The sequence below is a fragment of the Stenotrophomonas maltophilia group sp. P373 genome (assembly GCF_053295075.1).
On sequence record NZ_CM129994.1, the window covers coordinates 3,252,058 to 3,307,753 of the forward strand.

Consider the following 55,696-nt stretch of genomic DNA (forward strand, 5'->3'; position numbering starts at 1 on the left):
GCTGCGTGGCATCGACGCGCCATTGGATGAGGAGGCACTGGCGTTGCTGAGCGCGGCCGAGTGGCCGGGAAACGTGCGCGAACTGCGCAATCTGGTGGATCGACTACGCATCCACTGGCAGCCTGGGGAAGGGTTGATCGATGCAGCGCGGCTGCTGCAGCTGGCACCCGAGCTGGTGCATGAAGGTGTCGCGGCGTTGCCGGTGGAAAGCAACGGCAAGCGGCCACCGCGTGCGCAGCTGGAAGCACTGCTGCGGGAACACCGGCATGATCGTGAGGGCATGGCGCAGGCGCTGGGGGTATCCCGCACCACGCTGTGGCGCTGGTTGCGCGCTGAAGGGTTGTAGAAGTCGAGCTTGCTCGACTGCTTCATCTAAGCCGCCCGATCATCATCGTTGATGTACCAAACGATGAAATCTACGAAATTCTTCCAACGGGCAGGAGTTTCACCCGAAAGAAACTGATCATGCCGAGCCAGGCAATAGTCATGCACATCTTCCTTTCGCACATCGTACAAATACATCCCCTCACCTTCGTCAGATGACAACGGAAGAAAATCCGCTGGGAGCTCGTAACGATCCCAAACGTACTCAGCCTGGTCTGGAATCTTCGGAATTCCAGGACCAACGATACGCAACAACTCAAGCCTACCGCTCACAGCAGGCAGCGCGCCATTGACCGCCATGTAGAAAATCCACATATCGCAGTGAGGAGCAACGCCCAAGCGACGCATGACGTCGGCCGCCGAAGCGCAATCAGGATTCCGACGATCCGGGTACGCGCGAACCACGCGCCGGATCAGATCATTCATCCGCATTCAACTGCCTCCGCATCACTCAATGTTCAACGCGCCCAGCGCACTTCTATCGCGAACCGCCCACTCCCAACTGTGGCAATCCACAACAGCAACACACCCAGCGGCACTTCGCTCAGGTAGAAGAACCAGCTCAACCAATCCGGCACGCTCAGTCCCGCAGGAATGCGCGCGATGCCATCGGTAAGTGCCGCCACCGCGCAGATCCCCGCCAGCAACAGGGCCGAGGGCGGCTCAAAAGGCCCAGTGCCAGCAGTCCACCCGCAATCCATTCGATCACGCCGAGCACCGGCGCACTGAACACCGGGAACGGGATCCTCGCATCGACCAGCGTATGCACCATGCGTTCGCGGCCCGCATCGGTGAACACCTTGTTCCAGCCGGACACGCAGAACATCACCCCGGCCACGATTCGGGCGATCAACAGCAGGAACGCTTCCACGCCGTGACGCGGCGGCGGCACCGCAAACAGGCAACGCCAGGAGGGCATGGCAACTCCGGAAGTCGAGAACATCCGTCGGAGTGTGCCGGTTAAGGGCCTGCTCGCAGATGAAGCAAGCCGGTCCATTTGCGACAGCCTGCTCTTGTGGAGTCGAGCCCTGCTCGACTGCCTCATGCGTCGGAGCAGCACCCGAGCACGGCACGGCTCTACAACCGCCGCCCGTCAGCGAGCAGCAGCTCGATGTCCTCCACCTGCACCACCGGTACCTGCCACGGATGATGCGGCACGATGCCCTGCTCGAAGATGCGCTGCAGCCGCTGCGGATCGCGCGGCAGGCAGAATTCCAGGCGCACGCTGTCGACCACTTCGGTGCGACCCGCTTCACCCTGCACGGGCGACGCCCCCATGCGTGGGCGGAACTGCTCGAATCCCGGCGCCGACCACCACATGCCATGCTCGTAGTCGCCGGCCGCGAGCGCATCCACCGCGAGGATGCCCCGCTTCACTGCGTCCAGCGCGACCGATGGAACAAACACCACCACGCGATACAGCGCCACGCGATTCACGCCGATGGCTCCAGTGGCATGCGGAAATAGACCACCCGTTCGGTCTCTTCGAAGCCGCAGGCCCGATGCGCGGCGTGAGCCTGCACGTCTTCCACGCGACTGTCCGAAGCCAGTTCGCGGCAGCCCGCGTCGCGCGTCCATGCCCGCACCGCCGCCAGCAGGGCGCGGCCCACGCCGCGGCCTTGCCACTGCGGCTGCACGTACCAGCCCTCCAGGAAGCCCACCGGCGAGGAATCGGTGCCGTTCACGTAGTCATGGCGCAGGCGCACTTCGGCGAAGCCGATCGCCTGGCCACCCGCTGCACACGCCAGGAAAACCGCACCTGCGTCCTCGGCCAGCGCCGCCACCAGCGTCTCCAGCGGATCATCGGCATCGGGCCACAGGCCCAGACGCAGCTGCGCCCACGCAACCGCATCGGCCGCCGTGGCCGGGCGGGTCGTGGCCGCGCTGCCGGTCACGGGTACAGCAGGCGCTTGCTCCAGCGCCCTTCCGCACCGGCTTCATAGCACCAGCGCTCGTGCAGGCGGAACTGCGCGCCGTACCAGAACTCGATGCGGTCGGGCACCACACGCAGGCCACTCCAGCCCTCCGGGCGCGGCACGTCCTTGCCTTCGAAGCGCGCTTCGACCTCGGCCACGCGCGCGTCGAATTCCTCGCGCGTGGCCAGCGTCTTCGACTGCTGCGAAGCCCAGGCGCCGATCTGGCTCATCCGCGGGCGGCTGGCGAAATAGGCGTCGGCCTCGGCATCGGCCACCTGCTCGACGCGACCCTCGATGCGCACCTGGATGCCGGCCTCGCGCAGGCTGCGCCACAGGAACAGCAGTGCAGCCTGCGGATTGGCCTGCAGCTCCCGGCCCTTGTGGCTGTCCAGGTGGGTGTAGAACACGAAGCCACGCTCATCGAACGCCTTCAGCAGCACGGTGCGCGCCGACGGACGGCCGTGCGTATCGGCGGTGGCCACGGTCATGGCATTCGGCTCGACCTCGCGGCTCTGTTTGGCCTCGTCGAACAGGCCGGCAAACGTGGACAGGGCTTCGGCGTACAGGTCGCTCATGGTTGCGTTCTTCTCACACGGATTGGGCTATTGTGGCTGCATGGCCGCTGCTGCGTATATGCCCCAGGTGAAAGGATTCCCCGAAACATTGGCCGAACAGGTGCTGGACGACGCACTGGGCAGTGGCGCAGCGGTTCCAGTATTGGCGATCAGCGGCCTGCAGGGGAGCGGCAAATCGACGCTGGCCGCGCAGGTCGTGGCCCGCGCCCAGGCACGCGGCCTGAACGCCGCCACGCTGTCGATCGACGACGTCTACCTGACCCGCGTGCAGCGCCAACGGCTTGCCCGCCAGGTGCATCCACTGCTGATCACCCGGGGCCCGCCGGGCACCCATGACCTGCCGCTGGCCCACGCAGTGCTGGATGCGGTGGCCGCGCGGCAGCCCTTCGCGATGCCGCGTTTCGACAAGCTGGCCGACGAACGCCTGCCAGAAGCGCAATGGCCGCGCCTGCACCAACCGCTGGACCTGCTGGTGTTCGAAGGCTGGTTCCTGGGCACGCCCGCGCAGGATGACGACGCGCTGGACAGCCCGTTGAACGCACTGGAACGCGAGGCCGACGCCGATGGCCGCTGGCGGCGCTGGTGCAACCAGGCGCTGGCCCGCGACTACCCGGCGCTGTGGCAGCGCTACGACCGGCTATGGTTCCTGCAGCCGCCGGATTTCTCGGTGGTACCGCGCTGGCGCTGGCAGCAGGAGCAGAACCTGCAGGCCTTTCAGCCAGGCCGGCACGGCATGAGCCGGCCACAGCTGGAACGCTTCGTGCAGTACTACGAGCGGGTCAGCCGGCAGGCACTGCGGGCGCTGCCGGCGCTTGCCGATCACATGGTGGTCCTGGACGGCCAGCGACAGGTGCAGGACGTGCGCTGAGCACGCCTATTCCACCAGGAAGGTCACCCGCAGGTTGACCCGCCATTCGGTGATCTCGCCGCTGCCATTGGTGACCACCTTGGTCTCGTTCACCCAGGCGCCCTGGATGCCCTTGACCGTCTCGGAGACCTTCTTCAGCCCGCTGCGCACGGCGTCCTCCACGCTCTTCGGCGAGGAGGCGGTGATTTCGATGACCTTGGCGACCGTCATGGCCTGTACTCCGGCTGGCGCGGGAGACCCCGCTGGAACGCCTACCCTGACGTGAAGAACGTAAAGGCCAGGGCACGGAGGTGTTAGCATCAGAGGGCATGAATCCTGCTCCGAACCTGATCCTGATCGGCCCGATGGGCGCCGGCAAAACCTGCATCGGCCGCCGCTTGGCCGAGCGCTTCACGCTGGACTTCGTCGATGTCGACCAGGCCATCGTCGATGCCGCCGGTGCCAGCATCCCGACCATCTTCGAGCACGCCGGCGAAGCCGGTTTCCGCAACCATGAACGCGAGGCCCTGGCCCGTGTGCTGGAAGGCCGCGGCCAGCTGGTCTCCACCGGCGGCGGCGCGGTGCTGGACCCCGACAACCGTGCACTGATCGCCCGCCGCGGCTTCGTGGTCTACCTGCGGGTCAGCGTGACCGCGCAGCTGGAACGCCTGGCCCGCGACAAGGGCCGGCCGCTGCTGCAACGCCCGGACCGCGAGCAGGTGCTGCACGACCTGGCCGCACACCGCGACCCGCTATACCGCGAACTGGCCGACCTCACCCTCGATACCGACCCGTACACCGCTGCCGATGCGACTGCCCAGCTGGTGGTCAAGCTGGCCACGCAATGGCAGCGCCAGGACCTGACTGCATGACTTCCCCCGCCCTGCTGCAGGTCGCCGTTGGCGGCGACCGCCCCTACACCATCACCATCGGCGCCGGTGCCCAGGCCGATGGCGCTGCACTGGCCGCGCACGTTCGCGGCCGCCACGTGCTGCTGCTCAGCGACAGCGAAGTCGCCCCGCGCTATCTGGCGCCGGTGAAGCAGACCCTGCTGGCCGCGCGTCCCGACCTGATCATCGGCGAGCACGTGCTGGCCGCCGGTGAGGCCTCCAAGACGCTGGCCGAATTCGGCCGCGCGATCGAAGCGCTTGCGGCGCTCGGCGCCACGCGCGACGCCTGTGTCTTCGCCCTCGGCGGCGGCGTGGTCGGTGACCTTGCCGGATTTGCCGCGGCCTGCTGGATGCGCGGCGTGGACTGCGTGCAGCTGCCGACCACCCTGCTGGCGATGGTCGATTCGTCGGTGGGCGGCAAGACCGCCGTCGACATCCCGGCCGGCAAGAACCTGGTCGGCGCCTTCCATCCGCCGCGTGCGGTCATCGCAGATACCCGCGTGCTGGCCACCCTGCCGCCGCGCGAACTGCGTGCAGGCCTGGCCGAAGTGGTGAAGTACGGTGCGCTGGGCGACGCGGTGTTCTTCGAATGGCTGCAGCAGCATGCCGATGCGCTGGTCGCCGGTGAAGACCACGTGCTTTCCGAAGCCATCGCGCGCAGCTGCCGGCACAAGGCCGCCATCGTCGAGCGCGATCCGTTCGAGAAGGGCGAACGTGCCCTGCTCAACCTCGGGCATACCTTCGGCCATGCCATCGAAACCGAGCAGGGCTACTCGGCTCCAGGCCGCGATGCGCTGAACCATGGCGAGGCGGTGGCGGTGGGCATGGTGCTGGCGGCGAAGCTGTCCACCGACCTCGGCCTGGCCGACGATGCCGACCGCGCTCGCCTGCAGGCACTGTTGGAACGCCTCGGCCTGCCGGTGGCGATCCCGGCCGGGCTGGACCCGCAGGCCCTGCTCGGCCGCATGCGCCTGGACAAGAAGAACGTGGCCGGCCGCCTGCGCCTGGTGCTGTGGCGCGGCATGGGCCGCGCCGAAGTGGTGCCGGACGTCGATGAGGCGGCGGTACTGAAGGTGCTGTCAGCCAGGTAGAGCCGGCCGCTGGCCGGCTCCTCCATGCATGAAGTTGCCGGCCAGCGGCCGGCACTACCACGTTGCGGCAGGGGTCACCCCTGCCCCGCTACAATCGGCGCCATGCACGTCTACCTGCAACATCCCGACGCCGGTGCGCAGGCACCGCGTTTCCTGCGCCTGAGCCTGCAGCCGGACCTGTTCGGCGGCTGGGAGCTGCTGCGCGAGAGCGGCCGCGTCGGCAGCCGCTCGCAGTTGCGGCGCGAGCTGTTCCTGCAGGCCGACGACGCCCGCCACGCCTTCGAGAAGGCCCGCGATGCCGAACTGCATCGCGGCTTCCAGATCCTTTCGCACGGCGGCTGACGCCGCTGCTCCTCCCGTCCAAGGAATGCCCATCGTGACCAGCCCTCTCCGCAACGATCGCCTGCTGCGCGCCCTGCGCCGCGAACCGGTGGACTGCACCCCCGTCTGGCTGATGCGCCAGGCCGGCCGCTACCTGCCGGAATACCGCGCGACCCGGGCCAAGGCCGGTAGCTTCCTGGCCATGGCCAAGACCCCGGAGATCGCCTGCGAAGTCACCCTGCAGCCGCTGCGCCGGTTCCCCCTGGACGCAGCCATCCTGTTCTCGGACATCCTCACCATTCCCGATGCGATGGGCCTGGAGCTGTACTTCGTCGAAGGCGAAGGCCCGAAGTTCCGCCATCCGGTGCGTGATGAAGCGGCCATCGCCAAGCTGGCGGTGCCGGACATGGAGCAGGACCTGGGCTACGTGATGGATGCGGTACGCCTGATCCGCCGCGAGCTGGACGGCCAGGTGCCGCTGATCGGCTTCTCCGGCAGCCCCTGGACGCTGGCCTGCTACATGGTGGAAGGCGGCGGCAGCAAGGATTTCGCACGCATCAAGGCGATGGCGCTGAACCATCCGCAGGCGCTGCACCGCCTGCTGGAGGTCACCACCGAAGCGGTGATCGCCTACCTCGGTGCGCAACGCGCGGCCGGTGCGCAGGCGCTGCAGGTGTTCGACACCTGGGGTGGCGTGCTGTCCCCGGCGATGTACCGCGAGTTCTCGCTGCGTTACCTGCAGCGGATTGCACAGGGCCTGGATCGCGGCGAAGGCAGCGAGCGCACGCCGCTGATCCTGTTCGGCAAGGGCACCGGCCTGCACCTGGAAGCACTGTCGCAGACCGGCGCCGATGCACTTGGCCTGGACTGGACGCTGGACCTGGACGAAGCAATGCGCCGCACCGGTGGTCGCGTCGCGCTGCAGGGCAACCTCGACCCGACCACGCTGTACGCCTCGCCGGATGCGATCGCCACTGCCGCAGCGCGCGTGCTCGACACCTATGCCGCCGGCAACGGCGGCTCGCGCGAAGGCCATGTGTTCAACCTCGGCCACGGCATGTCGCCGGACATGGACCCGGCGCATGTGCAGGTCCTGGTCGACGCGGTGCACGCGCACAGCCAACGCTGAGCATTCCGCATGCCATCACGGCGCGATGTTGATCGCGCCGTGACCCGCAGTGCGCGATCATGGCGGCCCCCACGCTGCACCGGCCACACCCCATGTCCACATCGCCATCGACCTACAACCGCCAGCGTCCCCTGCTGTGGCTGGTGTCCCTGGCGATCTTCATGCAGATGCTGGACTCGACCATCGTCAACACGGCGCTGCCAGCGATGGCGGCCAGCCTGGGCGAGAGCCCGCTGCAGATGCAGTCGGTGGTGTTCAGCTATGCGCTGGCGGTCGCCACCTTCATTCCCGCCTCGGGCTGGATCGCCGACCGCTATGGCACCCGGCGCACCTTCCTGGTGGCGATCATCCTGTTCACCCTCGGCTCGCTGGCCTGCGCGTTGGCCCAGCACCTGCACCAGCTGGTCGGCGCGCGCGTGCTGCAGGGCATCGGCGGTGCGATGCTGCTGCCGGTCGGTCGGCTGGCGGTGATGCGCTCGGTGCCGCGCGAGGATTTCCTGCGCGCGATGAGCTTCATCGCCATCCCCGCGCTGGTCGGCCCGCTGATCGGCCCGACGCTGGGCGGCTGGCTGGTCGAGATCGCCTCATGGCACTGGGTGTTCCTGATCAACCTGCCGATCGGCGTGATCGGTTTCATCGCCGCGATGAAGATCATGCCCGACCATTACGCCAGCCATCGCACCCGTTTCGACCTGCGCGGCTACATCATGCTGGCCTTTGCGATGGTGGTGCTGTCGCTGGCCTTGGACGGCATCTCCGGACTCGGCACCCCACACGCGCTGGTGATGCTGATGACGGTCGCGGGCCTGGCTGCGCTGGTGGGCTACTGGCTGCATGCCGCCAATTCCACCGCACCCTTGTTCTCGCTGGCCCTGTTCCGCGTACCCAGCTACCGCATCGGCATCCTCGGCAACCTGTTCTCGCGCATCGGCAGCAGTGCCATGCCGATGCTGATCCCGCTGCTGCTGCAGGTCGGCCTCGGCCTCGGCCCGATGAACGCCGGCCTGATGATGGTGCCCGTAGCGGCGGCTGGCATGGTGTCGAAGAAACTGGCAGTGAAGCTAGTCGAACGTTACGGCTACCGCCGCGTGCTGATGACCAACACCGTGCTGGTGGGGCTGGCAATGGCCAGCTTCATCCTGATGACACCTGGCCAGCACTTGGCCTGGCGCCTGGTGCAGCTTGCGTTCTTCGGCGCGGTCAATTCACTGCAGTTCACCGTGATGAACACCGTGACGCTGCGCGACCTTGACCGCGAATTCGCCAGTTCCGGCAACAGCCTGCTGTCGATGGTGATGATGCTGGCCGCCGGTTTCGGCGCCGCGGCGGCCGGCAGCCTGCTGGCCGCGTTCGGCAATCACCTGGACAGCAACAGCGCGACCGCCGCGCTGCATGCCACATTCCTGTGCGTGGGCGCGATCACCCTGACCTCGACGATGATCTTCTGGCAGCTGCCTGACACCAAGCCCGAACCGCGGCAGGTCGAGCACGTCGCGGAGTGAGGATGGTTCGGCAGGGCCTGCGGCCCTGCCCCCGCAGAGGCCGAAGCAACAGCAACAGCGAGCATTCAGTGGGTGGTGGGCCGGTGTGGGCTTGCAGGACACGCCGTAAACCCCCAGACCGGCCCAGCCGCTGGCGGCTGTGCGTTCGGGCGCTTGCGAAGCAGTGCTTCGCAAGCAAAGCGCCCTCACCCATGGTGGGCTCGATGGCGCCATCCATGGCGCCAACGGTCCTGCAAGCCCACACCGCCCCACCTCTGACAGATTTTCGCGATTGGGTAGATCCACGCCGTGCGTGGATGAACGTCCATTGACATCGAATAGGTCGAATTGAAATCGAAATGCATCCACGCATGGCGTGGATCTACTGCAGATCGCAGAATTCTGTAGAAGGCGGGGTGGGTCCGGTTGCGGGAGTGTCCGCGGCATGGATGCCGCGGCCAAGCCCCCAGGGACGGGTTTACGGCGTCTCCCGCAACCGGACCCACCCCGCCATCCCACGGAATGCAGGCTTTTGACGTTGATCCGGCGGGTGCAGGGCTGCAGGCCCTGCAGAACCTACCTACCCATGACCCTGGCGATCGCTTCCACCAACAGCTCACCAGTCACCGGCTTGCGCAGGAAGCCGCCAATGCCGGCTGCTTCCACCTGCTGCTGCAGGTCCGGATCGGTCCGCGCGGTCACCGCCAGCAGCGGCAGCATGTAGCCCTGGTTGCGCAGGTGCTGGGCCAGCTCGAAACCGCTCAGGCCCGGCAGGTCCAGATCCAGCAGGCCGACGTCGAAATCGCCGGCACTGACCTCGCGCAGCGCCGCCAGCGCATGGCCGGCATGCACCACCTCGTGGCCGCGTGCGCTCAACAGGCCACGCACCACGTCGGCCACGGTGGCATCGTCCTCGACCAGCAGCACCCGCAGCGGCGGCATGTTCGCCGCTTCGTCGCGATGCCCCTCGGCCGATGCCTCGGCATCGCTGTTCACCACCAGCGGCAACGGCAAGGTCACGCCGAAACAGGTGCCCCGACCCAGCTGGCTCTCCACCTGGATCCGCCCCTGCATCGCATGCGCCAGCTCGCGGCAGATCGCCAGACCGAGGCCACTGCCACCGTACTGCGCGGCGGTACGTGCACCATCGGCCTGCTCGAAGCGGCGGAACAGGCGCTGCTGTTGTTCCTGGCTGATGCCCGGGCCGGTATCGCGCACCTCGAAGTGCAGCGCACGCAGCTCGCCATCGCAACGTGCATGCAGGGTGATAGTGCCGCGGCTGGTGAATTTCACTGCGTTCGACAGCAGGTTGAGCAGGATCTGCCGCACGCGCATGGCATCACCGGTCGCCTGCAGGCCCGCAGGCAGCTGGTTGTCGAGGACGAAGCGCAGGCCCTTCTGTGCAGCCAGCGGGCCCATCAGCGCCGCCAGATCCTGCAACAGGCCATTCAACGCAAACGACTGCGACTGCAGTTCCAGGCGCCCGGACTCGATCCGCGCCAGGTCCAGCGCATCGTTGACCAGGTGCAGCAGGTGCTCGCCAGCATGCCGGATCGACTGCGTGTAGCCACGCTGCTGCGGGTCCAGTGGCGAGGCAAGCAGCAGCTCGCTCATGCCCAGCACGCCGGTCATCGGCGTGCGGATCTCATGGCCAAGGTTGGCCAGGAAGCGGGTCTTGGCCGCCGACGCCTGCTCGGCCAGTTCCTGCTTGTGCAGCGCCAGCTGGTAGGCGTGCCGCCGCTGCAGGCGGCGTCGGTACAGCCAGGCAAACCAGCTGGTCAGCAGCAACCCGACCGACGCCAGCACCAGCAGGCCGGACAGGCTGCGCCACCACGGCGGCTGCACGCGGAATTCCAGGCTCTGCACCCGCGACCACACGTGGTCGGCCGACCGGGCCTGTACTTCCAGCCGGTAGCTGCCCGGCGCCAGGCGCGAGAACAGGCGCTCGCCGGCCGGGCCGACTTCGACCCAATCGGGGTCGTAGCCGGCCAGGCGGTAGCGGTACGTATTGGACGCCGAGTCGGCGAAGGACAGCAATCGCGCGACGATGCGCAGGTCGCGGTCGCCATCGGCGATCTGCAACGGCGCATCGTGGGTCATGTCCAGCACCTGCTCGTTGCGGCGCACTTCCACCCGCTCGATCACCAGCGGGGCGCGACGGACCGAAGGCCGTACCTGCTCCGGGTCGAACACCACCGCGCCCGCTGCCGTTCCGGCCACCAGGTGGCCATCGGCCGCTGCGATCAAGGTGTGCTCGCGGAATTCCTGGCTTGGCAGGCCGTCGTGCACGCCGTACAGGCGCACGCTCTGCCCATCGGCACTGACACGTACCAGGCCGCGTGCGCTGGTCGCCCAGGCCACGCCCTGCGCATCCACCACCAGGCCGGAGGCGGAGATCGCCGGATAGCCCTGTTCGGCACCGACCACCGCCTGCCGTTCCAGGCGTCCCTGGCTCCAGCGGTAACGGGACAGGCGACCATCCTCGGACAACCAGACCTGGCCGTCACGGCCCACATGCAACGCATGGATCGCCGTTGCCGGCGCACCCGGCACCGGCTGGAAGCGCTCGCTTTCCGGCAGCCACTGCAGCAGGCCACGGCTGCTGGCCAGCCAGATGTGGTCCTGCGGACCGCATTCCACATCGAGGTTGAGCTGGCCCTGCTGCAGGCCGCGCTGGCCATTGTCCAGCTGGCGCCGCACCTGGCCGTCGAGGTCGCGCTGCTGCACGCCTGCGGGCAGCATCAACCAGAGGCTGTCGCCGTCGCAGGTCATCATCGCTTCGACCACCCCTTCCATCGCCGCATCTGCACCGGCATCACGGCCCCAACGACGCAGTTCGCGCCGTTGCGGGTCGTAGCGCACCAGCGCATCGGTCGATCCAATCCAGACCTGGCCACGCCGGTCCTCACGCACCGAGGTCAACCAGTGCATGCCGTTGACCCAGGTGCGATGCTGCTCGATCCTGCCGGTCTTCGGATCGAAGCGGTCCAGCGCGCCATGGCTGCCCACCGTCCAGACGCCGCCGTTGCTGGAGGGGCTGGTACCCAGCACGAGCGCATTGCGCAGCGAGCTGGGGTCGTCCTCCAGGCGCGACAGCACCGAGAACTGCCACCAGCGTGGCAGCAGGTGCCACAGCCCAGCATTGGTGCTGGCCAACCAGATGCCACCTTCGCGGTCCTCGTAGGCACCGGTCCAGTTCGGCCGTACCGGACCGCGCGCGATCGCGCTGTACAGCGGCACGGTCTGGTACTGGCCATCGACCGCACGCCCCAGCCCGGTGCGTGTATCCAGCCAGTGCCCGCCCTGCTCATCGCGCAGCATCATGCCCAGCACCTGCTCGCCCGGCGGCAGCTTCCACGGGGGGGCTTCGAAGCGGCCATCCGGGCGGCGCACGGTGGCGCCGGCCATCGTGCTGATCCACAGGCTGCCATCCGGTTCGGCGGTCAGTCCGTTGATCAGAAGGCTGGGGATGATGTCCGTACCGACACGCTCGAAGTCGGTCCCGGTCCAGCGCGCCACGCCATGCTTGGTGCCGATCCACAGGCTGCCATCGGCCAGCGTGGCCAGGTAGGGCACCGACGACGAAGGCAGGCTGCGCGGATTGTTCGGCTCGGGCAGGAAGCGCTGCAGGCGATCCTGGCTGTCCAGGCGGTACAGGCCGCCTTCGTGGGTACCGAACCAGATCGAGCCATCAGGCGTGCTGGCCAGGCTCCAGACCGTGTTGGTACCCATCAACGGCTGGCTGCTGCGGTCGTAGAAGTGCAACTGGCGGCGGTCGGCCGACATGCGCACCAGGCCGGCGTTCTCGGTGCCTATCCACAACTGGTTGCGGGCATCGACCAGCACCGTCCAGATGCGGTTGTCACGCAGTCCATCCTCGGAACGCCACACGCGGTAGGTGCGGCCGTCATAGCGGGCCAGGCCATCGTTGGTGGCGATCCACAGGTAACCGTAGCGATCCTCGGCCATGCGGTTGACGGTATTGGACGGCAGGCCATCGAACACCGTCACCTGCCGCGGGCTCGGAGGCACCGGCTGTGCCGCAGCGGGCAACGCGCAGCACAGGAGGACCAGCAGCAGCATCGCCGCCCGCAGATACACCACCGATTGCCTCCTCACGCTGGTCCTGATGATTCCCGCGCTGCGGGCGTCGGCATGGTAAACCGAAAGTCGCGCCGTTCACGCCCGGCGTCGGCGTCGTCACGCAGTCGCCTGTCGTTTCGCACGCGCCTGGGCGATGGCCGTCACCAGCAGGTCACCGGTCACCGGCTTGCGCAGGAAGCCATCGAAGCCTGCGGCCAGCACCTGGGTTTCGGCATAGGCATCGGAACGGGCGGTCACCGCCACCAGCGGCAGTTCATAGCCCATGGTGCGCAGCTGGCGGGCGATGGCCGTACCGTCCAGCGCGGGCAGATCGAGATCGAGCAGGCCGACGTCGAAACCATCGGTGGCGATCTCCGACAGCGCGCCCAGGCCATGCAGCACGTGGACCACCTCATGCCCGCGCACGCGCAGCAGGCCGGCGATGACCTCGGCCACCGTGGCATCGTCCTCGACCAGCAGGATGCGCAGCGGCGGCAGTTCCGGCAGGGCCGCCACGTCGCCCGCTTCGCTGGCGGCCTGGCGCGTCCAGGGCAGGGGCAGGCGCACGCGGAACCGCGCGCCCTTGCCAGGCTGGCTGTCCACTTCGATGCGCCCCCCCATCGCCACCGCCAGTTCCTGGCAGATCGCCAGCCCCAGACCACTGCCGCCGTAGCGCGACGCGGTACGCGGGCCGTCGGCCTGTTCGAAACGATGGAACAGGCGCTGCTGCTGCTCGGCGTTGATGCCCGGGCCGCTGTCATGGACTTCGAAACACAGGCCGCCCTTTTCTTCCAGGCGTACGGCCAGGCCGACGTGGCCGCGCTCGGTGAATTTGATCGCGTTGCCGAGCAGATTCAGCAGGATCTGGCGCACGCGCATCTCGTCGCCACTGACACTGATCGGCCCGGGCGGGTCTTCGCCGCGCTGGAACACCAGCTGGCGTTGCTGCGCCATCGGCTGCATCAGGCCCTGCACCTGGTCCAGCAGCTCCCCCAGATCAAACGGGCGCAGGTCCAGCTCCAGCCGCCCGGCTTCGATCCGGGCCAGGTCCAGGGCATCATTGACCAGCCGCAGCAGATGGCTGCCGGCCTGCTGGATGGACCCGGCGTAGCCGCGCTGCACCGGATCCAGCGGAGTCGCCAGCAGCAGTTCGCTCATGCCCAGCACGCCGGTCATCGGCGTGCGGACTTCGTGGCCCAGCGTAGCCAGGAAACGGCTCTTGGCCTGCGAGGCCTGCTCGGCCAACTGCTGCTTGTGCACCGTCAGCTGCCATTGCTGGCGGCGGCGCAGCCGCGCGCGGATCGACCAGACCAGAACCACCAGCAGCAACGACCCCAGCAGGATGTAGCCGAATATCGCCATGCCGCTGCGCCACCACGGCGGCAGCACCTTCACCTGCAACTGCTGCGAAGGTGTCCACGCGCCCCGGGCAGTCGCGGCCTGCACCTCGATGACATAGCGGCCGGTCGGCAGCCGCGACAGGGTGCGCTGGCCATCGCCCCCCTGCTCCACCCAGTCCTGGTCGTAACCCTGCACGCGGAAGCGATACCGGTTGCCCTGCGGGCTGGCATAGGAAAGCAGCCGCGCATCGATCTGCAGATCGCGGTCGTCCGGTCCCAGCAGCAGGGTGCCGGTGAGCGGCAGCGGTTGCCAGCCGCGTGCGTCGTCGCGCCGCACCCGCACTTCGGCGATCACCAGCGATGAAGGCGGCAGCACGGTGTCGTCGGCATTCACATCAAAGGCGACCAGGCCGGTCTGGGTAACCGCCAACACGCGGCCATCGGCGTTCACCGCAGGTGGCCGACCGGTGAACTCGGCATCGGACAGGCCATCGCGTTCGTTGAACTGTTGCAGGCGCCGCGTCTTCGGGTCCCACCGCAGCAGGCCGCGCGGCGTCGTGGCCCACAGCTGGCCATTGTCGGCTAGCGCCAGCCCCCCCATGGTCACCGGCGGCACGCCCGCACTGCCGTCGATGCGCTGTATCAGGCGCAGGCTCATGCCATCCCACTGGTAGCGCTCGAAGGCGCCTTGGCGCGCCAGCCACAACTGCTGCGGATCGATCCATGCCAGATCGTAGATCGGGCCGCGCGAAACGCCGGGCACTGGCTCGAAGCGTCCGGCCTGCTCACGCCAGATGCCCATGTCGCCCATCACCCAGGGCCGGCCGTGGGCGTCGAAGCGGATCTGCTCGATCGGCGCATCGGCCGTCCCGCGGAAATGTTCCAGCGGATGACTGTGCAGCAGCCGGCCCTCTGCATCGCGCTGCTGCAGGTCCAGGCCCATCACCGACACCCACACCGTGCCATCAGGGGCCTGCCGCATCAGGTCGATGCGCTGGCGCAGGTCGGCACTGCCATCGATCCGCAGATCACGCAATGCGCCGGTGGCCGGATCGTAGACGCTGATGCGGCCGCCGCGTCCCAGCCACAGGCGACCATCCGGGCGCGGCAGCACCGACCACACCACGCCGTTGCCGAGCTGCCGGTCGCTGGCCAGCAGGCGCAGGGTGCCCTGCGCATCGAGCTGGTACACCCCTCGCGCCGAGCCGACGTAGTAGTTCTTCCCGTCGCTGGCCGCGCTCAACAGGTACTGGCTGTCCAGCGGCTTGTCGTCGAGCTGGTTCCAGATCGAGAAGCGCCGCCAGTCCGGTGGCAGATAGGCCAGGCCCTGGGTCAGCAACGCCACCCACAGTCCGCCCTCGTGGTCCTGCAGCAGGTCAAGCACGCCGCTGTGCGCGGTCAGGAAGCCGCTGCCGCGGTCCCCCTCCAGCCGGCGCAACGCCGCCGCATCCCCTCGCAACAGGCCATCGGAGGTACCCGCCCAGTAGCCCCCCTGGCGATCGGCCAGGACCAGGGCCGACCGCAGCTGGGCACTGTCGGCCCATCGCGGGCGACTGACCCGGTCCTGCCCATCGATGCGGTAGAGGCCATCGTTCTGGCTGCCTACCCAGATCGAACCGTCTGCATCACGGCTCAACCGGAGCACGCTCAGCCTCCCCAGTTCCCGCGCGGCCACCGGCTCGAAGCCGCTGCCGTTCCAACGCGCCACACCGGCTTCGGTGCCGACCCACAGGCGGCCCCGCGCGTCGACCAGGCTGGTGAAGATGCTGTTGCTGGGCAGGCCACCCGGGCGCGCGGGATCATGGGTGTAGAGGCGCACACTGCCGTCTTCGCCGAAACGGCAGACGCCATGGTTGTTGGTCCCGATCCACAAGGCGTCGTCGACATAGGCCAGTGCCCAGAACTGCCCCTGGCAGGTGGAATTGACCGTATCGAAGGTCTGGAAGCGCTCGCGGTCGGCATCCAGGCGTGCCACGCCCTTGCCATTGATGCCCACCCAGACCCGGTCCAGCGGGTCGATCAGCAGGGTCTCGATCTCGTTGCCAGGCAACGAGCCCGGCTGTTCCGGGTCGTGCTCCCAGACCCGCAGGCTGTTGCCGTCATAGCGGGCGAGTCCACCATCGGTGGCGGCCCAGACGTGGCCCTGGCGATCCTCGGCCAGCGCCACCACCATGCGAGACGGCAAGCCTTCGGCGGCACCGAAGCGGCGCAGGCGTGGTGTTTCTGCCATGTCCAGGGTCGCAGCCGCCGTGGCCATCGCCACCAGCAGCAGCAGTCCCATACCTGCGATGCCACGGCACCACAGGCGCCAACCGCTCGTCATCCTGAACCCCCTGTCCTGCGCCGATTGTCACACAGGGCCGGGGTCATGGCTGCAACAGCCTGTTTCCAGCGGCGGCACCACCACGAACTGTTGCACCCATGCACGCAACGTTGGCAGGGGGCTGTGCGTATGATCGCAGCGTCCCCTTCCGGAGCCCGCCATCGATGCGTCCCTGCCTGGCCCTGTTGCCGATGCTGCTCGCCACCGCCCCTGCCTGGGCGGCCGCTGACACCTATCGCCTCGATCCGGTGCACACGCGGGTGCTGTTCTCGATCGACCACGCAGGCTACTCGCAGGCCATGGGCACGGTATCGGGCAGCGAGGGGCGCGTGCGGTTCGATCCCGACAACTGGCGCGACGCCACCGTGGAAGTGGATATTCCGGTGTCGCGGCTGGACCTTGGTGATGCCAAGTGGAACCAGGCCACCTTGGCCCGCAGCCTGCTCGACGGCGAGCGCTTCCCGACCGCGCGGTTCGTCTCCACCAAGGTCGAACCGATCGATGCCAGGCGCGCCCACGTGATCGGCACGCTGACCCTGCGCGGGGTCAGCCAGGAAATCACGCTGGATGTGACCCTCAACGCCATCAAGCGCTATCCGCTTCCCCCGTTCCGACGCACCGCCGGTTTTTCCGGCAGCACCACGCTGAGCCGGCGCGCGTTCGGCATCACCGCCTGGCCGGGCGTCATCGGTGATGCAGTACAGCTGAGGATCGAGGCGGAAGCCACCCTCGACCGCAGCGACGCCCCGGGAACTCCCGCTCCCCTTCCACACTCCGACCCCAAGACGGCCCGCTAGAGGACCCCTCATGACCGCCAAGAACACCCCCGCCGCCTGGGGGAGTGTCAGCCAGATCCTGCACTGGTTGATCGCACTGCTGATCCTCGCCCTGGGCGTGGTCGGCCTGACCATGGGCGAACTGCCCAAGACGCCCAAGTACTTCTGGGTCTACACCGCGCACAAGTCGATCGGCATCACCGTGCTGGCGCTGGTGCTGTTCCGCCTGGGCTGGCGCCTGTACGCCGGGGCACCGAAGCCGGTGCCGGGCGTGCCAAGCTGGCAGGAACGCATCGCCAGTGCCACCCACGTACTGCTGTATGTGCTGATGTTCGCCATCCCGCTGTCGGGCTGGCTGTACGATTCGGCCAGTGGCCTGCGCCCGTTCCGTTGGTTCGGCCTGGTCGACGTGCCCAAACTGAGCGGCCCCGACCCGCAGGTCGTCGCGGTGTCCCATGCCCTCCACGAATACGGCTTCTGGCTGTTGATCGCGGTGGTGCTGGCCCATGCCGGCGCTGCCTTCTACCACCACCTGTTCCAGCGCGATGCAACGCTGTCCCGCATGTTGCCGCGTGGCTGGCTCGCCTCCCCTCAGAAGGACTGACCGATGAACCTGAAACTGACCACTCCGGCCGCCGTGGCCGCCGCCCTGGCCGGCATGCTGGCCACCGCTCCGGCACTCGCTGCCGATTACGCGCAGGCTCCCGGCGCCGGTTCGATCCTGGTGTTCGCCACCAAGTACGACGGCGAAGTGTTCACCGGCAGCTTCCCTGGCTTCGCGACCAAGCTCAGCTTCGACCCGGCCAACCCGGCTGCCGGTTCGCTGGATGTGGTGATTCCGCTGGCAGGCGCCAAGAGCGGCAACAGCGATCGTGACTCGACCCTGCTGGGCGCCGACTTCTTCAACGTCGGCAAGTTCGCCACCGCACGCTACACCGCCAAGGGCTTCCGCGCCATGGGCAATGACCAGTTCGCCGCCGATGGCACCCTGGAGCTTCGTGGTGTCAGCAAGCCGGTCACGCTGACCTTCACCTGGAAGCCGGGCACCCAGCCGGTGCTGACCGGCAAGGCCACGGTCAAGCGCCTGGACTTCGGCGTCGGCGGCGGTGACTGGGCCGACACCAAGACCATCCCGGACGAAACCGCGATCAGCACGATCGTGAAGTTCGACGCGAAATAAACCGCATCTGGTAGTGCCGGCCGCTGGCCGGCATCACCCGGAACAGAGGGGTTGCCGGCCAGCGGCCGGCACTACCGATCGACGGCCAGCCACGCCTGAACCGTGGCCGCGTCGAACGGCCAGTCCAGCTCGCGGTCGCCGCGCTCGTCACGCAGCACCGGCACCCGCGTGCCATAGCGCGCTTCCAGCGCCGGCTGGTCGTCCAGGAACACCGATTCGAACTCCGGCGCCCGTGCCCTGGCCAGCTCGGCCAGGGCCATGTCGCACAGGTGGCAATCGTCACGTTGGATAAGGGTCAACACCGGCCGGGCTCCCGTGGCGGAAATGCTGCGCCGCAGCCATGGAAGTGCGGCGTGAACCGCTAGAATAGCGATCTCTTCCGGTACCCGCAGTACGGCAACCATGGCTGTCAGCACGTTCGACGTTTTCAAGATCGGCATTGGCCCGAGTTCCTCGCACACCGTCGGGCCGATGAAGGCCGCCGAGCGATTCATCCATCGCTGGCTGCTCGACCCGGGCCGCCTGCACGAGGTCGCGCGCATCCGCGCCGATGTCTATGGCTCGCTGGCACTGACCGGCCGCGGCCACGGCACCGACAAGGCGATCCTGCTGGGCCTGGAAGGCCAGCGGCCGAACCTGATCGATCCAGACATCATTCCGGCCACGCTGGAGCGCATCCGCAGCAGCAAGCGCATCCAGCTGATGGGCCAGCACGAGATCGCCTTCGACGAGAAGCGCGACCTCGGCATGAACAAGCGCCAGAAGCTGCCCTACCACACCAACGGCATGCGCTTCACTGCCTACAACGCCGACGACGAAGTGATCGCCACCCGCGACTATTATTCGGTCGGCGGCGGCTTCGTGGTCAACCAGGACGACGCGGCCGATGATCGCATCGTGCCCGACGAGACCCCGCTGCCCTACCCGTTCAAGAGCGGCGACGAGCTGCTGGCGCAGACCGCGCGCAGCGGCCTGAGCATTGCCCAGCTGATGTTCGAGAACGAGAAGTGCTGGCGCAGCGAAGACGAGATCCGCGCGCGGCTGCGCGAGATCTGGAGTGCGATGCAGTCGTGCGTGGCGCGCGGCATCCGCGAGGAAGGCGTGCTGCCGGGTGGCCTGAAGGTGGGCCGTCGTGCGCCGGCGTTGTACCGCGAACTGTCGTCGAAGCCGGAAGCGGCGATGCGCGACCCGCTGACCACGCTGGACTGGGTCAACCTGTACGCACTGGCAGTGAACGAGGAGAACGCTGCCGGTGGCCGCGTAGTGACTGCGCCGACCAACGGTGCGGCCGGTGTGCTGCCGGCGGTGCTGCACTACTTCGATCGCTTCTGCCCGGGCGCGAACGAACAGCGCGTGTTCGACTTCCTGCTGACCTCGGCGGCGATCGGCATCCTCTACAAGGAAAACGCCTCGATTTCCGGCGCCGAAGTGGGCTGCCAGGGCGAGGTTGGCGTGGCCTGCTCGATGGCGGCCGGTGGCCTGGTCGCGGCACTGGGCGGCAACCCCAGCCAGATCGAGAACGCCGCGGAAATCGGCATGGAACACAACCTGGGCCTGACCTGCGACCCGATCGGTGGCCTGGTGCAGATTCCCTGCATCGAACGCAACGCGATGGGCGCGGTGAAGGCGATCAATGCCTCGCGCATGGCGATGCGTGGCGACGGCAAGCACAAGGTGTCGCTGGACAAGGTAATCAAGACCATGCGCGATACCGGCCGCGACATGCAGGACAAGTACAAGGAAACCAGCCGCGGTGGCCTGGCGGTGAACGTCATCGAGTGCTGATGACCCTGGGTAGAGTCGACCGCTGGTCGACTATCGCGTGCAGCGCGGGATTTTCGCGGTCTGATCGAAGAGCAGTCGACTGACAGTCGACTCTACCCCGTTGTCCCTGGCCGGTCGGACGACACCGTCACCGCGTTCCGGTTAGGCTCGGGGCTCCCCCACCCCGGATTGCCCCATGCGCGTGATCGCTGCCGCCCTGCTTGCCTGCCTTCCGCTGACCGCCCTGGCCGCCCCCACCTACGGGCCGCGGCTTGAGGGCTTCGACTACGGCTATCCGGTCAAGACCTTCGCACTGGAATCGCAGCGGCAGCCGCTGGAAATGGCCTACCTGGACATCGCGCCGAAGAAGGCGCCCATCGGTGTGGTGGTGCTGCTGCACGGCAAGAACTTCTGCGCCGCCACCTGGAAGGAATCGATCAAGCCACTGGTTGCCGCCGGCTATCGGGTGATCGCTCCGGACCAGGTCGGCTTCTGCAAATCCAGCAAGCCCGAGCGCTATCAGTACACGTTCGCACAGCTGGCAGCCAATACCCATGCCCTGCTGCAGCAGCTGCAACTGGGCGACGTGCCGGTGCACCTGGTCGGGCATTCGATGGGCGGCATGCTGGCCGTGCGCTACGCGCTGATGTACCCGCAGGACCTGCGCAGCCTGTCGCTGGTCAACCCGATCGGACTGGAAGACTGGAAAGCGCTGGGCGTGCCCTGGCGCAGCGTCGACGCGTGGTATGCCGGTGAAATGAACATCAGCTACGACAGCATCCGCCGCTACCAGCTGGATGTGTACTACGACGGCAAATGGAAGCCGGCCTACGAACCCTGGGCGCGGATGCAGTCAGGCATGTACGAAGGGCCCGGCAAGCAGGCCGTTGCATGGAGCCAGGCGCTGGCCTCGGACATGGTGTTCAACCAGCCGGTGGTCTACGAACTGAAGAACCTGCAGGTGCCGACCACGCTGTTCATCGGCCAGAAGGACCGCACCGCGATCGGCCGCGACCTGGCGCCGGCTTCGGTGAAGGCGACGCTGGGCAACTATCCAGCGCTCGGCAAGGCGGCGGCCGCAGCGATTCCCGGCGCGACGCTGGTCGAGTTCGCCGAACTGGGCCATTCGCCGCAGGTGCAGGACCCGAAGCAGTTCAACAGCGCCTTGTTGAAGGCGTTGAAGTCCCGCTGATCAGCTAGCGTGCTCGTGTAGAGCCGAGCCCATGCTCGGCTTATCCAGCAGGAGGGGATCTCGCCAGGAGCAGCCGAGCATGGTCTCGGCTCTACAAGAACTGTGCGATCAGCCGACGATCCGCAGCACGTCATCCAGCAACGCGGCGGCGGTGACTTCCGCGCCCGCACCCGGGCCCTGGATCAACAGCGGCTGGCGACGGTAGCGATCACTGTGGATGGCGACGCGATTGTCGGTCCCCGCACCCTGCGCCAACGGGTGATCGGCCGGCAGCTCGCGCAGGCCCACCTGCGCACCCCCACCGTCAACACGGCCGACGAAACGCAACACGCGGCCGTTTTCGCGTGCCCGCTGCCAACGCGCCTGCAGCGGCGCATCCAGCTGCTCCAGCGCAGCCACTGCGCCCTCCAGCGGCAACGCGGCCAGCGTTTCAGGTACCAGTGAGTCCACCTGCACCTGCGAAGCATCCAGCGCCAGCCCGCTGCTGCGGGCCAGGATCAGCAGCTTGCGGCGCACGTCCTCGCCGGACAGGTCAAGTCGCGGATCCGGCTCGGTGTAGCCGGCCGCCAGCGCCTCGCGCACCGCCGCCGAGAACGGCGACTTGCCGTCATAGCGATGCAACAGCCACGCCAGCGAACCGGACAGCACGCCCTCGATGGCATGGATGTGATCACCACCGGCCACCAGTGCGCGCAGGCTGCTCAGCAGCGGCAGCCCGGCACCGACGGTGGCGCTGTCACCATAGCGCGCACCACTGTCGGCACAGCTGTCTGCAATGGCCTGCGCGCGTGCCAGCTGCGCACCACGGCCCAGCTTGTTGGCTGTCACCACATGCACGCCGCGCGCCAGCCACTGCACGTGACGTGCGGCCACGTCTTCGCTGGCGGTGGCATCGACCACCACATCGCCACGCTCCAGCCCTTCGGTGCTGGCCCACGCCGGCGAACTCTGGCCATCGCGTGGCGCACGTCGCGCCAGTTCCAGCGGCAACGCCAGGTCACGATCGATCTCCAGCGCAGTGCGCGAGTTGGCCAGCCATTGCACGCTCGGCAGTTCCAGACCGCGAGCTCGCAGCGTCTGGTAGCGCTGCACGAAGGCCGAGCCGACTGTGCCAGTACCGAGCAGCGCCAGGCGTCCCGCGCCCAGCGCCGGAATTTCAGCAGCGAGTGCGCTCATGCATCCACCACCTGTTTGCGGCGTGCGGCCGCATCGATCACGACTTCGGCGCGCTGCAGCGCGGCACCGAGATCGGCCAGCAGGTCGCGCTCGGCCTCGATGCCGACCGACAGACGCAGCAGCCCTTCGCTGATACCGGCCGCTGCGCGTGCTTCGGCGGTCATCGCCGCATGGGTCATGGTCGCCGGATGCGCGATCAGGCTTTCGACGCCGCCCAGCGATTCGGCCAGGGTGAAGCAGCGCAGGCCATCCACGAATGCGCGCACTGCCGCGTGCGGATCTTCACCGGCGCAGTGCGCAAGCTCGAACGACAGCATCGCGCCGAAACCGCTCTGCTGGCGCGCCGCGATGGCATGGCCGGGATGTTCGGCCAGGCCCGGGTAGTACACCCTGCCGACGGCCGGATGCTGGTCCAGCAGGGCAACGATCGAGGCGGTATTTTCCTGATGCACGCGCAGGCGCGCATCCAGCGTGCGCAGGCCACGCAGGGTCAGGAAGGCATCGAACGGTGAACCCGTCAGGCCCAGCGCGTTGCCCCACCACACCAGCTGCTCGTGCACTGCCGGATCACGCGCGACCACTGCCCCGCCCACCACATCGCTGTGGCCGTTGATGTACTTCGTGGTGGAATGCAGCACCAGGTCCGCACCGAACGACAGCGGTTGCTGCAGCGCTGGTGACAGGAACGTGTTGTCGACCACCACGAGTGCGCCGGCCTTGTGCGCGGCATCGATGACGAAGCGCAGGTCGGTGATGCGCAGCAGCGGGTTGGACGGCGTTTCCACCAGCACCAGCTTCGGCTGGGTGGCCAACGCCTGTGCCAGTGCGCGCGGATCGGTCAGGTCGGCGGTGACCAGTTCAAAGTGGCCCTTCCGGGCCAGCGCATTGAACAGGCGCCAGCTGCCACCGTACGCATCGTGCGGCACCACCAGGGTATCGCCCGGCTGCAGCAGTGCGTTCAGCACCAGGTTGATCGCGCCCATGCCGGTGGCGGTGACCACACCACCGACGCCGCCTTCCAGTTCCGCCAGCGCCTCACCCAGCAGGTCGCGGGTCGGGTTGCCACTGCGCGTGTAGTCGTACTGGCGCTTGTTGCCGAAGCCTTCGAAGCTGAAGTTCGACGACAGCACGATCGGCGGCGTGACCGCGCCATGCGCGGTGTCCCGATCGATGCCCGCACGGACGGCGGCAGTGGTGCGACTACAGGACGGCTCGTTGGCGTGCAGGCTCATGCGGACTCTCCAGAAGTGCGGAAGGCGGTGGCGAGGATCGCGTCGATGCGATCGGTTTCTTTGAGGAAGGCGTCGTGGCCATAGGGCGAACGCAGCACGCGCAGGCTGCCGCGCGGGCCCAGCCCTTCGACCAGGCCGACCAGGTCGGCCAGCGGCACCAGGCGGTCGCCCTCCACGGCCACCACCACGGTCGGCGGCAGGATCGCGGCGGGGTCGACACGGTGCAGGTCGATCGATTCGGACAGGCGCAGGTAGGCGGTCACCGGCGTGCGCGCGACGTACTGCGCGCCGGCGGCGTCGAGGTAGTCTTCGGCGGCCACGCGCACGCGGCCATTGATGACCTCCGGGGCAGCGTCGAAGCGCTCGCCGAATTCTTCCGGGGTGCGGTAGCTGAGCATGGCGAACTGCCGGGCCAGGGCCAGGCCGTGGTCTTCGCCGCACTGCAGCTGGCCCAGCGCAACCGCGCGGCGCTGCAGCGCGCGCCACGCGGCCGCATAGGGATGCGGGCGGTGCGCGCCGCTGGCCAGCACCAGTTGGCGCACGCGGGCGCGGTGACGGATCGCGAACTGCTGGCCGACCAGCGCGCCATACGAATAGCCGACGAAGGCCTTCAGCGTGCGGATGCCGAGATGGTCCAGCAGCAGCGCCAGCGCATCGGCCTGGTCGGCAGTATCGATCGGCACATCCAGTGCACCGTCGGCACCGATGAAATCGAAGGCCAGCACGCGCAGCTGCTGCGGGTCGAGCGCGCGGCCGGTACCCACAAGCGCTTCGGCCCAGCCCTTCTCGCTGAACTGTGCGTTGGACGCCACGTGGCGATGGGCGGAAATGCCACCGGCCAGCACCACCACCGGCGCGTTGGCCGGGCCCACCCACTCATAGCGCAGGCGCACCGGGCTGGGGCCTGCATGGCGCATCGACAGCACCGCGGCGAACTCACCGCGCTCGGCGTGCACGCGGTCTGCGACCGGCACGCTGACGGGGACGAAGGGCTCGGGGCGAATGGCGGTACTGGCAGCGAAGCTCATGGCGGGATCCGGTTGGGGAATCGGCCATCGAGCCTCGCGGGCCCGCGTTCGAGATGCACGTGGGGTGCATGGTTCGAACCATCTTTCGGTGGACGCCACGGTCCCCGCAGGATTTGGCACCTACGCAGACGCTTGCGCGCCTGCGGGCTGCCCCGGCTTCAAAGGGCCTGTCCCTCTGCCGGTCTCGATGGTGGAGCCACGATGCCAGCCCTTTCCGGCACTGTCAATCCCTTCATGCGGATAAAGCGATAGATATTTCCAGAATCAGTCTGCGAGGGCCGTCCCGGTCGCCCCGTTCAGGATCGGGTACAGTCCCGGCGGTCCTCTCGCTGGAAACGCCGATGCCGCGCCTGCCCCTGTCCTGCCTGCTGTTGCCTCTGCTGGCGAGCGCGACCGCACACGCCGGCGACTGGCGCCAGGGCTGGGGACTGGCTCCCCCTTCCGCGCCTGCCACCCGCGCAGGCAGTGCCGAGGGCGCCGCCCCCATGGCCCGGTTGCGCCTGCAGCCGGTCGGTACGCAATGGCAGGCGCGGATCGACAACGGGCTGGCAGGGCCGCTGCAGATCCAGCTGCGCGCCGCCCCCGGACACCCGGTCGAAGGCCTCCCGGTCGAGTCGCTGATCCAGGGCGACAGCAGCCTGGTGGTCGGCCACCTGCCCGCCCCGATCAATGGCCGCATGCTGGATCTGCGCCTGCAGTCGGTGCCGGGCAACCCTGCCGCACAGGCCGAAGATGTCGGCTATCGCCTGCCGTTCGATGCGGCCCGCCTGCGTGTGGACCAGGCGCCGCAGGGGCGATTCAGCCATGACGACGAGGAGAACCGCGACGCGGTCGACTTCGCACTGCCGGAGGGCACCCTGGTGCTGGCAGCGCGCGAGGGCACGGTGATGCAGATCCAGGATGGCTTCCGTGGCAACGGCCAGGACCGCGAGCGCGATGGTGCCCGTGCCAATTTCGTCCGCGTGCTGCACAGCGACGGCAGCATGGCCCTGTACGGCCACCTCCAGGCCGGCGGCATGCGCGTGCGCCGCGGCCAGGCGGTGGGAGCCGGGCAACCGATCGGCCTGTCCGGCAACAGCGGCTACAGCACTGCGCCGCACCTGCACTTCGTGGTGCAGGTCAACCGCGGCATGAGCCTGCGCTCGGTGCCGGTGCGCATCTTCGCCGGGCAGGGCCAGCTGCAGTTCGCCCGCCACGGCGAGGCCGACGGCGGTATCGGGCGCTGACCGGCCCCGGCCGGTATAATCGGGCGCTTATCTCTTTGAAAAGCGCCCCGGGCGGGCGCCACTGCCATGTCCGAAGTCGCCACCGAAGCGTCGCGTCGCCGCACCTTCGCCATCATTTCCCACCCTGACGCCGGCAAGACCACGCTGACCGAAAAGCTGCTGCTGTTCGGAGGCGCGATCCAGATGGCCGGTTCGGTCAAGGGCCGCAAGGCCGCCCGCCACGCCACCTCCGACTGGATGGCGCTGGAAAAGGAACGCGGCATCTCCGTCACCTCCTCGGTGATGCAGTTCCCGTACGAAGGCAAGATCGTCAACCTGCTCGACACCCCTGGCCACGCCGACTTCGGCGAGGACACCTACCGCGTGCTGACCGCAGTGGACTCGGCGCTGATGGTGATCGACGTAGCCAAGGGCGTGGAAGAGCGCACCATCAAGCTGATGGAGGTGTGCCGCCTGCGCGACACCCCGATCATGACCTTCATCAACAAGCTCGACCGCGAGGGCAAGGACCCGATCGAGCTGCTGGATGAAGTGGAGACCGTGCTCGGCATCCAGTGCGCGCCGGTCACCTGGCCGATCGGCATGGGCCAGCGCCTGAAGGGCGTGGTTCACCTGCTGACCGGCGAAGTGCACCTGTACGAACCGGGTCGCAACTTCACCCGCCAGGACTCGACCATCTTCCCGTCCATCGATGCGCCCGGCCTGGCCGAGAAGATCGGTGCACAGATGCTGGCCGACCTGCGCGACGAACTGGAACTGGTGCAGGGCGCCAGCCATCCGTTCGATCTGGACGCTTACCGCGCCGGCAAGCAGACCCCGGTGTTCTTCGGCTCGGGCGTGAACAACTTCGGCGTGCAGCCGCTGCTGGACTTTTTCGTCGAGCATGCGCCGTCGCCGCAGGCGCGAACCACCACCGGCCGCGAAATCGCACCGGAAGAGAACAAGCTGACCGGCTTCGTGTTCAAGATCCAGGCCAACATGGACCCGCAGCACCGTGACCGCGTGGCATTCATGCGGGTCTGTTCGGGCCGTTTCAGCGCCGGCATGAAGACCTTCCACGTGCGCACCGGCAAGGAAATGAAGCTGGCCAACGCGCTGACCTTCATGGCCAGCGACCGCGAGATCGCAGCCGAAGCGTGGCCCGGCGATGTGATCGGCATCCACAACCACGGCACCATCTCCATCGGCGATACCTTCACCGAAGGCGAAGCGGTGACCTTCACCGGCATTCCCAACTTCGCCCCGGAACTGTTCCGCCGCGCACGCCTGCGTGATCCGCTCAAGCTCAAGCAGCTGCAGAAGGGCCTGGCCCAGCTGTCCGAGGAAGGCGCGACCCAGTTCTTCCGCCCGCTGACCAGCAACGACCTGATCCTGGGTGCCGTCGGCGTGCTGCAGTTCGACGTGGCCGCCTACCGCCTGAAGGACGAGTACGGTGTGGAAGCCACCTTCGAGCCGGTCAGCGTGACCACTGCGCGCTGGGTCCACTGCAGCAACGAGAAGAAGCTGGAAGAGTTCCGCGAGAAGAACGCGCTCAACCTGGCGCTGGATGCGGCCGGCCACCTGGTCTACCTCGCTCCGACCCGGGTCAACCTGCAGCTGGCCCAGGAACGCTCGCCGGATGTGCGTTTCTCGGCCACACGCGAAGCGGCGCACACCGTTTCGGCAGGCTGATGCCACGGGGTCGGATCCCTTTCCGCAAGGAAAGGGCTCTGACCCCGCCGGCGCAACCCAGGGATTCACCCACCATACGGTGACGGGCGTGCACGTGCCGCCCATCGCGGCGATGATAGGGGGGTGCGGGTCCCCCTCCCCGCGAACGATGCCTACGCCATGTCCACGACTTCCGTTGCTTCGATCCGCGAAGAAATCGCCAGCGCCCTGACCCATGGCCTCGGTGCCGTGCTCGCCCTGGGCGCCGGCGCGGTGCTGATCACCCTGGCCGCAATCTACAGCGATGGCTGGCAGCTGGCCGGCGCCATCGTGTTCGGCATCGCGCTGCTGCTGCTGTACACCGCGTCCACCCTTTACCACGCCATCCAGCACCCGGTCGCCAAGGGCCGGCTCAAAGTGTTCGACCACTGTGCGATCTACGTACTGATCGCCGGCACCTATACCCCATTCACCCTGATCGGCCTGCGCGGCCCGTGGGGCTGGGGCCTGTTCGCCGCGATCTGGACCCTGGCCCTGGCCGGCGTGGTGTTCAAGCTGTTCTACACCGGTCGCTTCAAGCGCCTGTCCACTGCCATCTACGTGGCCATGGGCTGGCTGGTGATCGTGGCGGTCAAGCCGATGCTGGCCTCGATCGACGGCTGGACGCTGGGCTGGCTGCTGGCCGGCGGCCTGTCCTACACGCTGGGCACCTATTTCTACCACCGCGAATCGATTCCCTATTCGCATGCGATCTGGCACCTGTTCGTCATCGGTGGCAGCGTCTGCCACTTCGTCGCGGTCACCATGCAGGTGCTGTAGCACCGGCCCGTGCGTGGCGCGTGCACGCCGCGCACATGGACGCTTCGCGCCCCGTCCACGATGAGGGGGCAACCATGGCAGCGTGAATGCCGCCGCCTCCCCTGCCACAAAGCGCACGAACCGCTGGCGCCTGCGCCGCCCCGGCCCGCGAGGCCGGCGCTGGTTGACGCTGCTGATCTTCCTGCTCGCGGCGATCCTGGTACTGATCGCATTGTGGGACTGGAACTGGTTCAAGGGCCCGGTTGAGCACGCCGTGCAGGCCCGTACCGGCCGCGCACTGCACATCGGCCATCTGGATGTCGACCTCGGCCGGACCAGCACCATCCGTGCCGATGCGATCACCTTCGCCAATGCCGGTTGGGCCAGGCAGCCGAACATGGCCACGGCCGACCGCGTCGAGATCGATGTGCGCGTGTGGCCCCTGCTGCGCGGCAGCGTGCAGCTGCCGGAAGTGCGCCTGACCCGACCGGACGTGCTGCTGGAAACCGCCCCTCGCAAGGGCGAACCGGGCAACTGGGACTTCCTCGGTGACAGCGCTGGCGGCACCAGCCCGCAGCTCAAGCGCCTGCGCATCGACGACGGCCGGCTGCAGTTCCTCGACGCACCGGGCCGTACTGATATCCGCGTGGGCGTGCGCAACGGCCAGCCGAAGCAGGCCGATGCCTCGCCGCCGCTGCTGGTGCAGGGCAAGGGCCACTGGCAGGGAAACCCGTTCACCCTGCAGGGCGGAACCGAATCACCGCTGGAACTGACCAACAGCGACCACCCGTTCCGCATCCACCTCGACGGACGCGCCGGCGCCACCCACGCGGTGGCCAGCGGCACGCTGACCAATCCGTTCCAGCTGCGCGTGTTCGACCTACAGTTCGCACTCAGTGGCCAGGACCTGGCCGATCTCTACCCATTGCTCGGCATCGCCATTCCGCCGTCCCCGCCCTACGCGCTGAACGGTCGCCTGAAACGCGACCACGACGTCTGGCGTTACGACGGTTTCACCGGCAAGGTGGGCGACAGCGACCTCGGTGGCAGTCTTCAGTTCGAGGTGGGCCGCGACCGTCCGCGGCTGACCGCGACGCTGGAATCCAAGCGCCTGGACTTCGATGACCTGGCCGGCTTCGTCGGCGCGCCGCCGAAGACCGGCGGCGGCGAAACCGCCAATGCGGAGCAGAAGGCCGAGGCCGCACGGGTGGCCGCGCGCGCGCGCGTGCTTCCGGACACGCCCTACAACCTCGGCAAGCTGCGTGCGATGGATGCCGATGTGCGCTGGAAGGCCCACCGCATCAACGCACCGTCATTGCCATTGGACGACATGGATGCCCATCTGCTGCTGGATGACGGGGTGCTGCGGCTGGCACCACTGAACTTCGGCGTCGCCGGCGGCGATATCCGCAGCACCATCCGCATGGACGCACGCCAGCCGCAGATCAGCACTGCGCTGAAGGCGAGCGTGCGCGGCGTTCAGCTGGGCCAGCTGTTCCCCGATGCCAAGCTGGCCGAACAGGCCAAGGGCGGCATCGGCGGTGAGGTGGACCTGAGTGGCCGCGGCAATTCGATCGCCGCGATGCTCGGCAGCAGCAGCGGCAAGGTCGGCCTGGCGATGGGCCGTGGCCATGTCGGCAACCTGGTGATGGAGCTGGCCGGCCTGGATATCACCGAATCGCTGAAATTCCTGGTGACCGGCGACAAGCAGATTCCCCTGCGCTGCGCCTTCGCCGACTTCGGTGTGCGCGACGGCCTGATGACCAGCCAGGCGCTGGCGGTGGACACCACCGACACGATCCTCATCGGCGAAGGCACCGTCAGCCTGCGCGACGAAACCCTGGACCTGCTGTTGAAGCCGCGCCCAAAGGACAGGAGCATCCTGGTACTGCGCTCGCCGCTGCACATTGCCGGCACGTTCAAGGACCCGTCGTTCCGCCCGGACTTCAAGGCGCTGGGCATCCGCGGTGCGGTGGCCCTGGCGCTGGGCAGCATCGCCCCGCCGGCGGCCTTGCTGGCGACGATCGAGCTGGGGCCGGGCAAGGATGCCGACTGCGGCGGGCAGTATGCGAAGTAGGGTTACAGCGTTGTTCGCGGCGCCTGCATTGATGGTGGCTTGAGGGGGACGGGTGACAGTTTCCTGCGCGCGCGGAACGAGAGTGGAAATTCAAAGTCAAAAGAAAAAAGCAAAGTCAAAAGCTGTTGCCAACCAAGGTTGGCAGCTACCAAAGGCGAGGCACCGCGCTCGCAGAAATGTGTCCAGAGGCGGAGGGTGCGGCTGGGCAGGACCGTTGGCGCCATGGATGGCGCCATCGAGCCCCCATGGATGGGTCTATGGCGTGTCCTGCCCAGCCGCACCCTCCGTCTCCCAACGTGTCAGGAAGGCGCTGCTTTGGCTTTGGCTTTGGCTTTGGCTTTGGCTTTGGCTTTGGCTTTGGCTTTGGCTTTGGCTTTGGCTTTGAGCTTCGAAAAGCGGGCCGGCGGGCCGCAGGCCCGCCAGCGACACCCTCACCCGGCGACGATGTACTGCTGCAGTTGATCCAGCTCCCGCCGCTGCGCATCGATCACCGACTTCACCAGGTCGCCGATGGAGATCACCCCCAGCACCTGCGCGCCCTCCACGACCGGCAGATGGCGGATGCGATAATCGGTCACCAACTGCAGGCAATGCTCCACCTGCTCGCCCGGCGACACCGTCACCACCTGCGACGTCATGATCTCTGCCACCGCCGTATCGCGCGAAGAGCGATCACGCAACACGATCTTGCGCGCGTAATCACGCTCGGACAGGATTCCCACCAGCCGCGGGCCGTCCATCACCAGCACCGCACCGATGCCCTTTTCCGCCATCAACCGGATCGCATCGATCACCGCCGCATCCGGCGCGACCGCATGTACTTCAGGAGACTTGCCGTCCAACAGTTGCCGTACCGTGGTCATCTGCCTGCCCTCCCAGGGTGGGTTGCGGGACCGAGTCTGCCACGGACGATGCTAGCCAGGCGTCAACCAGGTACAACGGCCGCTGCTTGGACTCCTCGTACAGCCGCCCCAGGTACTCACCGATCAGGCCAAGCGCGATCAGCTGCACGCCGCCCAGGAACAGGATCACCGCCATCATCGTCGGCCAGCCCGCCACCCGGTCGCCATACAGCGCCGCCTTCACGATCACCCACAGGCCGAACACGAAAGCGACGGCCGCGGTTGCCAGCCCGAGGTAGGTCGCCGCCCGCAACGGCACGGTCGAGAACCCAGTGATGCCTTCGAGGGCGAAATTCCACAGCCGCCACAGGCTGAACTTGCTGCTGCCGGCCACACGTGCGTGGCGGTGGTAGGGCACGGCGATCCGCTTGAATCCCACCCAGCTGAAAAGTCCCTTCATGAAGCGGTGGCGCTCGCGCATCCCGCGCAGGGCGTTCAGCGCGCGCGGTGACAGCAGGCGGAAGTCCCCGGTATCGGCCGGAATCGGTGTCCGCGACAGGCGGCCCATCACCCGATAGAACATCGCTGCCGTGGCCCGCTTGATCCAGGCCTCGCCATCGCGGGCCATGCGCGTGCCGTAGACGTTGTCATGACCTTCGCGCCAGCGCGCGACGAACTCCGGCACCAGCTCCGGCGGGTCCTGGCCGTCGGCATCGAGGATCATCGCCGCACCCTCGTGCACCAGATCCAGGCCGGCGGTCAGCGCCGCTTCCTTGCCGAAGTTGCGCGACAGCTTCAGCGCCGATACGCGTGCATCGGCCTGGGCCAGCCCGGCGATCACTTCCCAGGTGCGGTCATGGCTGCCGTCGTCCACATAGAGGATGTGACCGTCGATGTCGGGCATGCCGTCGAGCACCGCGCACAGCCGTGGATGCAGCAGCGGCAGTGCCAGGGCCTCGTTGTAGGCGGCGATGACGAAGGTAAGCCGTTCGCGGGTCATGCCCGGATTGTACGTTGCCGGCACGCGCCCGGCCCGTCGTTCGCCAATTGCAGCGCCGGGCTCAGTCCTCCGACAGATAGGACGCACCACCCAGCTGGCGCGCCTGGCGTTGGATCCACGCGGCCCGCCGCTGCACATACGGCCCAGGCTTTGCCGCGTTGTAACGACGCGGTGCCGGCAATACCGCGGCCAGGCGCGCGCTCTCGGCCGGGCTCAGCCGAGCAGCATCCTTGCCCCAGAATTTCTGCGCTGCCGCTTGCGCGCCATACACACCATCACCGAATTCGGCAATGTTGGCGTACATCTCCAGGATCCGCTCCTTTGGCCACAGCGCCTCGATCAGCACCGTGTACCAGACTTCCAGGCCCTTGCGGATCCAGCTGCGGCCCTGCCACAGGAACAGGTTCTTGGCCACCTGCTGGCTGATCGTGCTTGCGCCGCGCAGGCGCCCGCCCCTGGCGTTGTGGTCGCGCGCCTTTTCGATGGCCTGCAGGTCGAAGCCGTTGTGGTCGGGGAAGCGCTGGTCCTCGGCCGCCACCAGCGAGATCGGCAGGCTCGGTGCCATCTGGTCGAGGTCGCGCCACTGGTAATGCAGCCGATAGGACCAGTCGGCCTCGCCCAGCGCCTCGCCATAGCGCCACAGCATCACCATGGACACCGGCGGGTCGATGAACCGCAGCACCAGCACCTGCAGACAGCTGAAGGCGGCCAGCAGCACCGGCAGCCACAGCAGCCGCTTCCAGCGCCAGCGTCGCCGGCGCGGCGCGGCGACCACGGCCTCTACCTTGTGCTGCTCTCCCGCTGCCCCCATTACTGGTGCATCCTTCTTCTGTCTGGTTGTCGGCGCATTATCCGGCAACCGCCCCCGTTTACGCGCGATGTGAGCCGATGACCGCCAACCCCGATTCCCTGATCCGTTTCCTGCTCCCCGACGCCGGCGTGCGTGGCGTGCATGTGCACCTGCAGGCCACCTGGCAGGAAATCCTGTCCCATGCCGCCTACCCGGACGCCGCTGCCGAACTGCTTGGCGAGGCCTGCGTCGCCTCGGCGCTGTTCACCGGCCACACCAAGATCGACGGGCGCCTGTCGGTGCAGCTGCGCAGCAGCACCGCGCTGCGCACCCTGTTCGCCGAATGCACCGCCGCCGGCACCCTGCGCGGTATCGCCCAGCTCAGCGAGGGTGGCGACGCACCGCGTGACCTGTCCCGCCTCGGTGATGACGCAATTCTCGCCATCACCATCGAGAACCCCGGCCTGGACCCGCGCGAGCCGCAGCGCTACCAGAGCCTGGTCGCGCTGACTGCGCCGGAACTGGACGAGGCCTTCGAGGACTACTTCCGCCAGTCGGAGCAGCTGCCGACCCGCCTGCTGCTGGCCGCCGACCGCAACGGTGCCGCCGGCCTGCTGCTGCAGAAGCTGCCGGGCGACGAAGGCGACGAGGATGGCTGGGCCCGCGCCAGCGCCCTGTTCGAAACCCTGGGCAAGGCCGAACTGCTGGCGACCCCGGCCGAGCAGCTGCTGCACCGCCTGTTCCACGAGGAGCGGCCGGAACTGCTGGGCGGCAAGCCGCTGTCCTTTGCCTGCTCCTGCTCGCGCGAGCGGGTGGCCGGCATGCTGCAGTCGCTGGGGGAAGAGGAGGCCCGCGCGGCCGCCGAGGCCACCGGCGCCGTCGAGGTGCGTTGCGAATTCTGCGGGCGTGAGTATCACTTTCCATTGACGGAGTTCGGCATACTGTTCCACGGCGCCCAGGGGGCTGTAGCGGCGCCTGAACGACTTCAGTAAACGGCAGTCTTGTACCTGGGGAGGATCAAGGCTTGTTAAGAATTCATAAACACCCTAGGATCGAGTTCCCGTCCCCACGGGAACTTCCGTTGTCCGTCCCTGTCTGAACTGGTCCGATGCGTACCTTCCTGCGTCTACCGCTGGCCCTGCTGATCGCCCTTGGCGCGATCACGGGCGTGCATGCGCAGAGCAAGGACACCCGCACCGTGTTGCCGGTATGGAACAAGGGCAGCGGCAAGGTCGAGGCGCTGCTGTACCTGGAGCCGACCGGCGAACAGGCAGCCGGCGCCCGCTGGCATTTCGGCCGCAATTCGCTGGACGCGGCCTTTGGCCTGTCCTCCGGCGATTCGCTGGGCCTGCTCTGCAACAGCAGCAGCGGCACCAGCATCAGCGGCCTGGCCAGCCATTGCATGCTGGCCAGCCTGGGCGACGAGGACGATCTGAACAGCCGTCGTTTCAGCGGTACCGCCGCGCTGAACCGCGGCAACAGCCGCCTGGGCATCACCGCCGGCACCGGCCGTGAAACCCTGCCCGCCTGGTTGTCGGGCCCGAACAAGACACCCTCGCTGCGCGCCGAGCAGAACGATCTGACCGTGTTCGCGCAGAAGAACATCGGCCGCGAAGGCTTCGTCTCCATCGCCGGTACCTACGCCAAGGCACGCCTGGTACCGCTGGCCGACGCTTCGCCGGCCATCGTCGATCGCTGGGACAGCAAGAGCCTGAGCATCGGTGCCGGTTACGGCAACTTCACCGGCAGCATCATCGGCCGCGTGGTCGACGTGCCGGGCAAGCCCGGCAAGTTCGAAGGCCTGGGCATCGGCCTGACCTGGCGTACTCCGTGGTCCGGCCAGCTGACCGTCGGCGCCGAGAACGTGATCAGCCGCGGCAAGAATCCGTTCTCCCCGCGCAACGAAAGCAACGACGACGGCACCGTGCCGTACGTGCGTTACGAACAGGATCTCTGATCCCCTCAGTCAGGTTCAGCAACGATATTCCCGAAGGCGCCGAAAGGCGCCTTTTTGCATCTGCGTGCCAGCCTCGCACTCGCATGAGCGGTATCGACCGCAGAGCGTATCGACATATTGGGATACATATCAGTCGAAACTTTTTTCATTATTCTGCGTTAACAAACGAGGCAGATCAGCATGACCATACCAGCAACCCGTTGATTGGGCTGGAAAAAGCGCTCTTTTACCAAAATCACAGACTTCATTAACACAGCTTTAATTCTTGGCGAACGCCCGTTACTATCGGGTCAGCCTCGCGATTTGGGAGCGCTTTTTCGCTCCCCCGCCGGGCACTAACCCCAGCCAAGATTTCTTGGAGAGAGAGAGAGCCAATGAAACTCAAGTCCAGCCAGCTGCGTGACGCAGTTGTGATCGCGCTTGTCGCCGGTGCCACCACCGCGACGGCCCACGCCCAGGAAGCGACCAACCTCGACCGCATCGAGGTCACCGGTTCGCGCATCCGTCAGGTCGATACCGAAACCGCCCAGCCGGTGTTGAGCCTGAGCCGCGCCACCATCGAAAAGAGCGGCTTCAAGACGGTTGCTGACGTGCTGCAGAACATTTCTGCCGCCGGCAGCCCGGCCATCAGCCGTTCCGAACCGCTGTCCTCTGGTGAAATGGTCGGCGGCTACTACATCGACCTGCGCAACCTGGGTGCACAGCGCACCCTGATCCTGGTCGACGGCAAGCGCCTCGGCGCCAGCGTCAGCGGTTATCAGGACGTGTCGCAGATCCCGTCGGCGATCGTCGAGCGCATCGACGTGCTGAAGGACGGTGCTTCCTCGGTGTACGGTTCCGATGCCATGGCCGGCGTGATCAACATCATCACCCGCAAGAATTTCGAAGGCCTGGAAGTCAACGCCTACACCGGGCAGTACAGTGAAGGCGACGGCCAAAAGCAGAGCGCCGATTTCGTTGCCGGCTTCACCGGCGATCGCGGCTCGATCACCATCGGTGCCGAGTACTCCAACGAAAAGGCGGTGTGGGCAAAGGATCGCTGGTTCTCCGAATCGTCGCGCACCAATCGCCATCCGACCGCCGGCTGGACCTCGGTCAGCCAGTGGGGCTCGGTGTTCGACCCGACCGATCCGGACGCACCGTCGCTCACCCTCAATCGCGGCGGCAATCCTTACAACGCGGCGGACTTCCACGAAACCGACCTGACCCCGATCACCGGTGACGTAAGCAACTCCAACCAGCAGATGCAGCTGCTGACCCCGACAAAGCGTCGCAGCGTATTCGCCAACCTGCAGTACGACCTTACCGACAATGTCCGTTTCAGCGGTGACCTGCTGTACACCCGCCGCGAATCGGAAGCGCAGGTGGCCGGTTACCCGCTGCAGTCCGAAGCCTACGCCAACCTCGGTTCCATCTGGTCGGCCAACAGCTACTACAACCCGTTCGGCCAGGATATGGCGTATGTCCGCCGTGGCTGGGAAGTGCCGCGCGTTTCCAACAACAAGCTGACGACGTTCCGCTTCAGCGGCGCGCTGCAGGGCTCGTTCCAGTTCAATGACAAGTACTTCGACTGGGAAGCCGGCTACCTCTACCAGAACTCCGAAAACAACCAGAGCCAGACCGGCAACTACAACGTCCTGGCTGCCAACGCCGCCACCGGGGCCTCGTTCTACAACCCGGCAACCGGCCGCGTGGAGTGCGGAACCGCAGCGGGCCTGGCTGCGGGCACCAACCCGGCCTACGGCCCCGGCGCCGGCGGCTGCATCCCGTGGAACCCGGCCATTCCGTTCGGCCGCACCGGTGATGGCGGCTTGACCGGCAATCCGGACCTGCAGCAGTTCCTGTTCCCGACGACGCACAACGTCGGCGAAACCACGATGACGTCCTACTACGCCAACATTGCGGGTAGCATCCTGACCCTGCCGGCAGGCGACCTGGGCTTCGCACTGGGTTACGAGTACCGCGAGGAGAAGGGCAACTTCAATCCGGACGCGCTGTCGCAGTCGGGTTACTCCACCGACCTGGCGGCTGGCCCGACCGGCGGCAAGTACGACGTCAATGAAGTGTACCTGGAGCTGAACGTACCGATCCTGGCCGACCTGCCCGGTGCCAAGGAACTGAGCCTGAGCGCAGCCACCCGCTTCTCCGACTTCAGCACCTTCGGCAACACGACCAACAGCAAGTTCGGCCTGAAGTGGCGCCCGATCGATCAGCTGCTGGTTCGTGCGACCTACTCCGAAGGCTTCCGCGCGCCGACCATCGCCGACCTGTACGGCGGCAGCTCGCAGTCCTTCGAGTACTTCACCGATCCGTGCGATACCTCGTTCGGTCTGGCCGCAACCGATGCCGCCACGGCCCAGCGATGCGCTGCCGCCCTGGGCGCCCTGGCCCCGAACTTCCGCCAGCTGAAGCAGGGTTACGTCCCGGCGGAAGGCCCGGATGAGCAGAGCCCGGTGCCGTTCACCTCCGGCTCCAATCCGAACCTGACTCCGGAAACGTCCAAGTCCAAGACCGTTGGCCTGGTCTGGAGCCCGACCTTCGCCCCGGGCCTGAACCTGAGCCTGGACTGGTTCAACATCAAGATCGAGAACACGATCGTTTCCGATACCCCGACGGATCAGCTGAACGACTGCTACGTTCTGGGCATTGCTGAGCGCTGCAGCACCTTCACCCGTGACGCCACGCTCGGCTACGTCAACAACCTGACCTACGGCAGCCGCAATGCCGGCTTCATCGAAACCGAAGGCTTCGACTTCGATGCAAGCTACCGCTATGCGACCGACACCTGGGGCAGCTTCAACTTCAACCTGCAGAACACCTACGTCACCAAGAACGTTCTGAAGACGGCCAATGATGACTCCCCGGTGCAGATCTACAATGGCTTCGGCAGCAACTTCCGCCTGCGTTCGAACCTGACCGTTGGCTGGGAATTCGGCGACTTCGGCATCACCTGGGGCACCCGCTACTTCTCCAGCGTGAAGGAGCGTTGCTACTACGCCACCGAGTGCTCGCTGCCTGACTACGGCTCGCCGGATCCGGCTCGCAACCAGGCGCAGAACAAGCGCGGCGCCACCACCTTCCACGACGTCCAGTTCTCCTGGAACGCGCCGTGGAATGCGACCATCGCGGTCGGTGCGCGCAATGTGTTCGACCACTACGGCCCGCAGATGTACTCGGCGCCGAACTCGCAGTACTCCTACTACGGCGGCTACGACATCGGTCGCCTGATCTACATGCAGTACAAGCAGAAGTTCTGATCGGGAACCTGATCAGCTGATGCAGCAACGGCCCCGAAAGGGGCCGTTGTTCTTTGTGCGCCATGGACGGGCGCTGGCCAGCGCACAACAAAAAAGGCCGCAGCATCGCTGCGGCCTTCCTTCGAGATCATTTCCGGGCGCTCATCCGTTCGGAATCAGCGTCTCGATCAGATGCTCGACGTACGCTTCGAAATCCTCGCGCGCCTGCTTGGGCTGCTGCAGCTGCAGCGACAACTGCAGGAAGCCGACATAAGCGGCGTACGCAAGGCGTGCGCGATGACGCGCATCGGTCGAGCTGAGGCCGGCCTGGCGGAACGAGGCGACCAGATAGTCGAGGCGACGCTGCGAGACCCGGTCGATCACCGGCCGCACCATCGGATGATCCAATGCCTTCAGCAGCTCGCTGTAGATGATGTGCGGCTGCACTTCATGCGCCACCATCTGGAACAGCTGGCGCAGGCGCACACGCGGATCCGGTACGTCTTCCAGGCTGCCGAACACCTGTTCCTGTTCGAACAGTTCCCAGCGTTCCAGCGCCGCCTGCAGCAATGCATCGCGCGAAGGGAAATGCCAGTAGAAACTGCCCTTGGTAACGCCGAGCCGCCGTGCCAGCGGCTCTACCGCGACGGCGCCGACACCTTGTTCAGCAATCAGATCGAGGGCCGCCTGGGCCCAGTCTTCGGCACTCAGGCGGCTGTTGCGGCCGGCGCGCGGTTCGCCGGCGGAAGCGTCAGGTTGATTCATGGACTGATTTAACCATACGCCGGGGTTCGTTGCAGTACGCGGTTGCGGTCGAAACCGTCGCAGGCCCCTCGGAAGGGTCCCTCCACGCGCGTTCTGCAACGCACCATACCGTGCAGTATTGACTTCCCCTCGAAGCTCTCCATACTAGCAAGTATGGTTATGTCCCCAACTCCAGCTGCGTTCCATGACCTGCGCCTGGACGCCGCCCATGGCGCCCGCCTGGCGGCGACCGTCAGCGACCATGGCCGGCGTGGCCGGGTCCTGTTTGCCCATGGCTTCGGCCAGACCCGCCACGCCTGGAATGCCACTGCCCGCGCACTGAACGCGGCCGGCCTGCAGACGCTGGCCTACGACGCCCGCGGCCATGGCGATTCCGACTGGAATGGCGCCGATCTGCCCTATCACGGCGAACAGTTCGCCGACGACCTGATCGTGCTGGCCGGCGAACAGCCGCGCCCGCCGGTACTGGTTGCCGCTTCGATGGGTGGCCTGTTCGGCCTGCTGGCCGAATCGCGCTGGCCGGGCCTGTTCTCGGCCATGGTGCTGGTCGACATCACCCCGCGCTGGGATACCGCGGGTGTCGAGCGCATCCTCGCCTTCATGACCGCCCATCCCGACGGCTTCGCCTCGCTGACCCAGGCCGCCGACGTGATCTCGGCCTACATGCCGCACCGGCCGCGCAAATCCGAGCAGTCGCTGCGTGCGCTGCTGCGCGAGGACGGCCACGGGCGCTGGCGCTGGCATTGGGACCCACGCCTGGTGGCCGAGCTGGCCCGCGACAGCGAACAGCACCAGGACGCACTGGCCGAGGCCGCACGCCAGGTGAAGTGCCCGCTGCTGCTGGTCAGCGGCGGCCGCAGCGACCTGGTCACGCCGCAGACCGTGGCCGAATTCCTGGCGCTGGCGCCGCATGCGCGCCATGTACAGCTGCCGCAAGCGACCCACATGGTCGCCGGCGATGACAACGACGCCTTTACCGCTACTGTGTTGGACTATCTGGACGTGTTGCCCGCAGCGGACGCTGCGGCTTCGTCCGCCACAAACGAGCACGTCACCGGAGCACGCTCATGAGCATCGTTCTTCCCTTCCTCGCCTTGCTGCTGGCAGGCGCCTTCGTCGCCTACCACCGCATGCGGCTGGTTACCTGGACGCTGATCAGCGTGGCCCTGCTGGCCGCCTGCTGGTTCATTCCCTACGTCAACCAGACCGCCACCATCGTCGCTGCGGCGGTGCTGGCGGTGATCGCCGTGCCGCTGCTGCTGCCGTTCATCCGCAAGCCGCTGCTGACCGGCCCGATGATGAAGGTGTTCCGCAAGGTGCTGCCGCCGCTGTCGCAGACCGAGCGCATCGCGCTGGAAACCGGTTCGGTCGGTTTCGAGGGCGAACTGTTCACCGGTGATCCGGACTGGAACATCCTGCTCAACTACCCCAAGCCGCAGCTGACCGCTGAAGAACAGGCCTTCCTCGATGGCCCGGTGGAAGAGCTGTGCACGATGGTCAACGACTGGGAAATCACCCACGTCCACGCCGACCTGCCGCCGGAGCTGTGGGCCTTCATCAAGAAGAACAAGTTCTTCGGCATGATCATCCCGAAGGAGTACGGCGGCCTGGGCTTCTCCGCGCTGGCCCACCACAAGGTGATCCAGAAGCTGGCCTCGGTGTCCTCGGTGGTCAGCTCCACCGTCGGCGTGCCCAACTCGCTGGGCCCGGGTGAACTGCTGGTGCATTACGGCACCCAGGAACAGAAGGACCAGTACCTGCCGCGCCTGGCCGACGGCCGCGAAGTGCCCTGCTTCGGCCTGACCGGTCCGTTCGCCGGCTCCGACGCCACTTCGATCCCGGACTACGGCATCGTCTGCAAGGGCGAGTGGAACGGCGAGCAGGTGCTCGGCGTCAAGCTGACCTTCGACAAGCGCTACATCACCCTGGCCCCGGTCGCTTCGCTGATCGGCCTGGCCTTCCGCATGTACGACCCGGATGGCCTGATCGGCGATACCCGCGACATCGGCATCACCCTGGGCCTGCTGCCGCGTGATACCGCCGGCGTCGAAATCGGCCGTCGCCACTTCCCCCTGAACTCGACGTTCCAGAACGGTCCGATCCGCGGCAAGGACGTGTTCATTCCGCTGACCCAGCTGATCGGCGGCGCAGCCATGGCCGGCAAGGGCTGGAACATGCTCAACGAGTGCCTGGCGGTGGGCCGCTCGATCACCCTGCCGTCCACCGCCAGCGGCGGTGCCAAGGCCGGTGCCGCCGTGACCGGCGCCTATGCGCGCATCCGCAAGCAGTTCGGCCTGTCGGTCGGCCGCTTCGAGGGCGTGGAAGAAGCGCTGGCCCGCATCGGCGGCAAGGCGTACAAGATCAGTGCGCTGTCGCAGGCCACCGCCGCTGCGGTTGACCGTGGCGATGTGCCGTCGGTGCCGTCGGCGATCGCCAAGTACCACTGCACCACCATGAGCCGTGAAGTGATCTCGGACATGATGGACGTGATCGGCGGCAAGGGCATCATCCTGGGGCCGCGCAACTTCGCCGGCCGCAGCTGGCAGGCCGCGCCGATCGCGATCACCGTGGAAGGCGCCAACATCATGACCCGCAGCCTGCTGATCTTCGGCCAGGGTGCGATCCTCTGCCACCCGTGGGTGCTGAAGGAAATGAAGGCCGCGCAGGATCCGGATACCCGTGCCGGCCTGCAGGAGTTCGACCGCAGCCTGTTCGGCCACATCCGCTTCGGCATCTCCAATGCCGTGCGTTCGTTCTGGTTCGGCCTGACCGGCGCGCGCTTCGGCGCCGCCCCGGGCGACGCCTACACCCGCCGCTACTTCCGCAAGCTGGACCGTTACTCGGCCAACCTGGCGCTGATGGCCGACATCTCGATGATGACCCTGGGCGGCAAGCTGAAGTTCAAGGAATCGCTGTCCGGCCGCCTGGGCGACGTGCTGAGCCATGTCTACATGACCAGCGCCATGCTCAAGCGCTACCACGACGAAGGTGCACCGCAGGCCGACCAGCCGCTGCTGGCCTGGGCCTTCCATGACAGCGTGCACAAGATCGAAGAGTCGCTGTCGGCCGCGCTGCGCAACTTCCCGATCCGTCCGATCGGCTGGCTGATGTGGGCGCTCATCTTCCCGTTGGGCCGTCGTGCCGAGGCTCCGGGTGATCGCCTGAGCCGCCGCGTCGCCGCCCTGCTGATGGCGCCGAATGAAGCCCGCGACCGTCTCGCCAATGGCGTGTTCCTGACCCCGTGCGAGAACAACCCCGGTGGCCGCATCAACAGTTACCTGAGCAAGGCGATCATGGCCGAGCCGGTGGAGCGCAAGTTCCTCAAGGCGCTGAAGAGCAAGGGCATCGAGGCGCTGGACTTCAAGGCGCAGCTGGACGAAGCCGTGGCCGAGGGCGTGATCACCCAGGACGAGCGCAGCCTGCTGGAAGAGCTGCGCACGCTCACCCTGGACACCATCACCGTGGACGACTTCGACACCCACGAACTGCGCGCGGCCAGCTACTACGACCGCCAGCACAAGGATCCGCATTCGCAGGCGGCCTGATCGCCCGCGACACGCGTTGCCTTCGACGGCGGGCCTCGGCCCGCCGTCGCGTTATCCGCCGACCGGAATACCCCTCATGTCCACGCCCCTGCTCTCGCTTTACCAACGCCTGCAGCGCTGGCCCGCCGGCACCTGGCTGTTCTCGCGCGCGGTGTGTTTCAAGGCGCCCTACTTCGCCAGCATCGCGCCACGCATCACCCGCCTGGAACACGGTCGCTGCGAAGGCACGCTGGCCGATCGCCGCAGGGTGCGCAACCACATCGGCACGGTGCACGCGATCGCGATGTGCAACCTGGCCGAACTGACCGCCGGGCTGATGGTCGACGCGTCGCTGCCGAAGGGCATGCGCTGGATCCCGAAGGGGATGCAGGTGCAGTACCTGGCCAAGGCGCGTGGCACGCTGCAGGCGGTGGCGCTGCCGGCACAGCCGATTGTGGTCGCGGCCGAGGGCTATGCGCTGCCGGTGACGGTCAGCGTGCGCGACCGCGCGGGGACGGAAGTGTTCAGCGCGGTCATCGACATGTGGATGTCACCGGCGAAGTAAGTTCCCGCGAACGGCGCAGCCCCTCGTGGGTGGACGCGGGATGCGGTTTATCGGTTGGGCCGGAGGGGGTGGGGCCAGGCGGGGACGCCGTGAATCCGTCCTTGGAGGCTTAGCCGCGCCATCCATGGCGCGGATACCCCGCCCGGCCCCCCCCCCTCCGGCCTCGGACGGATCTCTGCGGCGTTCCCCACGGAAGAGAGAAAGAAGAGCAAAAGCAAAAGCGACCCATCGGCCGCTTTTTTCCATGCACGCAGAATCCACGAGCGCAGCGACCCGCTGTTGCTCTTGATCTTCTTTTTTCTTCTCCGTGGGCTGGCCGCGCACGGAACCTGTCTGAGGCCGGGCGGGTTGGGTTCGCGGGGGTGTCCGCGGCATGGATGCCGCGGCCAAGCCTACACGGACGTACTTGCGGCGTCCCCCGCGAACCCAACCCGCCCGGCCACCCCCATGACAAGCTCTACGCGACCACCCCACGAGGGGCTGCGCCGTTGGCTGGAATCACACCATCGCGCGAAGAACCAACGCCAGGATCGCAGGCACCGCCTGGATCATGAAGATCCGGCGGCTCACGCTGTACGCCCCATAGCACCCCGCCACCACCACGCAGGCCAGCGAGAACGTCACCAGCACCGGCTGCCCGATCACCAGCCCCACCACGATGCCTGCTGCCAGGAAGCCGTTGTACAAGCCCTGGTTGGCCGCCAGCACGCGCGTGGTCGCCGCCTTCTCCGGCGTGTTGCGGAACGTCTTCAGACCCAGCGGGCGGGTCCACAGGAACATCTCAAGCGCCAGGAAATAGACGTGCAGCAGTGCGACCAGCAAGGTCAGGGCGAGTGCGATCCAGTACATGGGCGGTTCCTTGGACAGGGATGGGGCTCGGAGCCCGGGAAATCATCGGTCGCGCGGCAGTTTCTTTTCTTCGCGCAGTACACCGAACGCGGCTGCGGTCATGCACGCGGCCACCAGCATGCCGCCGATGAACACTACGTGCGAGCCGAACAATGACAGGCCCTTGTGCACCCAGGCAAAGCTCAGGTCCGCACCGCGGTAGACCACGGTGTCGATCGCTGCGCCGGCCTTGTAGCGCCACTGCCGGTCCACGCGCGTGTAGATTGTCTCGCGCGCCGGCTTGGCCAGTGCGAATTCGCTGGCCCGGGTCATCACCTGCACTACCGCGACCATCAGCGGCATCGGCGAGGCCGCCAGCACCGAAAAGCCGATCAGGATCGCGAAACCGGGAATCAGCAGTGCCGGCGCGATGCCGTGGCGCGACAGCAACCAACGGGTCAGGCCCAGCTGCATCAACAGCGCCAGCGCATTCACCGCCAGGTCGATGCGCGAGAAGAACGCGGTACTGGCCGCCGGGTCGGTGAAGGCCGCGCGCACGATGCTGGCCTGCTGGTTGTACAGCAGCGTGCCGACGCCCACCCCGAACACCACCATCACCGCCAGCCAGCGCAGCAGCGGCTCGCGCACGATCAATTTCAGGCCGTCCAGCACGCTGCCGCCCATCGGCTGCTCGCCGGACACCAGCTGCTGCTCGCGTTCGCGCAGCACCGCCCAGTGCCGCAGCCGCCAGATGCACAACAGGCACACGACCAGGAATCCCGCCGAGACCAGCATGAGGTTGGCGATGCCCACGCGCTGCACCAGCGCACTGGTGATCAACGGGCCGAGGAAGGCACCGACGGTGCCCGCCGCGCCAATGTATCCATAGAAGGCCCGGGCCTGCACATTGGAGAACACATCGGCCATGAAGCTCCAGAACACCGCCACCGCGAACAGGTTGAAGACGGTGATCCAGAAGAAGAAGGCCATGCCGCGGCCCGGCACGCCGCTGTCGAACATCATGTAGAAGCCCAGCAGGGTCACGATGAAGAAGCCATACACCGCCGGCAGGAACACCCGTCGTGGGAAGCGGCTGACCAGCCAGCCGTACACCGGCTGCAGCACCAGCATGATCACGAACACGCAGGAGAACAGGAACTGCAGCACGAAGTCCTTCAACGCGACGCCGTGGTTGGCGAACCAGGCGATCAGCACGGGCGGGAACACCGTTTCCAGGTCTGCCGAGGCGGCCATGGCCTCACGCACCGGGCGCAGCACGTAGTAGCCGCTGAGCAGGCAGAAGAAGTACAGGAACGACCACCACAGCGCCGGCGACTCGCGCAGTGCCGCCGTCAGGCCCTGCAGCGGCCCCTTCCCCCGTACCGCACTCACGCGGTGTCCCTCGCCTGAAGACGGCGGTTGGACAGCGGCATGGCAGGCTCCGGGGCGATGAAACGCGTACGTTAGCCAATGCACCGCAACATCGCCAGCGCGACGCGCCTTCCTGCGGGCGGATCAGCTCCGCTGATCAGCCCGGGATGACACGTTCCGATACATGCTTCCAGCGCCTCAAATTCCAAATTTTTCAACGAGATGCGCATTCATCTTCGCTTTGTTTGTGCACAAGGGAAAAGCGGCGCTAGAATCGCCATCAGCAGTCGCGCACGGGTCCAACCGATGAAAAAGAACAGCCTGCGTCGCCCGATCCGTTCGGCGGCCACCGGTTTGCTGGGCATGCTGATGCCCGTTGCCTTGTCCACCACCGCGCAGACACCGCCGGCATTGCCGCCGATGCCGACCAACATCGAATCCGCTGCGGGTCCCACTGTCGCCCACACCCAGCCGGCGGCCTACCGCACCGGCCTGGTGCCGCGCGTGCAGGCCCCGGCGCCCGGCTTCAACGTCGCCAACATCGAATCGATGGCGCAGCAGCTCACCTATGGCGAACGCGTGCCGGGCATGGCCGTGGCGATCGTGCAGGGCGGCCGCATCCTCAGCGCGCGCGGCTATGGCGTCACCGACGTCAACAATCCGCTGCCGGTCGATGCGCACACCGTGTTCCGCCTGGCCTCGCTGTCCAAGGCCTTCGCCGGCACCATGGCCGGCCTGCTGGTCAACGACGGCACGCTGCGCTGGGACAGCAAGGTCACCGACTACGTGCCGGGCTTCCGCCTGAACTCGCCGGAAGCCACTGATCGCCTGACCGTGGCCGACGTGCTCAGCCATCGCGTCGGCCTGCCCTACAACGCCTACGACCGCGACATCGAAGGCAACGCCGAGTACTACGCGCTGACCCAGAAACTGGCCAACACCAGCCTGAAGTGCCTGCCGGGCGACTGCTATGCCTACCAGAACGTAGCCTTCAGCCTGATCGGCGATGTCGTCTACGCGGCCTCCGGCAGCTTCTACGAGCAGTCGGTCGAGCGCCGCATCTTCAAGCCGCTGGGCATGAACGATGCCAGCCTCGGCCTGGCCGGCATCCAGGCCAGCTCGCGCTGGGCGCGTCCGCATGTGCGCAGCCGCAACGGCTGGGTCTCGCTGACGCCGAAGCCGACCTACTACCGGGTCGCCCCGGCGGCCGGCGTCAATGCCAGCGCCAGCGACATGGCGCAGTGGCTGCTCGCCCACACCGGCCACCGCCCCGACGTGCTGCCGGCACCGCTGCTGGCCACCCTGCATTCGAGCCTGATCAGCACCCCCGGCGAGATGCGTTCTGGCTGGCGCCGCGAGCGCCTGCACTCGGCCGGCTACGCCCTGGGCTGGCGCACCTTCGACTACGCCGGCCACGACGTGGTGTTCCATGCCGGTGCCGTGCAGGGCTATCGCGGCCTGGTCGCGCTGGTGCCGGAACGCGATCTGGGCATCGCCATCATGTGGAATGGCGAAAGCAGCCTGCCCAGCGGCCTGCTGCCGACCGTGCTCGACTCCGCGCTCGGCCTGCCGGCGCAGCGCTGGCTGGACGTGGACACCGACTTCGGCAGCGACAACCTGATGGCCGAGGGCGCCAGCCCGGCGCAGCAGGACAAGCGCAAGGGCAAGGGCGCCTCGGGCAATCGTGCGGTGGCGTCGCCGCGCTGATAAGGCGGGCTCGATCGGGTGTGCGAAGGGCGGCCTGCGGGCCGCCCTTTTTGTTGTTGTGCAGGGCCGAGCCGAGCCGTGCTCGGCTGAGCGGAATCCTGGCGCAAGGCGGCCGAGCATGGGCTCGGCTCTACAGCTCCGCAGCATTAGTGCGCGAAGTAGTGCATGCCGCCGTCCACCGGAATCACCGCGCCTGTGATGTAGCCGGCCAGCGGCGAGGACAGGAACGCCACCAGTGGCGCCACTTCCTCGGGTTCACCGAAGCGTCCGATCGGGATGTTGCTGGCGATGAACGCACGTCGGCTTTCCTCGGTGGGATGCAGGCGTTCCAGGATCTGCGCGCTGTTGATGCGCCCCGGTGCAATCGCATTCACCGTAATGCCCTGCCCGGCCACCTCCGACGACAGCCCCTTGCTCCACAGATGCAGCGCCGCCTTCGCCGCAGTGGCCGCGTTCACCGCACGCGGTTCCATCGAACCACTGAAATTGATCACCCGTCCCCATGCCTGCGCCTGCATGCCAGGCAACAGCGCCTGGGTCATCCGCCGCGCGGCGGAAAAGTTCAGGGCGATCGCTTCCTCCCAGACATCATCATCGGCATCGACGGTGGTCGGCCGGGAGCCACCTGCGGCGTTGACCAGGATGTCGACGCGTTGCAATGCCTCCCGGGATGCCTGCGCGATGTACCGGACGTCACCGGCCACGGTGACATCGCCGGCCACGATGACCGGTGCCGCGCCGCCTTCGGCTTCGATCCGCGCCGCAAGCGCCTGCAGCGGTGCCCGCTGCCGTGACGTGATGGCAACGCGCACGCCCTGGGCCGCCAGCTGCCTGGCGACGGCGGCACCGATGCCGCTGGCCGCGCCCGTCACCAAAGCGGTGCGGCCTGCAAGATTCAAGTCCATGGTGTTCTCCTGTCCGCATGGCCGGCCAATCCAGCCCTTGCACGACATGCTGTTTGATCACCCCTGATTGATAAACTCCGCGCAGGTTTCAGCATTCAACACCCGGGGTGTCAGATGAACCTGCTGGAAAGCATGCAGGTCTACGTGCTGATCGTGGACAAGGGCAGCCTCAGTGCTGCAGCTGCGGCGATGGACATCTCCGCGACGATGGCCGGCAAGCATCTGCGTGCATTGGAATCACGGCTGGGCATGCAGCTGTTGAGCCGAACCACCCGGCGCCAGCACACGACGCCGTTCGGCCAGGACTACTACACGCGCTGCCGGGAGATCCTGCGCCTGGTGGACGAAACCGATGCGCAGGCGCAGCACCAGCACCTGGCACCGGCGGGCACGCTGCGCATCAGTGCACCGGTGATCTTCGGTACGCATGCACTGGTACCGGCACTGGCCGAGTACATGGCGCGCCATCCGGATGTCCGGGTCGAAGCGACGCTGACCGATCGCGTAGTCGACCTCGCCGAAGAGGGCTTCGAAGCGGCGCTGCGGATCGGCACGCTGGCCGACAGCAGCGTGCTGGTGGCGCGAGCCCTGGCCCCTTATCGCCTGATGATGTGCGCCTCGCCGGCGTATCTGGCCAGGCATGGCACGCCAGACAGCGTGCATGCACTTGCCGGCCATCAATGCCTGTCGTTCGAACCGAGTGCACTTGCGCAGTGGCTGCAGGACGACGCTGGCGAGCTCGACCACGTGCCCGACGGCCGGCTGCAGATCAACAATGGCGAAGCGCTGCGTTCGGCGGCGCTGCATGGCCTGGGCATCATCCTGCAGTCGACGCTGCTGCTGGCAGCCGATGTCGAGGCTGGGCGACTGGTGCAGCTGCTCCCAGGGCACGGCCAGGCCGGTCGGCCGATGCACGTGGTCTATGCGCACGATCGTTACCCTTCCACCCGCCTGCGTAGCTTCCTCGACTTCCTGGTGGAACGATTCCCGCCAGCAATCGCCCAACCAGGCGACCGAAGCCGCCCATAAAAAAACCCCCTCCCCGCTGGGCAGCCAGGGAAGGGGGTTTCAGGATGCGGCTATCGGGAAGTACTTAGATCAGCGGCGCCGGGGTTGCCGGCAGAGCGACCGGAGCGGCCTTCTTCTTGCGGGCGGCCGGCTTGCGCTTGGCAACCTTCTTCGCTGCCTTCTTCGGGGCAGCCTTCTTGGTGGCCTTCTTCGCGGTCTTCTTTACTGCCTTCTTGGCGGTCTTCTTGACGGCCTTCTTGGCAGTCGCCTTCTTTGCGACCTTCTTGGCCGGCTTGCGGGCCGTAGCCTTCTTGGCAGTCTTCTTGGTGGCCTTCTTGGCCGCCTTCTTCGCGGTCTTCTTGACGGCCTTCTTGGCAGTGGACTTCTTGGCGACCTTCTTCGCCGCCTTCTTCACTGCCTTCTTCGCAGTGGTCTTCTTGGCGACCTTCTTCGCCGCCTTCTTCACTGCCTTCTTGGCAGTCGCCTTCTTCGCGACCTTCTTCACTGCCTTCTTGGCAGCGGCCTTCTTCGCGACCTTCTTCACCGCTTTCTTGGCGGCGGGCTTCTTCTTCGCAGCTTTCTTGGTTGCCATGGGATGGCTCCTCGTCAGTGATAGGGAGTTGAAACGCCCAGTTGGATCAAACCCGCGGATGCTGCGTGCGGGGACCGCCGGCGCGTCAAGCGCGCCGTTACGGATGCGGCGATGCCCGCCTCGATCGGCGGAGCGGACATCGGAACGGAAGGTGCCTTGCATTTCTCCGGGGGAAGCGGGGCCGTGTCCACCGTCATCAGGGTCGCGGTGGTCTTGAAGGGGCTGCTTCGCATCGGACGATTGATTCTGCGCACTCGGTTGGGCAGGCAAGGTCTGCTGAGGCGAAACCTAATCACGGTTTTTTTTACTGTCAACAACCCCCGCGAAAAATTTTCACATCCGCGCCTTTCCGAGCGCCGTCGGCGCCACTGCTCTACGCGGCCCGCCATGGCGGTTGAAGCGTCGCGCAAGCGTGCTGCATGCACCGGCATCGATGCATACGTTGAACAAAAAGCACTTGAAATAAGCACTCCGCGCATCTAGACACAGACTCGCAACGGCATCGCGCGTGCGACGTCGATGGTCACCGGCGCCGCCACCAACGCCAGCACAACAGCGCCGCAACAGGGGGCAAAAAGTTTTCACATCCGAGTGCGTCGGCGCGGGGCTGAAACGCGGATTTGCGCAAAACTGCGCACGCCCATCGGCACCGTTCGCCTGTCGGCTGATGCCACGCCGAGGGTGCGCAGCGAACCCCGCGTCATGAGTCCGGTGCAGTCGCCAAAACAAAAACGGCCACCCGAAGGTGGCCGTTCCAGAATCCGGAAACGACGACTCAGTGGTCTTCGTTCTCCAGGGCTTCGGCGTACGCGTCCGGGTCCAGCAGCTCGTTGACCTCATCGGCGTTGGTCAGTTCGACCACGAACATCCAGCCTTCGCCGTAGGCATCTTCGTTGATGGTTTCCGGCTTGTCGGACAGGGCCGAGTTGACCTCGACGACCTTGCCGCTGATCGGGCTGTAGACGTCCGAGGCGGCCTTCACCGACTCGACGACGGCGATCTGCTCGCCAGCCTTGGCGTCGGCGCCGACTTCCGGCAGTTCGACGTAGACCAGGTCACCCAGCAGGCCCTGGGCGTGGTCGGAAATACCGACGGTGACGCGGCCATTGCCTTCGACACGGGCCCACTCATGGGACTTGAGGAACTTGAGGTCGCCGGGGATCTCGCTCATGGGACTGCTCCAGAGATATGCAGGGGTGGAAAAAACGGGGCTAGTGTAACCAACCGGCCGCCACTGCTGTCAGTGACGACCGGCACGTACGGATCAGGCGTCGGTGAGCACGCCGGGCTGCGCCTGGCCTTCCCGAACGAACGGGAACTTGACCACCCGCACCGGCACCTGACGGCCGCGGATGTCGACGGTGACCTCGCCGAGTTCACCGGCCGGCACGCGGGCGAAGGCGATGCCCTTGGCCAGCGTCGGCGAGAAAGTGCCGGACAGGATCTCGCCCTGGCCGCTGGCCGTGGTGACCGTCTGGCCGTGGCGCAGCACGCCCTTCTCGTCCATCACCAGACCGATCATCTGGCGCGCGGTGCCGGCGCTCTTCTGCGCCTCCAGCACGTCGCGGCCGATGAAGTCGCGGCCTTCGTCCAGCGACACGGTCCAGGCCAGCGCCGCTTCGTACGGGCTGATCTCTTCGTCCATGTCCTGGCCGTACAGGTTCATGCCCGCTTCCAGGCGCAGGGTGTCGCGCGCGCCAAGGCCGGCCGGCTTCACGCCCGCCGCCAGCAGGCGGTTCCAGAAGGCGACCACGGCGTCCTGCGGAAGCAGGATCTCGAAACCATCTTCACCGGTGTAGCCGGTGCGCGCGACGAACAGCTCGACGCCGTCATCGGACTGCACCTGCAGGGCGGCGAAGCGGCCCAGCTTGGTCAACGCTGCGCGGTCGGCTTCGCGGGCCAGGCCGATCACGATGTCGCGCGCCTGCGGGCCCTGCACGGCGAGGATGGCCAGGTCCGGGCGCTGCTCGACGGCGACGCCGAACGGCGCAGCCTGCTCGCGCAGCCAGGCCAGGTCCTTCTCGCGGGTAGAGGCATTGACCACCATGCGGAAGAAGTCGTCGCCCAGGTAGTAGACGATCAGGTCGTCGATGACGCCGCCGCGCGGATTCAGCATGCACGAGTACAGTGCCTTGCCGGTCACCTTCAGCTTGTCGACCGAGTTGGCCAGCAGGCGGCGCAGGAACGGCTTGACCTGGTCACCGCGCAGGTCGACCACCGTCATGTGGCTGACGTCGAACACGCCGGACTCACGGCGCACCAGATGGTGCTCGTCCAGCTGCGAGCCGTAGTGGATGGGCATGTCCCAACCCCCGAAATCGACCATCTTGGCGCCAAGGGCGCGGTGGGTATCGTTGAGCAGCGTCTTCTGGGTCATGACCGGGTCCGGCAGCAGAGGAAACAGGAAACCCCATTATCCCAGATCGGTCGCCCGCAGGCGTGCCGCAGCGCAGCGGTTCATGCAAGCGGAAGTGCAACCCGCCCCGCCCTTTCCTCTGCCGGCGAGGCAATGCCCCGCAAGGCACCGCAGCCGCCCGCTACAGGCGCACCCGCCCACGCAGGATGTCGAGGAACATCACCCAGTCACCCATGAACGAGTACAGCGGATGGCGGAACGTCGCCGGTCTGTTCTTCTCGAAGAAAAAATGGCCGACCCAGGCGAACCCGTAGCCGCAGAACAGGGCGCCAAGCAGGAACAGCGGCTGGCCGCGCAGCAAGGCAGTGGCGACCAGCAGCAGGACCCCGCAACTGCCGATGAAGTGCAGTCGCCGCGATACCGGGTGGCGGTGCTCGCTGAGATAGAACGGATAGAACTCGCGGAAGCTGGCGAAGCGGGACATGAGCAGGCTCCGGGAACCAGGGTCGCCCACATCATGCGCCTTCCGGAAGGCAGCGCTGCCCTTGTAGAGCCGAGCCATGCTCGGCTTGCGCGTGCCAGCGCGGCCGGAAGGAAGAGCAGCCGAGCATGGCTCGGCTCTACACTGATGAGGTGCGCGGCCCGAACATGATCACCGCCATGCCGGCCAGGCACAGCGCTGCGCCCAGCAGGTCCCAGCGGCTGGGACGAATGCCATCGACCAGCCACAGCCAGAACAGCGCGGTGCCGATGTAGACGCCACCGTAGGCGGCATAGACCCGTCCACTGGCCGTCGGGTGCAGGGTCAGCAGCCAGGCGAACACGGCCAGGCTGGCCGCCGCCGGCAGCAGCAGCCAGACGCTGCCTCCCTTGCGCAGCCACAACCATGGCAGGTAGCAGCCAACGATCTCGGCCAGCGCGGTCAGCAGGAACAGGCCAAGCGTTTTCACGCCTTCTCTGCTGCCTTGGCCTGCTGCCACAGTGCTTCCTGCGCATCCAGGTCCAGTTCGGCCAACGCCTCACCCTGTGCGTCGGCCTGCGCTTCCATCGCGCGGAAGCGACGCTCGAACTTGTGGTTGGCACCGCGCAGTGCAGCGCCCAGATCGATATCGGCATGACGCGCCAGGTTCGCGCAGACGAACAGCAGGTCGCCCAGTTCTTCCTGCAGGCGCGCCTTGTTGCCCGCGACATCGCCGCGTTCGAACTCCTCGCGCAGCTCCTGCAGCTCCTCGGCTGCCTTGTCCAGCACCGGCAGCGGACCCGGCCAGTCGAAACCGACCTTGGCCGCGCGCGACTGCAGCTTCACCGCCCGCTGCCATTCCGGCAGGCCGCGCGAGATACCGGCCAGTGCGGAGGTGTCCTGCTCGCCCTTGGCGGCACGCTCGGCGCGCTTGATCGCCTCCCAGTTGCGCGTCACCCCGTCGGCATCGTCCACGCTGACATCGGCGAACACGTGCGGGTGGCGGCGCTGCATCTTGTCGCTGATCGCACGGGCGACCTCGGCGAAGGCAAACGCGCCCTGCTCCTCGGCCATGCGTGCGTGGAACACCACCTGCAGCAGCAGGTCGCCGAGCTCGTCGCAGAGATCGTCCAGGTCACCCCGGTCGATCGCATCGGCGACTTCGTAGGCTTCCTCGATGGTGTAGGGGGCGATGGTCGCGAAGTTCTGCTCCAGATCCCACGGGCAGCCACCCTGCGGGTCACGCAGCCGCGCCATGATCGCCAGCAGGCGCTCCAGTTCGCTGCTTGCGGCGCTACCGGTGGTGGGGGTGTCGTGCGCGCTCATGGGGCCTCCAGGATCAGTCGGACAACCAGTCGCGCCATGGCAGGCTGGTATCACCAAGGGCAATGAAATCGCCGTTCAACAGTGTCTCGCGGCGGTTGTAGCGGAACGGCTTGCCGGTCGCCGCCGACAGCACCGCGCCGCCGGCGGCATGCAGCACGCACTGGCCGGCGGCGGTATCCCATTCGGAGGTCGGGCCCAGCCGCGGATAGACATCCAGGCCGCCTTCGGCGATCCGGCAGAATTTCAGTGACGAGCCCTGTGCGATGGTCTCGATGCGGCCCATGCGCGCCAGCAGCGCCTCGGTTTCCGGCGAGCGGTGCGAGCGGCTGGCGGCAACGCGCAGCGGAGCCGTGGCCGGCGTGCGGGTGCGCAGCACGGTGTCATGCAGGCCCTGCCGCCGATAGGCCAGCTCGCCGCGCATGGCATGCCAGACGATGCCGGTGACCGGCGCCAGCACCACACCAAAGGCCGGCGCGCCCTGGTAGATCAAGGCGATGTTGACGCTGAATTCGCCGTTGCGCTTGACGAACTCGCGGGTACCGTCGAGCGGATCCACCAGCCAGTAAGCGCCCCAATGGCGGCGCTGCTCCCAGCTCACCTGCGCCGATTCCTCGGACAGGATCGGCAGGTCCGGTGTCAGCTGCCGCAGGCCCAGCTCAATGACCTGGTTGGCCGCCAGGTCGGCCGCGGTGACCGGGCTGTTGTCGTCCTTGATCTGGACCTCGAATCCATCGGCATACACCTGCATGATGGCTTGGCCGGCCTGCTGGGCGATGGCGATGGCGGTCTCGCGCAGGTCCGTGGTCAGTTTGATCATCGCGTTCCCTGCAGCCACTGGCGGGCAATGAACAGCGCCGCCAGCGAGCGTCCCTCGGAGAAGTCCTCGCGCAACATCAGCTGGTCCAGTTCGGCCAGCTTCCACGGCACCACTTCCAGTTCTTCCGGCTCGTCGCCGGCCAGCTTCTCCGGGTACAGGTCGCGCGCCACCACCAGCCACGACTGGTGGCTCATGTAGGTCGGGGCAAGGGTCATTGCGCGCAGCACGTCGACCCGGCGCGCACCGTAACCGGCTTCTTCCTTCAGCTCGCGGTCGGCGGCCTGCTCGGGGGTTTCGCCGGCGTCGATCCGGCCCTTGACCAGGCCCAGTTCGTAGCGGTGCATGCCGGCGGCGTATTCACGTACCAGCAGCACGGTCTCATCGTCGAGCATCGGCACCACCACCACCGCGCCGTGGCCACGACTGACCAGGCGCTCGAACCGGCGACGTTCACCGTTGGAGAATTCCAGGTCCAGATGCTGGCGCTGGAAAGGGCCGTTCTCCTCATCGGTGATCCGATGGATGATCGGCAAGCGACGGCCGGCACGGTCATCGTTCATGCGGAATCTCCGCGGCGGCCGGCGCCAGCGCCGGGGCCGATAGAATGTGCAGGCAGCAACATGTTCATGAGCCCGAAATGCTAGCAGACCCAACCCCCTCCCCGCTGGCCCAGCACTGGCGGCAACGCGACCTGCAGGTGCTGTGGCACCCGTGCACGCAGATGCGTGAGCATCCGGACACCCTGCCACTGGTGCCGATCGCCCGCGGTGAAGGCGCATGGCTGATCGATTACGACGGCCACCGCTACCTGGACGCCGTCAGCAGCTGGTGGACCAACCTGTTCGGCCATGCCGAGCCGCGCATCGGCGGCGCCATCGCGGCGCAGGCCGGGCAGCTGGAACAGGTGATGCTGGCGGGCTTCGGCCACGAGCCGGCGATCACCCTGGCCGAGCGCCTGCTGGCGCTGGCGCCACGCCAGCCCGGCCGCGCGCCGTTGGCCAAAGTGTTCTACGCCGACAACGGCTCGGCCGGCGTGGAAGTGGCGCTGAAGATGGCCTTCCAGTACTTCCAGAACCGCGGCGAGCCACGGCGCACGCGCTTCATCGCGCTGGAAAACGGCTACCACGGCGAGACCCTGGGTGCGCTGGCGCTAGGCGATATTCCGCTG

Annotated in this window: 52 protein-coding genes, 1 pseudogene and 1 riboswitch (2 of these 54 running past the window's edge); of the genes and pseudogenes, 26 read left to right on the forward strand and 27 right to left on the reverse strand. The window is 67.0% G+C overall.

The annotated features are described in order from the left end of the window. Positions 1-346, forward strand: partial view of a propionate catabolism operon regulatory protein PrpR gene (gene prpR / locus ACSYHF_RS15145; RefSeq protein ID WP_095378348.1) — the 3' portion only. It extends 1,238 nt beyond the left edge of the window; the window shows 346 of its 1,584 coding nt (coding positions 1,239-1,584); its start codon lies beyond the left edge, outside the window; it ends in the stop codon at positions 344-346. 26 nt (positions 347-372) lie between these two features. On the opposite strand, the gene ACSYHF_RS15150 is transcribed toward prpR, so the two are convergent. From ACSYHF_RS15150 to pdxH, 5 genes and pseudogenes are all read right to left on the reverse strand, one after another. Continuing rightward, positions 373-810 (reverse strand): SMI1/KNR4 family protein, encoded by a 438-nt coding sequence (locus ACSYHF_RS15150; protein WP_238562418.1) that lies wholly within the window; start codon positions 808-810, stop codon positions 373-375. 32 nt (positions 811-842) lie between these two features. Beyond that, positions 843-1,303: pseudogene (locus ACSYHF_RS15155) on the reverse strand (DoxX family protein). 158 nt (positions 1,304-1,461) lie between these two features. Continuing rightward, positions 1,462-1,821: a hypothetical protein gene (locus tag ACSYHF_RS15160; protein ID WP_005418368.1), complete on the reverse strand. Its 360-nt coding sequence runs from the start codon at positions 1,819-1,821 to the stop codon at positions 1,462-1,464. Further along, positions 1,818-2,279, reverse strand: coding sequence for an aminoglycoside N-acetyltransferase AAC(6')-Iak (gene aac(6')-Iak / locus ACSYHF_RS15165; RefSeq protein WP_005418370.1), 462 nt, complete (start codon positions 2,277-2,279; stop codon positions 1,818-1,820). Before aac(6')-Iak ends, ACSYHF_RS15160 begins: the two co-directional genes overlap by 4 nt. Next, entirely contained in the window at positions 2,276-2,875 is a 600-nt protein-coding gene (gene pdxH / locus ACSYHF_RS15170; RefSeq protein ID WP_197599076.1) for a pyridoxamine 5'-phosphate oxidase, read from the reverse strand. Before pdxH ends, aac(6')-Iak begins: the two co-directional genes overlap by 4 nt. Positions 2,876-2,915: 40 nt before the next feature. Here pdxH and ACSYHF_RS15175 point away from each other — a divergent pair, with 40 nt between their 5' ends. Beyond that, the gene (locus ACSYHF_RS15175) at positions 2,916-3,743 is read left to right on the forward strand and encodes a kinase (protein WP_134955616.1); all 828 of its coding nucleotides are present in this window, start codon (positions 2,916-2,918) and stop codon (positions 3,741-3,743) included. Between the two features lie 6 nt (positions 3,744-3,749). On the opposite strand, the gene ACSYHF_RS15180 is transcribed toward ACSYHF_RS15175, so the two are convergent. Next, on the reverse strand, positions 3,750-3,953 hold the full coding sequence (locus ACSYHF_RS15180) for a dodecin family protein (RefSeq protein WP_005410663.1): 204 nt from the start codon (positions 3,951-3,953) through the stop codon (positions 3,750-3,752). 98 nt (positions 3,954-4,051) lie between these two features. On the opposite strand from ACSYHF_RS15180, the gene ACSYHF_RS15185 reads away from it, so the two are divergent. The 5 genes from ACSYHF_RS15185 (at position 4,052) to mdtD (ending at position 8,655) form a co-directional block, all read left to right on the forward strand. After that, a complete protein-coding gene (locus tag ACSYHF_RS15185; RefSeq protein ID WP_005418375.1) occupies positions 4,052-4,594 on the forward strand; it encodes a shikimate kinase in 543 nt (180 codons plus the stop codon). Further along, complete coding sequence (gene aroB, locus ACSYHF_RS15190) at positions 4,591-5,703, forward strand: 3-dehydroquinate synthase (protein ID WP_005418377.1); 1,113 nt, start codon at positions 4,591-4,593, stop codon at positions 5,701-5,703. Before ACSYHF_RS15185 ends, aroB begins: the two co-directional genes overlap by 4 nt. 102 nt (positions 5,704-5,805) lie before the next feature. Then, the gene (locus ACSYHF_RS15195; protein WP_005418379.1) at positions 5,806-6,045 is read left to right on the forward strand and encodes a WGR domain-containing protein; all 240 of its coding nucleotides are present in this window, start codon (positions 5,806-5,808) and stop codon (positions 6,043-6,045) included. Between the two features lie 25 nt (positions 6,046-6,070). After that, the gene (gene hemE / locus ACSYHF_RS15200) at positions 6,071-7,153 is read left to right on the forward strand and encodes a uroporphyrinogen decarboxylase (protein WP_032954409.1); all 1,083 of its coding nucleotides are present in this window, start codon (positions 6,071-6,073) and stop codon (positions 7,151-7,153) included. Between the two features lie 92 nt (positions 7,154-7,245). After that, positions 7,246-8,655: a multidrug transporter subunit MdtD gene (mdtD, locus tag ACSYHF_RS15205; RefSeq protein ID WP_005418383.1), complete on the forward strand. Its 1,410-nt coding sequence runs from the start codon at positions 7,246-7,248 to the stop codon at positions 8,653-8,655. 555 nt (positions 8,656-9,210) lie between these two features. On the opposite strand, the gene ACSYHF_RS15210 is transcribed toward mdtD, so the two are convergent. Continuing rightward, on the reverse strand, positions 9,211-12,738 hold the full coding sequence (locus ACSYHF_RS15210; protein WP_447575776.1) for an ATP-binding protein: 3,528 nt from the start codon (positions 12,736-12,738) through the stop codon (positions 9,211-9,213). A gap of 96 nt (positions 12,739-12,834) precedes the next feature. After that, positions 12,835-16,380 (reverse strand): ATP-binding protein, encoded by a 3,546-nt coding sequence (locus tag ACSYHF_RS15215; protein WP_447575777.1) that lies wholly within the window; start codon positions 16,378-16,380, stop codon positions 12,835-12,837. A gap of 164 nt (positions 16,381-16,544) precedes the next feature. Between ACSYHF_RS15215 and ACSYHF_RS15220 the strand changes: the two genes are divergently transcribed. Genes ACSYHF_RS15220 through ACSYHF_RS15230 form a run of 3 tightly spaced genes read left to right on the forward strand, consistent with a single transcriptional unit; the run spans position 16,545 to position 18,336 of the window. Continuing rightward, on the forward strand, positions 16,545-17,177 hold the full coding sequence (locus ACSYHF_RS15220) for a YceI family protein (protein ID WP_053499626.1): 633 nt from the start codon (positions 16,545-16,547) through the stop codon (positions 17,175-17,177). Positions 17,178-17,187: 10 nt separating this feature from the next. Continuing rightward, positions 17,188-17,760: a cytochrome b gene (locus ACSYHF_RS15225; RefSeq protein WP_005418388.1), complete on the forward strand. Its 573-nt coding sequence runs from the start codon at positions 17,188-17,190 to the stop codon at positions 17,758-17,760. A gap of 3 nt (positions 17,761-17,763) precedes the next feature. After that, complete coding sequence (locus ACSYHF_RS15230; protein ID WP_262221066.1) at positions 17,764-18,336, forward strand: YceI family protein; 573 nt, start codon at positions 17,764-17,766, stop codon at positions 18,334-18,336. A 71-nt stretch (positions 18,337-18,407) separates the two neighbouring features. On the opposite strand, the gene ACSYHF_RS15235 is transcribed toward ACSYHF_RS15230, so the two are convergent. Further along, entirely contained in the window at positions 18,408-18,638 is a 231-nt protein-coding gene (locus ACSYHF_RS15235) for a glutaredoxin family protein (protein ID WP_032954410.1), read from the reverse strand. 100 nt (positions 18,639-18,738) lie between these two features. Here ACSYHF_RS15235 and ACSYHF_RS15240 point away from each other — a divergent pair, with 100 nt between their 5' ends. Further along, positions 18,739-20,121: an L-serine ammonia-lyase gene (locus ACSYHF_RS15240; protein WP_065178205.1), complete on the forward strand. Its 1,383-nt coding sequence runs from the start codon at positions 18,739-18,741 to the stop codon at positions 20,119-20,121. A 175-nt stretch (positions 20,122-20,296) separates the two neighbouring features. Next, positions 20,297-21,292, forward strand: a complete 996-nt coding sequence (locus ACSYHF_RS15245) for an alpha/beta fold hydrolase (RefSeq protein ID WP_069139380.1) — start codon at positions 20,297-20,299, stop codon at positions 21,290-21,292. 108 nt (positions 21,293-21,400) lie between these two features. On the opposite strand, the gene ACSYHF_RS15250 is transcribed toward ACSYHF_RS15245, so the two are convergent. The 3 genes from ACSYHF_RS15250 to metX are packed head-to-tail and all read right to left on the reverse strand — an operon-like array spanning position 21,401 to position 24,728. Beyond that, positions 21,401-22,468 carry a homoserine dehydrogenase gene (locus tag ACSYHF_RS15250; protein ID WP_447575778.1) on the reverse strand — a complete coding sequence of 356 codons (1,068 nt, stop codon included), beginning with the start codon at positions 22,466-22,468 and terminating at the stop codon, positions 21,401-21,403. Continuing rightward, complete coding sequence (locus ACSYHF_RS15255) at positions 22,465-23,700, reverse strand: O-succinylhomoserine (thiol)-lyase (RefSeq protein ID WP_005418398.1); 1,236 nt, start codon at positions 23,698-23,700, stop codon at positions 22,465-22,467. The genes ACSYHF_RS15250 and ACSYHF_RS15255 overlap by 4 nt, the downstream gene beginning before the upstream one ends. Next, positions 23,697-24,728, reverse strand: coding sequence for a homoserine O-succinyltransferase MetX (metX, locus tag ACSYHF_RS15260; protein ID WP_005418400.1), 1,032 nt, complete (start codon positions 24,726-24,728; stop codon positions 23,697-23,699). The genes ACSYHF_RS15255 and metX overlap by 4 nt, the downstream gene beginning before the upstream one ends. Positions 24,729-24,803: 75 nt before the next feature. Beyond that, a riboswitch (SAM riboswitch) is annotated at positions 24,804-24,922 on the reverse strand. A gap of 147 nt (positions 24,923-25,069) precedes the next feature. Here metX and ACSYHF_RS15265 point away from each other — a divergent pair. The 4 genes from ACSYHF_RS15265 (at position 25,070) to ACSYHF_RS15280 (ending at position 30,479) form a co-directional block, all read left to right on the forward strand. Then, complete coding sequence (locus ACSYHF_RS15265) at positions 25,070-25,954, forward strand: M23 family metallopeptidase (protein WP_262221064.1); 885 nt, start codon at positions 25,070-25,072, stop codon at positions 25,952-25,954. Positions 25,955-26,020: 66 nt separating this feature from the next. Next, positions 26,021-27,625 carry a peptide chain release factor 3 gene (locus tag ACSYHF_RS15270; protein WP_005418402.1) on the forward strand — a complete coding sequence of 535 codons (1,605 nt, stop codon included), beginning with the start codon at positions 26,021-26,023 and terminating at the stop codon, positions 27,623-27,625. 159 nt (positions 27,626-27,784) lie between these two features. Further along, complete coding sequence (gene trhA, locus ACSYHF_RS15275; protein WP_005418403.1) at positions 27,785-28,423, forward strand: PAQR family membrane homeostasis protein TrhA; 639 nt, start codon at positions 27,785-27,787, stop codon at positions 28,421-28,423. 130 nt (positions 28,424-28,553) lie between these two features. Then, the gene (locus tag ACSYHF_RS15280; protein WP_447576443.1) at positions 28,554-30,479 is read left to right on the forward strand and encodes an AsmA family protein; all 1,926 of its coding nucleotides are present in this window, start codon (positions 28,554-28,556) and stop codon (positions 30,477-30,479) included. Between the two features lie 431 nt (positions 30,480-30,910). On the opposite strand, the gene ACSYHF_RS15285 is transcribed toward ACSYHF_RS15280, so the two are convergent. The 3 genes from ACSYHF_RS15285 to mtgA all read right to left on the reverse strand — a co-directional run bounded on the left by ACSYHF_RS15285 (position 30,911) and on the right by mtgA (position 33,132). Continuing rightward, positions 30,911-31,342 (reverse strand): CBS domain-containing protein, encoded by a 432-nt coding sequence (locus tag ACSYHF_RS15285; protein WP_005418405.1) that lies wholly within the window; start codon positions 31,340-31,342, stop codon positions 30,911-30,913. Continuing rightward, positions 31,302-32,321: a glycosyltransferase family 2 protein gene (locus tag ACSYHF_RS15290; protein ID WP_262221062.1), complete on the reverse strand. Its 1,020-nt coding sequence runs from the start codon at positions 32,319-32,321 to the stop codon at positions 31,302-31,304. Before ACSYHF_RS15290 ends, ACSYHF_RS15285 begins: the two co-directional genes overlap by 41 nt. 61 nt (positions 32,322-32,382) lie before the next feature. Further along, complete coding sequence (gene mtgA / locus ACSYHF_RS15295; RefSeq protein ID WP_005418407.1) at positions 32,383-33,132, reverse strand: monofunctional biosynthetic peptidoglycan transglycosylase; 750 nt, start codon at positions 33,130-33,132, stop codon at positions 32,383-32,385. A gap of 77 nt (positions 33,133-33,209) precedes the next feature. Between mtgA and hslO the strand changes: the two genes are divergently transcribed. The 3 genes from hslO to ACSYHF_RS15310 all read left to right on the forward strand — a co-directional run bounded on the left by hslO (position 33,210) and on the right by ACSYHF_RS15310 (position 38,325). After that, the gene (gene hslO / locus ACSYHF_RS15300) at positions 33,210-34,103 is read left to right on the forward strand and encodes an Hsp33 family molecular chaperone HslO (RefSeq protein ID WP_005418408.1); all 894 of its coding nucleotides are present in this window, start codon (positions 33,210-33,212) and stop codon (positions 34,101-34,103) included. Positions 34,104-34,219: 116 nt separating this feature from the next. Continuing rightward, complete coding sequence (locus ACSYHF_RS15305; protein WP_061478882.1) at positions 34,220-35,068, forward strand: XOO1806 family protein; 849 nt, start codon at positions 34,220-34,222, stop codon at positions 35,066-35,068. 374 nt (positions 35,069-35,442) lie between these two features. Then, entirely contained in the window at positions 35,443-38,325 is a 2,883-nt protein-coding gene (locus tag ACSYHF_RS15310) for a TonB-dependent receptor domain-containing protein (RefSeq protein WP_111129172.1), read from the forward strand. 141 nt (positions 38,326-38,466) lie between these two features. On the opposite strand, the gene ACSYHF_RS15315 is transcribed toward ACSYHF_RS15310, so the two are convergent. Next, the gene (locus tag ACSYHF_RS15315) at positions 38,467-39,069 is read right to left on the reverse strand and encodes a TetR/AcrR family transcriptional regulator (protein WP_005418411.1); all 603 of its coding nucleotides are present in this window, start codon (positions 39,067-39,069) and stop codon (positions 38,467-38,469) included. Positions 39,070-39,222: 153 nt separating this feature from the next. On the opposite strand from ACSYHF_RS15315, the gene ACSYHF_RS15320 reads away from it, so the two are divergent. The 3 genes from ACSYHF_RS15320 (at position 39,223) to ACSYHF_RS15330 (ending at position 43,158) form a co-directional block, all read left to right on the forward strand. Further along, positions 39,223-40,140: an alpha/beta fold hydrolase gene (locus ACSYHF_RS15320; RefSeq protein ID WP_032954411.1), complete on the forward strand. Its 918-nt coding sequence runs from the start codon at positions 39,223-39,225 to the stop codon at positions 40,138-40,140. Next, positions 40,137-42,614, forward strand: a complete 2,478-nt coding sequence (locus ACSYHF_RS15325; protein ID WP_005418415.1) for an acyl-CoA dehydrogenase — start codon at positions 40,137-40,139, stop codon at positions 42,612-42,614. The genes ACSYHF_RS15320 and ACSYHF_RS15325 overlap by 4 nt, the downstream gene beginning before the upstream one ends. A gap of 76 nt (positions 42,615-42,690) precedes the next feature. Beyond that, on the forward strand, positions 42,691-43,158 hold the full coding sequence (locus ACSYHF_RS15330) for a hotdog fold domain-containing protein (RefSeq protein ID WP_005418417.1): 468 nt from the start codon (positions 42,691-42,693) through the stop codon (positions 43,156-43,158). Between the two features lie 498 nt (positions 43,159-43,656). Here ACSYHF_RS15330 and ACSYHF_RS15335 read toward each other — a convergent pair whose 3' ends face one another. Further along, positions 43,657-44,007 carry a DUF1304 domain-containing protein gene (locus ACSYHF_RS15335; protein WP_095379254.1) on the reverse strand — a complete coding sequence of 117 codons (351 nt, stop codon included), beginning with the start codon at positions 44,005-44,007 and terminating at the stop codon, positions 43,657-43,659. Positions 44,008-44,049: 42 nt separating this feature from the next. Further along, entirely contained in the window at positions 44,050-45,378 is a 1,329-nt protein-coding gene (locus ACSYHF_RS15340; RefSeq protein WP_005418421.1) for an NTP/NDP exchange transporter, read from the reverse strand. 285 nt (positions 45,379-45,663) lie between these two features. Between ACSYHF_RS15340 and ACSYHF_RS15345 the strand changes: the two genes are divergently transcribed. Then, complete coding sequence (locus ACSYHF_RS15345) at positions 45,664-47,064, forward strand: serine hydrolase domain-containing protein (RefSeq protein ID WP_005418422.1); 1,401 nt, start codon at positions 45,664-45,666, stop codon at positions 47,062-47,064. Positions 47,065-47,210: 146 nt separating this feature from the next. Here the strand turns inward: ACSYHF_RS15345 and ACSYHF_RS15350 are convergent, their stop codons facing one another. Then, complete coding sequence (locus tag ACSYHF_RS15350) at positions 47,211-47,969, reverse strand: SDR family NAD(P)-dependent oxidoreductase (protein ID WP_005418423.1); 759 nt, start codon at positions 47,967-47,969, stop codon at positions 47,211-47,213. Positions 47,970-48,083: 114 nt separating this feature from the next. Here ACSYHF_RS15350 and ACSYHF_RS15355 point away from each other — a divergent pair, with 114 nt between their 5' ends. Beyond that, positions 48,084-48,998 carry a LysR family transcriptional regulator gene (locus ACSYHF_RS15355; RefSeq protein WP_134956058.1) on the forward strand — a complete coding sequence of 305 codons (915 nt, stop codon included), beginning with the start codon at positions 48,084-48,086 and terminating at the stop codon, positions 48,996-48,998. A 64-nt stretch (positions 48,999-49,062) separates the two neighbouring features. Here ACSYHF_RS15355 and ACSYHF_RS15360 read toward each other — a convergent pair whose 3' ends face one another. Further along, entirely contained in the window at positions 49,063-49,569 is a 507-nt protein-coding gene (locus ACSYHF_RS15360; RefSeq protein WP_032954412.1) for a hypothetical protein, read from the reverse strand. A gap of 111 nt (positions 49,570-49,680) precedes the next feature. On the opposite strand from ACSYHF_RS15360, the gene ACSYHF_RS15365 reads away from it, so the two are divergent. After that, on the forward strand, positions 49,681-50,052 hold the full coding sequence (locus ACSYHF_RS15365) for a hypothetical protein (RefSeq protein ID WP_141239399.1): 372 nt from the start codon (positions 49,681-49,683) through the stop codon (positions 50,050-50,052). A gap of 292 nt (positions 50,053-50,344) precedes the next feature. On the opposite strand, the gene gcvH is transcribed toward ACSYHF_RS15365, so the two are convergent. The 7 genes from gcvH to nudE form a co-directional block, all read right to left on the reverse strand. Continuing rightward, positions 50,345-50,740 (reverse strand): glycine cleavage system protein GcvH, encoded by a 396-nt coding sequence (gene gcvH / locus ACSYHF_RS15370; protein WP_005418426.1) that lies wholly within the window; start codon positions 50,738-50,740, stop codon positions 50,345-50,347. A gap of 93 nt (positions 50,741-50,833) precedes the next feature. After that, positions 50,834-51,946, reverse strand: a complete 1,113-nt coding sequence (gene gcvT, locus ACSYHF_RS15375) for a glycine cleavage system aminomethyltransferase GcvT (RefSeq protein WP_005418427.1) — start codon at positions 51,944-51,946, stop codon at positions 50,834-50,836. 160 nt (positions 51,947-52,106) lie between these two features. After that, entirely contained in the window at positions 52,107-52,409 is a 303-nt protein-coding gene (locus ACSYHF_RS15380) for a DUF962 domain-containing protein (protein WP_049415586.1), read from the reverse strand. A gap of 136 nt (positions 52,410-52,545) precedes the next feature. Continuing rightward, positions 52,546-52,875 carry a YnfA family protein gene (locus ACSYHF_RS15385; protein WP_053499515.1) on the reverse strand — a complete coding sequence of 110 codons (330 nt, stop codon included), beginning with the start codon at positions 52,873-52,875 and terminating at the stop codon, positions 52,546-52,548. Next, a complete protein-coding gene (gene mazG, locus ACSYHF_RS15390) occupies positions 52,872-53,711 on the reverse strand; it encodes a nucleoside triphosphate pyrophosphohydrolase (protein ID WP_111129455.1) in 840 nt (279 codons plus the stop codon). Before mazG ends, ACSYHF_RS15385 begins: the two co-directional genes overlap by 4 nt. A 13-nt stretch (positions 53,712-53,724) precedes the next feature. Continuing rightward, on the reverse strand, positions 53,725-54,528 hold the full coding sequence (gene cysQ, locus ACSYHF_RS15395; RefSeq protein WP_005418434.1) for a 3'(2'),5'-bisphosphate nucleotidase CysQ: 804 nt from the start codon (positions 54,526-54,528) through the stop codon (positions 53,725-53,727). Further along, positions 54,525-55,088, reverse strand: a complete 564-nt coding sequence (gene nudE / locus ACSYHF_RS15400) for an ADP compounds hydrolase NudE (RefSeq protein ID WP_005418435.1) — start codon at positions 55,086-55,088, stop codon at positions 54,525-54,527. Before nudE ends, cysQ begins: the two co-directional genes overlap by 4 nt. A 77-nt stretch (positions 55,089-55,165) precedes the next feature. On the opposite strand from nudE, the gene bioA reads away from it, so the two are divergent. Further along, positions 55,166-55,696, forward strand: partial view of an adenosylmethionine--8-amino-7-oxononanoate transaminase gene (gene bioA / locus ACSYHF_RS15405; protein ID WP_262221386.1) — the start only. The gene runs 861 nt beyond the window's last position; the window shows 531 of its 1,392 coding nt (coding positions 1-531); its start codon is at positions 55,166-55,168; its stop codon lies beyond the right edge, outside the window.

Excerpts from the sequence above, each read along its gene's own strand:
- ACSYHF_RS15240 (WP_065178205.1), top strand. The coding sequence starts at position 18,739 with ATGGCTGTCAGCACGTTCGACGTTTTCAAGATCGGCATTGGCCCGAGT.
- hemE (WP_032954409.1), top strand. The coding sequence starts at position 6,071 with ATGCCCATCGTGACCAGCCCTCTCCGCAACGATCGCCTGCTGCGCGCC.
- gcvH (WP_005418426.1), bottom strand. The coding sequence starts at position 50,740 with ATGAGCGAGATCCCCGGCGACCTCAAGTTCCTCAAGTCCCATGAGTGG.
- ACSYHF_RS15285 (WP_005418405.1), bottom strand. The coding sequence starts at position 31,342 with ATGACCACGGTACGGCAACTGTTGGACGGCAAGTCTCCTGAAGTACAT.
- mtgA (WP_005418407.1), bottom strand. The coding sequence starts at position 33,132 with ATGGGGGCAGCGGGAGAGCAGCACAAGGTAGAGGCCGTGGTCGCCGCG.
- ACSYHF_RS15175 (WP_134955616.1), top strand. The coding sequence starts at position 2,916 with ATGGCCGCTGCTGCGTATATGCCCCAGGTGAAAGGATTCCCCGAAACA.
- ACSYHF_RS15365 (WP_141239399.1), top strand. The coding sequence starts at position 49,681 with ATGCCCGCCTCGATCGGCGGAGCGGACATCGGAACGGAAGGTGCCTTG.
- ACSYHF_RS15345 (WP_005418422.1), top strand. The coding sequence starts at position 45,664 with ATGAAAAAGAACAGCCTGCGTCGCCCGATCCGTTCGGCGGCCACCGGT.
- trhA (WP_005418403.1), top strand. The coding sequence starts at position 27,785 with ATGTCCACGACTTCCGTTGCTTCGATCCGCGAAGAAATCGCCAGCGCC.
- ACSYHF_RS15330 (WP_005418417.1), top strand. The coding sequence starts at position 42,691 with ATGTCCACGCCCCTGCTCTCGCTTTACCAACGCCTGCAGCGCTGGCCC.
- ACSYHF_RS15180 (WP_005410663.1), bottom strand. The coding sequence starts at position 3,953 with ATGACGGTCGCCAAGGTCATCGAAATCACCGCCTCCTCGCCGAAGAGC.
- ACSYHF_RS15185 (WP_005418375.1), top strand. The coding sequence starts at position 4,052 with ATGAATCCTGCTCCGAACCTGATCCTGATCGGCCCGATGGGCGCCGGC.
- pdxH (WP_197599076.1), bottom strand. The coding sequence starts at position 2,875 with ATGAGCGACCTGTACGCCGAAGCCCTGTCCACGTTTGCCGGCCTGTTC.
- gcvT (WP_005418427.1), bottom strand. The coding sequence starts at position 51,946 with ATGACCCAGAAGACGCTGCTCAACGATACCCACCGCGCCCTTGGCGCC.
- ACSYHF_RS15255 (WP_005418398.1), bottom strand. The coding sequence starts at position 23,700 with ATGAGCCTGCACGCCAACGAGCCGTCCTGTAGTCGCACCACTGCCGCC.
- mdtD (WP_005418383.1), top strand. The coding sequence starts at position 7,246 with ATGTCCACATCGCCATCGACCTACAACCGCCAGCGTCCCCTGCTGTGG.
- aroB (WP_005418377.1), top strand. The coding sequence starts at position 4,591 with ATGACTTCCCCCGCCCTGCTGCAGGTCGCCGTTGGCGGCGACCGCCCC.
- ACSYHF_RS15250 (WP_447575778.1), bottom strand. The coding sequence starts at position 22,468 with ATGAGCGCACTCGCTGCTGAAATTCCGGCGCTGGGCGCGGGACGCCTG.
- cysQ (WP_005418434.1), bottom strand. The coding sequence starts at position 54,528 with ATGATCAAACTGACCACGGACCTGCGCGAGACCGCCATCGCCATCGCC.
- hslO (WP_005418408.1), top strand. The coding sequence starts at position 33,210 with ATGACCGCCAACCCCGATTCCCTGATCCGTTTCCTGCTCCCCGACGCC.
- ACSYHF_RS15315 (WP_005418411.1), bottom strand. The coding sequence starts at position 39,069 with ATGAATCAACCTGACGCTTCCGCCGGCGAACCGCGCGCCGGCCGCAAC.
- ACSYHF_RS15335 (WP_095379254.1), bottom strand. The coding sequence starts at position 44,007 with ATGTACTGGATCGCACTCGCCCTGACCTTGCTGGTCGCACTGCTGCAC.
- ACSYHF_RS15350 (WP_005418423.1), bottom strand. The coding sequence starts at position 47,969 with ATGGACTTGAATCTTGCAGGCCGCACCGCTTTGGTGACGGGCGCGGCC.
- ACSYHF_RS15150 (WP_238562418.1), bottom strand. The coding sequence starts at position 810 with ATGAATGATCTGATCCGGCGCGTGGTTCGCGCGTACCCGGATCGTCGG.
- ACSYHF_RS15380 (WP_049415586.1), bottom strand. The coding sequence starts at position 52,409 with ATGTCCCGCTTCGCCAGCTTCCGCGAGTTCTATCCGTTCTATCTCAGC.
- ACSYHF_RS15360 (WP_032954412.1), bottom strand. The coding sequence starts at position 49,569 with ATGGCAACCAAGAAAGCTGCGAAGAAGAAGCCCGCCGCCAAGAAAGCG.
- metX (WP_005418400.1), bottom strand. The coding sequence starts at position 24,728 with ATGAGCTTCGCTGCCAGTACCGCCATTCGCCCCGAGCCCTTCGTCCCC.
- ACSYHF_RS15245 (WP_069139380.1), top strand. The coding sequence starts at position 20,297 with ATGCGCGTGATCGCTGCCGCCCTGCTTGCCTGCCTTCCGCTGACCGCC.
- ACSYHF_RS15320 (WP_032954411.1), top strand. The coding sequence starts at position 39,223 with ATGGTTATGTCCCCAACTCCAGCTGCGTTCCATGACCTGCGCCTGGAC.
- ACSYHF_RS15305 (WP_061478882.1), top strand. The coding sequence starts at position 34,220 with ATGCGTACCTTCCTGCGTCTACCGCTGGCCCTGCTGATCGCCCTTGGC.
- ACSYHF_RS15290 (WP_262221062.1), bottom strand. The coding sequence starts at position 32,321 with ATGACCCGCGAACGGCTTACCTTCGTCATCGCCGCCTACAACGAGGCC.
- ACSYHF_RS15215 (WP_447575777.1), bottom strand. The coding sequence starts at position 16,380 with ATGACGAGCGGTTGGCGCCTGTGGTGCCGTGGCATCGCAGGTATGGGA.
- ACSYHF_RS15195 (WP_005418379.1), top strand. The coding sequence starts at position 5,806 with ATGCACGTCTACCTGCAACATCCCGACGCCGGTGCGCAGGCACCGCGT.
- nudE (WP_005418435.1), bottom strand. The coding sequence starts at position 55,088 with ATGAACGATGACCGTGCCGGCCGTCGCTTGCCGATCATCCATCGGATC.
- mazG (WP_111129455.1), bottom strand. The coding sequence starts at position 53,711 with ATGAGCGCGCACGACACCCCCACCACCGGTAGCGCCGCAAGCAGCGAA.
- ACSYHF_RS15325 (WP_005418415.1), top strand. The coding sequence starts at position 40,137 with ATGAGCATCGTTCTTCCCTTCCTCGCCTTGCTGCTGGCAGGCGCCTTC.
- ACSYHF_RS15270 (WP_005418402.1), top strand. The coding sequence starts at position 26,021 with ATGTCCGAAGTCGCCACCGAAGCGTCGCGTCGCCGCACCTTCGCCATC.
- ACSYHF_RS15225 (WP_005418388.1), top strand. The coding sequence starts at position 17,188 with ATGACCGCCAAGAACACCCCCGCCGCCTGGGGGAGTGTCAGCCAGATC.
- ACSYHF_RS15230 (WP_262221066.1), top strand. The coding sequence starts at position 17,764 with ATGAACCTGAAACTGACCACTCCGGCCGCCGTGGCCGCCGCCCTGGCC.
- ACSYHF_RS15355 (WP_134956058.1), top strand. The coding sequence starts at position 48,084 with ATGAACCTGCTGGAAAGCATGCAGGTCTACGTGCTGATCGTGGACAAG.
- ACSYHF_RS15220 (WP_053499626.1), top strand. The coding sequence starts at position 16,545 with ATGCGTCCCTGCCTGGCCCTGTTGCCGATGCTGCTCGCCACCGCCCCT.
- ACSYHF_RS15265 (WP_262221064.1), top strand. The coding sequence starts at position 25,070 with ATGCCGCGCCTGCCCCTGTCCTGCCTGCTGTTGCCTCTGCTGGCGAGC.
- ACSYHF_RS15310 (WP_111129172.1), top strand. The coding sequence starts at position 35,443 with ATGAAACTCAAGTCCAGCCAGCTGCGTGACGCAGTTGTGATCGCGCTT.